The organism is Streptomyces glaucus (genome assembly GCF_039533365.1).
Lineage (GTDB): Bacteria > Actinomycetota > Actinomycetes > Streptomycetales > Streptomycetaceae > Streptomyces > Streptomyces glaucus.
This window is the reverse complement of record NZ_BAAATK010000007.1, coordinates 114,347-172,017: the sequence shown is the minus strand read 5'-3', so window position 1 is coordinate 172,017 and position 57,671 is coordinate 114,347. Positions and strand designations below refer to the sequence as shown.

The following is a 57,671-nucleotide window of genomic DNA, read 5'->3' as shown; positions in this document are numbered from 1 at the left end:
CGAGCATCATCGCGGCGGCCACCAGGTAGGAGACCACGCCCGGCTCGTCCGGCAGGTCGGCGCCGGCCGCCAGCGACCGCTCCCGCGCGCCCGCCAGCCGCTTCTGGTACTGCCGGAAGGCCCGCAGCGTCCCCTCGGCCAGCGCCGCGGCCTCGTCGCCGGGCGTCTCGGCGAGCGGTTCCAGTTCGGCGGTCAGGAACGGGCCCGAGGCGTCCACCGACAGCAGCCGCACCCGGGTCGTCCCGGTCGCCAGCACCTCGAAGGTGCCGTCGGCCCGCTCCCGGATCGTCGCCGCGTCCGCCACACAGCCCACCTTGTGGAACGCCCCGGCCGGGTCGGGGCCGAACCCGGCGGCGGGGCCCCGTTCGGGCAGGGCCGTCGGATCGGGCATGCCGGGGGCGCTCGGCGCCACCTCGTGGCCGTCGCGGATCGCGACGACGGCGAACCGGCGCGGCTCGTCCTCGGGGGATTTCAGCAGCTCGCGCATCATGGCGCGGTAGCGCTCCTCGAAGACGTTGAGCGGAAGCACCAGCCCCGGGAACAGCACCGAGTTCAGGGGGAAGAGGGGGAGCCGGACGGTGGTCACGACGCGAAGCCTAATGGTCGCCGGGGCGGGCGTGTCCGCCGAGCCCGGGCAGCGGCTGCCGTGACCGCTGCCCGGGCGCCGCCGCCCGGACCTCGGCGCGCACCTGGAGGAAGTGCCCGAGCGGGTCCTCCGCGGCCCGGTCCCAGGGGAAGGAGGTGGCGTACGGGCCGGTCAGCCGCAGCTGCTCGGAGGCGTCCGACCAGCGCTCCAGGCGCACCAGGACGAAGATCAGCAGGTTCCGCATCCGGGCCGGCCAGGGGTCGGCCGGCACCAGCCGGGCGGACAGCGCGATCGCCCGGTCGGCCGCCGCGTCCAGCCGCGCGCGCGGCACCCCGGGACCGCACCCGTCGGTGAGGTAGCCGAACGCCGCCCGCAGCGGCAGCGCCTGGACGAGCGCGTCGGCCGGCGCGTCCTGCGCGGCGCGGTCGGCGAAGTCGAAGCACTCGCGGTGCGAACCGTGCCAGGACTCGGCCAGGTACCGCAGCGCCGCCACGTGGCAGCCGTAGTGGTGCGGGGCCCGGCGCACCGCCGCCGCCCACAGCTCCCCGAAGTACGTGTGCCCGGCACGCGCCCCGCGCGCGTGGTCCAGCGCGAGCCGCCACGGCACCGGATCGCGGTCGTCGGCCTTCGCGGCGGCCGTGATCAGCGGGCTCACCTCGCGCAGCAGTTCGGCCCGGGCGGGCGACCGCCAGGCGCGGTCCACGGCCAGCTGGGCCCCGACCAGCAGGGCGTCGGGATCGCGCGGGGCGGCGGCGAGCCAGTCCTCGCACCACTGGGGGCGCGCGTGCGCGAAGGCGGCCAGCCGGGTCACGTACCGGTCGCGGCGCTCCCACTCGGCCGCCGCGCGGGTGCCGGACAGCAGCCCGGCGGCCGGGCCGTGGTCGTCCTGCGCGGCGGCCACCAGCGCCGGGCCCAGCCGGGCGTCGGGCGCGTCGAGGAGCACCTCGTCGTCGGCGCACGGCCCGGGGGCGGGACGGGAGGGGGTTCTGGGCATCCGGGGCGTCCGGATGAACGGGCGGAGCAGAGCCATGGTGCCGACCATTGAAGGACCGCGGCCGGTGGCGGCGCCAGAGCGTGCGGGCAAATTGCGGAAAGTTGTACGCCGAGTGGTCAAGGAACGGCAAAAACGTGAGTGTTCAACAACATTTGCGACGGCGGCGTCCCGGGCCGCGCGCGGCGCCGCCGCCCCGCTCCCGCACCGCCCGCCCCCGCGGCCCGCCCGCGTCCGGCCGCTCGCGCCAGGGCCCTACCCCCGCCGCAGCAGCCGCGTCGCCCCCGCCGCCACCGCCGTGGCCAGGACCCAGCCCAGCAGGATCATCGCCGTCGCCAGCCACTGCCAGCCGCCGCTCAGCCGCCAGAAGCCCACCTGGCCGAGGTCGATGAGCGGAAGCAGCAGGTCCAGGGCGAACAGGGCGGGGTCCCACGCCGGGTGCTCGCCCCGCTTCAGCGGCGGGGGAGCGGCGTACGCGAAGGCCACCGACCCCGCCGCCCACAGCACCGCCATCCACACGGCGGCCCGGCCCGGCCGGTACCCGTAGGCGACCGTCCAGTCCTGCGCGTACCCCCACAGCTTGGCGGCGAGCGGCAGGCTCTCGCGGCGGCGGCGCTGCTTGGCGAGCAGCACCTCGCGGGCGTCCTCGTCCTCGCCGCCCGCCCGCAGCACGGTGGCGAGGCGCTCGTAGGGCTCCGGGTTGTACTCGGCGGTCGCCGCGGCCACCCACTCCAGCCGCTCGGCCAGCGGGAACGGGCCGCGCGGCACCAGGTTCTCGTAGGAGAAGCCGCCCATGTGCAGCCGGCCCGGGCCCGGCCAGCTGTCCGCCCGGTCCATCAGGTTGACGATCCGCGCCCCCGACAGCACCACCCGGCCGCGCGCCGGATGCTCCCCGAGGAACCGTAACTCCGGCGTCTGCACCCGGCGCAGCGACAGCTCCTGGTCGTCCGTGAGGGTGAACCGGGCGTCCTCGAGGTCGACGGCGTCCCCGAACCGCCCGTCGTCCAGCCGGATCCCGCCCCGGCAGTCGAACCGCTGGACGCGTGTCCCGCGCGCCGGGGTCATCCCGCTCATCGCGTGGGCGCCGACGCCCGCCGGGGTCAGGTACAGCGTGCGCTCGACGGTCAGCTGGGGGGCGTTCAGCGCGAGCCGCGCGGACGGGTTGGCCAGCCGGGCGCCGCGCAGGCTCAGCGAGACGCCGATCTGGGCGCCGCGCAGGCTCAGCTCGCCGTGCGACTCCAGCATCTCGGCCTGCAGGTCCTGCCCGACCGTCATGCCGTCCCCGGCGATCGACCGGCCGCTGTGGTCCGGGTGCACGACCGCCTGGTTGAGCAGCAGGTCGGTGCCGATCTGCGCGTCGGTGAGCCGGATGCCCCGGTGGAAGCGGGAGCGCGGCAGGTGCAGATCGCCCTCGGTGTGCAGCCGGGCCGCCTCCAGCCGCGGTATCGAGCAGTCCACCAGCCGTACGGTGGTGAACCGGGTCTCCGGCAGCAGGACCTCCCGCTCGAACCGGCAGCCCCGCAGCTCGACGTACGGCTCCACCGTGCCGCCCGCGAGATCGACCGTGCCGCTGACCTGCACGCCGACGAGCTTCAGCGAGGGCACCCGGCCGGCCAGCGCGGGCGGGCCGTCCAGCAGCAGCCAGCAGACGACCCGGGCCCGCACGGTGCGCTCGGGGCCCCAGGGGTGCAGGCCGTGCGGGTCGTCCACCACCGTGTCCCCGCTGCTCAGGTCGTACACGCTGCCGTTGCGGAAGGCCTGCCACATGCCGGCCTCCGCGGCGGTCAGGCTCTCCGGCGGATCCCCGGCGCGCAGGCCGGCCCCCTCGCTCACGTCTCTCTCCGCCTCCCCGGTCCTCGGGCTTCTCACGGATCTCGCCTCCCACCGCTTTCGTACAGCCGTTCATGCCCGGTGGGTGACGCCTCGAACACAAGACGTGAAGAAGATCTTCCGGGTTCCGTGCGGGGCCGTTCCGGCCGTCGGTCCGCGAGGGACGCGTATCAGTCACTGATACGCGCGAACGGGCCGCGACGCGGGTCTGAGAGAATTGGTTCCGTGATCTCCCGAATCGATCTGCGCGGCGACGCCCTTCCCGAGGGCCCCGCCCTGCGCGACCTGCTGCCCCGAGCCGACTTCGACGTTCAGGCCGCCCTGGAGAAGGTGCGTCCCATCTGCGAGGCCGTGCATCATCGGGGCGACGCGGCGTTGATCGACTTCGCCGAGAAGTTCGACGGCGTGCGGCTCGACCAGGTGCGGGTCCCGGCCGCGGCCCTCACCCGCGCCCTGGAGGAACTCGACCCGGCCGTGCGCGCGGCCCTGGAGGAGTCCATCCGCCGCGCCCGCCTCGTCCACCGCGCCCAGCGCCGCTCCACCCACACCACCCAGGTGGTGCCCGGCGGCTCGGTCACCGAGAAGTGGGTGCCGGTCGAGCGGGTCGGGCTGTACGCGCCCGGCGGCCGGTCGGTGTATCCGTCCTCCGTCGTCATGAACGCCGTCCCGGCGCAGGAGGCCGGGGTGGAGTCGATCGCGCTCGCCTCCCCGGCCCAGGCCGAGTTCGGCGGCCTGCCGCACCCGACGATCCTCGCCGCCTGCGCGCTGCTCGGCGTCGACGAGGTGTACGCGGCCGGCGGCGCCACCGCCGTCGCGATGTTCGCGTACGGCACCGAGTCCTGCCCGCCCGCCAACATGGTCACCGGCCCCGGCAACATCTGGGTCGCCGCCGCCAAGCGCTACTTCACCGGCAGGATCGGCATCGACGCCGAGGCCGGCCCGACCGAGATCGCGATCCTCGCGGACTCCACCGCCGACCCGGTGCACATCGCCTCCGACCTGATCAGCCAGGCCGAGCACGACCCGCTCGCGGCGGCCGTCCTGGTCACCGACTCCGCGGAGCTCGCGGACGCGGTGGAGAAGGAGCTGGAGCCGCAGGTGGCCGCCAGCAAGCACGTCGAGGACCGGATCCGTCCGGCGCTGTCCGGGCAGCAGTCCGCGATCGTGCTGGTCGACGGCGTCGACGAGGGCCTGCGCGTGGTCGACGCGTACGGCGCGGAGCACCTGGAGATCCAGACCGCCGACGCCGCCGCGGTCGCCGACCGGGTCAGGAACGCCGGCGCGATCTTCGTCGGCCCCTGGGCGCCCGTGTCGCTGGGCGACTACGCGGCCGGCTCCAACCACGTCCTGCCCACCGGCGGCTGCGCCTGCCACTCCTCGGGCCTGTCCGTCCAGTCCTTCCTGCGCGGCATCCACGTCGTCGACTACACCAAGGACGCCCTCGCCGAGGTCGCGCACCACGTGGTGACGCTGGCGGAGGCGGAGGACCTGCCCGCGCACGGCGCGGCGATCAAGGCCCGGTTCGACTGGAAGGTGCCGCAGAGCAAGTGACGTTCGGAATCGACGACCTCCCCGTACGGGACGAGCTGCGCGGCAAGTCCCCCTACGGCGCGCCCCAGCTGGACGTCCCCGTACGGCTGAACACCAACGAGAACCCCTATCCGCTGCCCGAGCCGCTGGTCGAACGGATCGCCGAGCGGGTGCGCGAGGCCGCCCGCGGCCTCAACCGCTACCCGGACCGGGACGCGGTCGAGCTGCGCACCCGGCTGGCCGAGTACCTGACGAAGACCTCCGGGCACGCCGTCGGCGTCGAGAACGTCTGGGCCGCCAACGGCTCCAACGAGGTCATCCAGCAGCTGCTGCAGACCTTCGGCGGGCCGGGCCGCACCGCGCTCGGCTTCGAGCCGTCGTACTCGATGCACGCCCTGATCGCGCGCGGCACGGGCACCGGCTGGATCTCCGGGCCGCGGGGCGAGGACTTCACCATCGACCTCGCCGCCGCCGAGCGGGCGATCGCCGAGCACCGCCCCGACGTCGTCTTCGTCACCACCCCCAACAACCCCACCGGCAACGCGGTCCCGGCCGGGACGGTCCTCGCCCTGTACGAGGCCGCGCAGGCGGCCAAGCCGTCCATGGTGATCGTGGACGAGGCGTACATCGAGTTCAGCCACGGCGACTCGCTGCTGCCGCTGCTGGCCGGACGCCCGCACCTCGTCGTCTCCCGCACGATGTCGAAGGCGTTCGGCGCGGCGGGCCTGCGCCTGGGCTACCTCGCCGCGCACCCGGCGGTCGTGGACGCCGTCCAGCTCGTCCGGCTGCCGTACCACCTGTCGGCCGTGACGCAGGCGACCGCGCTGGCCGCGCTGGAACACACCGACACGCTGCTCGGTTACGTCGAACAGCTGAAGGCCGAGCGGGACCGGCTGGTCGCCGAGCTGCGCGCGATCGGCTACGAGGTGACCGAGTCCGACGCGAACTTCGTGCAGTTCGGCCGGTTCGAGGACGCGCACGCCGCCTGGCGGAGGATCCTCGACCGGGGCGTCCTGGTCCGGGACAACGGGGTACCGGGATGGCTGCGGGTCACCGCCGGGACGCCGGCCGAGAACGACGCGTTCCTCGACGCGGTCCGTGAGTTGAAGAAGGAGCAGAGCACATGAGCCGCGTTGGACGCGTGGAGCGCACCACCAAGGAGACCTCGGTCCTGGTCGAGATCGACCTCGACGGCACCGGCAGGACCGACATCGCCACGGGCGTCGGCTTCTACGACCACATGCTCGACCAGCTCGGCCGGCACGGCCTGTTCGACCTGACCGTGAAGACCGACGGCGACCTGCACATCGACTCGCACCACACCATCGAGGACACCGCCCTCGCCCTCGGCGCCGCCTTCCGGCAGGCCCTCGGCGACAAGGTGGGCATCTACCGCTTCGGCAACTGCACGGTCCCGCTGGACGAGTCCCTCGCCCAGGTCACCGTCGACCTCTCCGGCCGCCCCTACCTCGTGCACACCGAGCCCGAGAACATGGCGCCGATGATCGGCGAGTACGACACCACCATGACCCGGCACATCCTGGAGTCCTTCGTCGCGCAGGCCCAGGTCGCGCTGCACGTGCACGTGCCTTACGGGCGCAACGCGCACCACATCGTGGAGTGCCAGTTCAAGGCCCTCGCCCGGGCGCTGCGGTACGCGTCCGAGCGGGACCCGCGCGCGGCCGGGATCCTCCCGTCCACGAAGGGCGCGCTGTAGGACCATGAACGGACTGTCGACCGTCCTGATCGTCGTCGGCCTCTTCCTGGTCGGCGGGATCATCTCCTTCGTCAAGCAGCAGATGCCGAAGAGCCTCGTCGTGCTGCTCTCGATCGGCGCCGCGATGTGCCTGCTCGCAGGCGTCATGCGGCTGGAGGTGTGGAACTGATGAGCGCCGCCAAGAAGGTCGTGGTCTTCGACTACGGCTTCGGCAACGTCCGCTCCGCCGAGCGCGCCCTCGCGCGCACCGGGGCCGACGTCGAGATCACCCGCGACTACGACCGGGCCATGAACGCCGACGGCCTGCTGGTGCCCGGCGTCGGCGCCTTCGCCGCCTGCATGAAGGGGCTGAAGGAGGCGCGCGGCGACTGGATCGTCGAACGCCGCCTGTCCGGCGGCCGCCCCGTGATGGGCATCTGCGTCGGCATGCAGATCCTCTTCGCGCGCGGCATCGAGCACGGCGTCGAGACCGAGGGCCTGGCCGAGTGGCCCGGCGCGGTGGAGCCGCTGGAGGCCGAGGTCGTGCCCCACATGGGCTGGAACACCGTGGACGCGCCGGCCGGCTCGGAGCTGTTCGCCGGACTGGACGCGGACGCCCGCTTCTACTTCGTGCACTCCTACGCCGTCCACGACTGGCGGCTCCAGACGCACAACCCGACGATGGCGGCCCCGAAGGTCACCTGGTCCACGTACGGCAAGCCGTTCGTCGCGGCCGTGGAGAACGGCGCCCTGTGGGCCACGCAGTTCCACCCCGAGAAGTCCGGCGACGCCGGAGCCCAGCTCCTCACCAACTGGATCGGAACACTGTGAGCAAGCTCGAACTCCTCCCCGCCGTCGACGTCCGCGACGGCCAGGCCGTCCGCCTGGTGCACGGCGAGTCCGGCACGGAGACCTCCTACGGCTCCCCCCTGGAGGCCGCCCTGGCCTGGCAGCGGTCGGGCGCCGAGTGGCTGCACCTGGTCGACCTGGACGCCGCGTTCGGCACCGGGGACAACCGGGAGCTGATCGCCGAGGTCACCCGGGCGATGGACATCAAGGTGGAGCTGTCCGGCGGCATCCGCGACGACGACACCCTCGCCGCCGCCCTGGCCACCGGCTGCACCCGCGTCAACCTCGGCACGGCCGCCCTGGAGACCCCCGAGTGGGTCGCCAAGGTCATCGCCGAGCACGGCGACAAGATCGCCGTCGGCCTCGACGTGCGGGGCACCACGCTGCGCGGCCGCGGCTGGACCCGCGACGGCGGGGACCTGTACGAGACGCTGGAGCGCCTCAACCGGGAGGGCTGCGCCCGCTACGTCGTCACCGACATCGCCAAGGACGGCACGCTGCAGGGCCCCAACCTCGAACTGCTGAAGAACGTCTGCGCGGCGACCGACCGCCCGGTGGTGGCCTCCGGCGGCGTGTCGTCGCTGGACGACCTGCGCGCGATCGCCGGCCTCGTCCCGCTCGGTGTCGAAGGGGCCATCGTCGGGAAGGCGCTCTATGCGAAGGCGTTCACCCTGGAAGAGGCCTTGGAGGCTGTGTCGTCATGAACGAAGCCGTGCGGCGTGTGCAGAGCGGAAGCCCCTGGGAGGAGTCCTTCGGTTTCGCACGTGCCGTCGCGGCGGGCGACCGCGTCCTGGTGGCGGGCACGACGGCCTTCAAGGGCGACGTGCTGTACGGGGAGGGCGACCCCTACGAGCAGGCCAAGGTGGCCTTCACCACGGCGGTCGAGGCGATCGGCGAGTTCGGGCTCGGCATCGGGTCCGTGATCCGCACGCGCGTGTACCTGGCGCATCCGCGGGACGTCGACGAGGTGGGCCGGGCCCACAAGGAACTGTTCGACTCCGTACGCCCGGCGACGACCCTCCTGGTGGTGGAGGGCTTCGTCGACCCGCGCGTGCTGGTGTCGGTGGAACTGGAAGCCTTCAGAGGCTGAAGTCTTCCCGCCGGGGACGGCCGTCCCCGGCGGCATGTGTGAGGAGCCGTGGATTCATGACCCTGGCGGTCCGAGTCATCCCCTGCCTGGACGTGGACGGCGGCCGGGTCGTCAAGGGCGTCAACTTCCAGAACCTGCGCGACGCGGGCGACCCCGTCGAGATGGCCAAGGTGTACGACGCCGAAGGCGCCGACGAGCTGACGTTCCTGGACATCACCGCGTCGTCCGGCAACCGCGAGACGACGTACGACGTGGTGCGCCGCACCGCCGAGCAGGTGTTCATCCCGCTGACGGTCGGCGGCGGCGTCCGCACCGCCGAGGACGTGGACAGGCTGCTGCGGGCGGGCGCCGACAAGGTCGGCGTGAACACCGCCGCGATCGCCCGCCCCGACCTGATCCGGGAGATCGCCGAGCGCTTCGGCCGTCAGGTGCTGGTGCTGTCGGTGGACGCGCGCCGCACCGGGTCCGGGACCTTCGAGGTGACCACGCACGGCGGGCGCCGCGGCACCGGCATCGACGCGGTGGAGTGGGCCCACCGGGCCGCGGAGCTGGGCGCGGGGGAGATCCTGCTGAACTCCATGGACGCCGACGGCACCAAGGACGGCTACGACCTGGAGATGATCGCGGCGGTCCGCAAGCACGTCACCGTCCCGGTCATCGCCTCCGGCGGCGCCGGCAAGCCGGCCGACTTCCCGCCGGCGATCGCGGCGGGCGCGGACGCGGTGCTGGCGGCGTCCGTCTTCCACTTCGGGGACCTGCGGATCGGCCAGGTGAAGGAGACGCTGCGGGAGGCGGGACACCCGGTGCGGTGACGCCGCGCCCAGCCGCTGGCCCCGGTCACCCCGGAGGTGGCCGGGGCTTCGTTCCGTCCAGATGCGAAAGGAAAGTTGCGCAAAATATACTGCGCAATTTTTCTTTCGCGTCTAGCCTGGCGGCATGGCACACCAGGAGGACCACCGGATCACGGACGCGGGCACGCTGAAGGCGCTCGCCCACCCGCTGCGGATACGGCTGTACCGGGCGCTGTACATCGCCCGCACCGCCACCGCGTCGCAGCTCGCCGACCAGGTCGACGAGGCGGTCTCGCTCGTCAGCTACCACCTGCGCAAACTCGCCGAGCACGGCCTGATCGAGGAGGCCGAGCCGCAGCGCGCGGACGGCCGTGAGCGCTGGTGGCGGCCCGCCTCGGACGGCGTCACCGTCCGGCACGAGGACATGAAGGACGCCCCCGAGAAACTCGCCGCCCAGGGCGCGCTCACCCGCACGCTCCTGGAGCAGCGGGCGGGGCTCTACCGGCGCTACCTCGACGAGGCCGAATCATGGAGCGACGCCTGGCGCTCGGCCGGCTTCGACTCCGAGTACCTCACGCGCCTGACCGCCGCCGAACTCGCGGACCTGAGGGACGAGCTGGACGGCGTGATCAGGAAGTACAAGGACAGGGGGCGGGCCGCCGAGGAGGCGGGCGACACCCGGGAACGCGAGAACGTCGCCGTCCACCTGTACGGATTCCCGTTCCGCACCTGAGAGGACGCCCGCCCGTGACCGCGACTGCCGTCCCCCCGGCCCCCGGGGCCAGCAGACCAGCCCACCGCGACGGCAACGTCCTGCGCTGGCTCACCGCCTACACCGCCTCGGCGATCGGCGACAACATCCACTACCTCGCCCTGTCCTGGGCGGCCGTCCGCGCCGGAACGCCGGCCCAGGCCGGGCTGGTGATGACGGCGAGCGCCGTACCGCGGGCCCTGCTCATGCTGGGCGGAGGAGTGATAGCCGACCGGTTCGGGCCGCGCAGGATCGTCATCGGCAGCGACGCCGTGCGCTGCGCCGCCGTGCTCGCCCTGGCCGCGGTGGTGTGGACCACCGATCCCGGGCTGTGGCCGCTCGTGGTGCTCGCCGTGATCTTCGGCACCGTCGACGCGGTGTTCCTGCCGGCCGTGGGCGCCCTGCCCGCGCGCCTGACCGGCCGGGACCAGCTCGCCCGGGTCCAGGGCATGCGAGGGCTCGCCATCCGGCTCGCCGGGGTGGTGGGCGCGCCCCTCGGCGGTCTCGGCGTGGCCCTGGGCGGGACGGCCGCCGCGTTCGGGCTGGCGGGGCTGCTGATCGCCGTGTCCGTGCCGCTGCTGGTCGCCGTCCGCGTGCGCGACGCGGCCCCCGACGGCGCCGCGGGCGCGCCGGGCGGCCGGACCGCCCGGGAGGACCTGCGCGACGGCCTGCGCCACATCCGCCGGCACCGCGTCCTCGCGCCGCTGACGCTGGCCGTCGCCCTGGGCGACCTCGGCTTCGTCGGCCCGCTCAACGTGGGCCTGACCCTGCTGGCCGACGAACGGGGCTGGGGCGCCGCCGGCATGGGCTGGGTGCTCGCGGGCTTCGGCACCGGCGCGGGCGCCGCCTCCCTGCTGCTGACCGTGCGGGGGCGCCTGCCGCGCGCCGGACACCTCGCGGGATGGACGATCCTGGGCGGGTCGGTGGCCATCGCGGCCCTCGCCCAGGCCCCGGACGTCCCCGCGGCCACCGCCACGGCCGTGCTCGTCGGGCTGCTCGCCGGGCTCGGCGGCGCCCTGTGCGGCGCCCTGCTCCAGACCCACACCGAGGTCGCCTGCCTGGGCCGCGCCACGGCGGTCACCAGCCTGGTCAGCCTCGGCGTCGCCCCGCTCGGCATGCCGCTGTCCGCGGCGGCGATCGGCGCCTGGGGCACCGGGCCGGTCTTCGCCGCCGGCGCGGCGGTCTGCGGCCTCGGCGGTGCCGTCGTCCTGTGCGTCCGCCCGCTGCGCCGCGCCGAACTCCCCCGCTGACCCACCGGCTGCGCCGGACTCCCCGCGGCGCCGTCCGGCACGGCCGTGCTCACGGGCCCCGCTCCCACGGCTCCCGGCGAAGCGCGCGCCGCGGTCCCGCGGCCGCTCGTGCGCCGCCCGGACGCCGTCCGCCGGGAGGGCGATGCGGGGCGGGCCCGCCGCGCCGGTGCGGGCCGGCCGCTCAGATGCCGAGCCGCTTCGCCCCGTGCAGCTTCGCGATCGCGTCCCGGTCGCCGTCCAGGTCCACCCGCGCCGCGCTCTGCCGGCCGTACAGGAGCAGCAGCAGCTCGGACGGCTCACCGGTCGCCGTGACCACCGGCGTGCCGCGGCGGGCGACCGCCGTCCGGCCGTCCGGGCGGCGCAGCACCAGGCCCGTCGGGGCGTTGCGGCCCAACAGGCGGGCGCTGCGCTCCACCCGGGACCACAGGGTGTCCTGGAAGACCGGGTCGAGCTCGCGCGGCGTCCAGCCGGCCTGCGCCCGGCGGACGTCCTCCGCGTGGACGTAGAACTCGACCGTGTTCGACAACTCGTCGACCTGCTTCAGCGAGAACGGCGAGAAGCGGGGCGGGCCGGTGCGGACCAGCTGGACCAGCTCCTCGTACGGCTTCGCGGTGAACTCCGCCGTCACCCGCTCCAGGCGCGGCGCGAGCTGCTTGACCAGGATGCCGCCGGCCGCGTCCGGCCGGCGCTCGCGCACCACCACGTGCGCGGCCAGGTCCCGGGTGGTCCAGCCCTCGCACAGGGTGGGGGCGTGCGGACCCGCGGTCTCCAGCAGATCGGCGAGAAGAAGCCGTTCACGCTTGGCGAAGGTCGACATGGAGCCAGCCTACGGCCGGGCGGCGGGTCCGGACAGTGGACACCCGCCCGGCGCCGCCGGTGGCGCGCGGCACAATGGCACGCATGACCAGCACGCCCCCACGGCAGCCCGGCGCACTCGACCCGGAGATCGCCGCGCGCCTCAAGCGCAGCCCCGACGGCCTCCTGCCCGCCATCGCCCAGCAGTACGACACCGGAGAGGTGCTGATGCTCGGCTGGATGGACGACGAGGCGCTGCACCGCACCCTGACCACCGGCCGCTGCACGTACTGGTCGCGCAGCCGCCGGGAGTACTGGGTCAAGGGCGACACCTCCGGCCACGTCCAGTGGGTGAAGTCCGTGGCCCTGGACTGCGACGCCGACACCGTGCTGGTCAAGGTCGACCAGGTCGGCGCCGCCTGCCACACCGGCGCCCGCACCTGCTTCGACGCCGACGTGCTGCTGAAGGACGCCGGCCCCGGCGCCCCCGCCGGGAACCGGTGAGGGGCCGGCATGGACCTCGAAACCTTCCGCAAGCTGGCCGCCGACCGGCGGGTCGTCCCGGTGACGCGCAAGCTCCTCGCCGACGGCGACACCCCGGTCGCGCTCTACCGCAAGCTCGCCGCCGAGCGCCCCGGCACCTTCCTGCTGGAGTCCGCCGAGAACGGACGCTCCTGGTCCCGCTACTCCTTCGTCGGGGTCCGCAGCGCCGCCACGCTCACCGAGCGCGACGGCCGGGCCCACTGGCTCGGCACCCCGCCCGTCGGCGTGCCCACCGACGGCGACCCGCTGGCCGCCCTGCGCGCCACCCTCGACCTCCTGCACACCCCCCGCGACCTCGCCGACGACCTGGGCCTGCCGCCCTTCACCGGCGGCATGGTCGGCTACCTCGGCTACGACATCGTGCGCCGCCTGGAGAAGATCGGCCCCGGCGAGCGCGACGGCGGTGACCCGACCAGCGTGCCCGAGCTGACCATGCTGCTCACCAGCGACCTGGCCGTCATGGACCACTGGGAGGGCTCGGTCCTGCTGATCGCCAACGCGATCAACCACAACGACCTCGACACCGGCGTCGACGAGGCCTACCTGGACGCGGTCGCCCGCCTCGACGCCATGGAGGCGGACCTCTCCCGCGCGGTCGCCCAGCCCCCGGCCGTCCTGCCGCCCTCCGCGCTCCCCGAGTACACGGCCCGCTGGGGCGGCCCCGACTTCCAGGAGGCCGTGGAGGACGTCAAGGAGCGCATCCGCGCCGGGGAGGCCTTCCAGGTCGTGCCGTCGCAGCGGTTCGAGACGCCGTGCACCGCGAGCGCGCTGGACGTCTACCGGGTCCTGAGGGCGACCAACCCGTCCCCGTACATGTACCTGCTCCGCCTCGACGGCTTCGACATCGTCGGGTCCTCCCCCGAGGCGCTGGTCAAGGTGGCGGACGGGCAGGCCGTGCTGCACCCCATCGCCGGCACCCGGCACCGCGGCGCCACCCCGCAGGAGGACCAGGCCCTCGCCGAGGAACTGCTCGCCGACCCCAAGGAGCGCGCCGAGCACCTCATGCTCGTCGACCTGGGCCGCAACGACCTCGGCCGGGTGTGCGAACCCGGCTCGGTGGAGGTCGTCGAGTTCATGTCCGTCGAGCGGTACTCGCACGTCATGCACATCGTCTCCACCGTCACCGGACGCGTGGCGCCGGGCCGCACGGCCTTCGACGTGCTCACCGCGTGCTTCCCGGCCGGGACGCTCTCCGGCGCGCCCAAGCCGCGCGCGATGCAGATCATCGACGAGCTGGAGCCGTCCCGGCGGGGCCTGTACGGCGGCTGCGTCGGCTACCTCGACTTCGCGGGCGACTCCGACACCGCGATCGCGATCCGCACCGCGCTGCTGCGGGACGGCACCGCGTACGTGCAGGCCGGCGCCGGGATCGTCGCCGACTCCGACCCGGTCGCCGAGGACACCGAGTGCCGCAACAAGGCGGCGGCGGTGCTGCGGGCCGTGCACACGGCGAACCGCCTGGGCAACCCCGGCTGAGGGTCGGCCCGGCGTCCGGGCGATAGTGGAGTACGTGACTGCCGTATCTCACCCCCGTTCCGAAGCCGCCGGCCCCGCCCGGGGCGGCCGCCGCAGCCTCGCCCTCGCGCTGCTGTGCGGCGCGCTGGGCGCGGCCGTGGCCCTGCTCGCCACCCGGCAGCGCTGGTCGGAAGGGACCGCGGCGGTGGCCGGCGGCTCCTTCCCCCTCACCGCCAGGGGCAGCGACGTCACGGGCGTCCCCGCGGCGCTCGCCGTAGTGGGCCTCGCCGCGCTCGTCGCCGTCTTCGCCGTCCGCCGGACCGGCCGGGTGGTGGTCGCCGCGCTGCTCGCGCTGTGCGGCGCCGGCACCGTCGTCGCCGCGCTGCTCGGCGCCTCCGACGGCTCCGCGCTGGACGAGAAGGCCGCACAGGCCGCCGGCGACACCTCCGCCACCGTGCACGCCCTCAGCCACACCGCCTGGCCGTACGTGGCCGCCGCGGGCGGCGTCCTGATCCTGCTGGCCGGGCTGCTCGCCCTGCGCCACGGCCGCCGGTGGCCCGCGATGTCCGGCCGTTACGAGCGCGACAGCACCCCCCGGCCCCGCCGCACGGCCCCCGCGACCGACCCCGACCGCCCCGAGGACCTGTGGAAGGCCCTGGACCGGGGCGAGGACCCGACCGGGCCCTGACCCCGCCGGCGACCGCGCCGGGAACCGGCCGCACGCGCGCCCGGAACCCCCGTTCGCCCGCGGCCGCGCGGGGCACCCGGCCCCGTGCGCTCCCGCAGGGAGCACCCCCGCTCACCGCACCCGCACGCGTGCGGGACAATGAGCCCGAGCGTCCAGCTCGGACACGCATCACAGCAACGAGGAGCAAGCAATGGCGGGCAGCAGCCACGGTCACACCCCGGCCGCCTGGACCGGTGTCATCATCGCCTTCATCGGTTTCTGCGCCGCGGGCGCGTTCATCGTGATGGCCCAGCCGGTGGGCTTCTGGGCCAGCATGGCGGTCGTGCTTCTCGGGGGTGTCGTCGGCGGCATCATGCGCATGATGGGCCTCGGCCAGCCCAAGGGCGTCCACCCGGTGCACCAGGTCACCGAGGAGCGCGAGACCGCGTCCGCCAAGGGCTGATCCCGGGCGGAGGCCGCGCACGGCTCCGCCGACTCCGTGGAGGGGCGGCCGGCACGGTGGTGCCGGGGCCGCCCCTCACGCGTGCGCGGGGCACAATGCCGATGTGACCACCGACCGCCGCAGGAGCACGCGCGCCCGGGCCGTGGCGGCCCGGCTGGCCGCCCCCGCCGGGGTGCTCGCGGCCGTCGCCGGCGCCTTCGCCTACGTCGGCGCCGTCGACCCCCACGAGCCCGGCCACTACCCCGCCTGTCCGTTGCTGCGGTACACCGGGCTGTACTGCCCCGGCTGCGGCGGCCTGCGCAGCGCCCACGCCGTCGTCCACGGGGACCTCCTGGCGGCGCTGCGGGACAACGCGGCGGCCGTCGCCGGCTATCTGGGCTTCGCCGTGCTGTGGGCCGTCTGGGTGGTCCACGCGGCGCGCGGCCGGCCCCTGAGGATCGACGTCGCCCCGGCGTACCTGTGGGCGGCGGGCGCGCTGCTGCTGCTCTTCACCGTGGTCCGGAACCTGCCGTTCGGCGGCTGGCTCCATCCCTGACCGGCCGGATGCGAACCCTTCGCCCTCCTGCGGATACCATCACAAGTGACCATCGGTTTCGCCCGATGACCCGTCCGAAGCGGCGGGCCGGCGGCGGAAGCGAACGCTTCGACAGCCAACCCTCGGGAAGGGGGGCCGCTCGCGTGAGTGTGCTCGACGAGATCATCGACGGAGTCCGTGCCGACCTCGCGGAGCGGCAGGCGCGCGTCAGCCTCGACGAGCTCAAGGAGCGCGCGGCGAAGGCCCCGGCCGCCAAGGACGGGGTCGCCGCGCTGAAGGGCGACGGGGTGAAGGTGATCTGCGAGGTCAAGCGCTCCAGCCCCTCCAAGGGCGCGCTGGCCGCGATCGCCGACCCGGCCGGGCTCGCCGCGGACTACGAGGCGGGCGGCGCGGCCGTCATCTCCGTCCTCACCGAGCAGCGCCGCTTCGGCGGCTCGCTGGCGGACCTGGAGGCCGTCCGGGCGCGCGTGGACATCCCCGTCCTGCGCAAGGACTTCATCGTCACCTCGTACCAGCTGTGGGAGGCCCGCGCGTACGGCGCCGACCTCGCGCTGCTGATCGTCGCCGCCCTCGACCAGCCGGCGCTGGAGTCGCTGATCGAGCGCGCGGTGTCCATCGGGCTCACCCCCCTCGTCGAGGTGCACGACGAGGAGGAGGTGGACCGCGCGGTGGACGCGGGCGCGCGGGTGATCGGCGTGAACGCGCGCAACCTCAAGACGCTGGAGGTCGACCGCGGGACGTTCGAGCGGGTCGCGCCGGAGATCCCCGAGGGGATCGTCAAGGTCGCCGAGTCCGGTGTCCGCGGTCCGCACGACCTCATCGCGTACGCCAACGCCGGCGCCGACGCCGTCCTGGTCGGCGAGTCCCTCGTCACCGGCAAGGACCCGAAGACGGCCGTCTCCGACCTGGTGGCGGCGGGCGAGCATCCCGCATTGCGGCACGGCCGGGGCTGACCCACCGGTAGGCTGGCGGCGATGACTTCCTCGATCACCACGGCGACCCGGGACCCGTACGCCCGTCTCGCCCGCGGGTGCAGGCCGCGCGGTTGCCGCGCGCCGGCCCGGCGGGTGCACGGGCGGCGGGTGCGGTACGTCATCGGTGACGAGCCCGGGCAGGTGAACGGGCGGCGATGGTGCGCCCCCTAGGGGGCGCGGGACCGCGTCGGAACGCGCGGCCCTGCCGCGTGCGCGCGACGAGCCGCAGCCGGCCCGCGGCCGGCTGACCGGGCCCCGCCCCCACGGCGACCGGTGTCCGTCCACACCCACCGTGAGGTTTCTGCATGCCCAGTCAATTCTTCGCTCCCGACCCCGAGGGCCGGGTCCCCAGCGCCGAGGGGTACTTCGGCGCGTTCGGCGGCAAGTTCATCCCGGAGGCGCTCGTCGCCGCCGTGGACGAGGTCGCCGTCGAGTACGAGAAGGCGAAGGCCGACCCCGAGTTCGCCCGCGAGCTCGACGACCTGCTCGCCCACTACACCGGCCGGCCCAGCGCCCTGACCGAGGTGCCCCGGTTCGCCGAGCACGCCGGCGGCGCCCGGGTCTTCCTCAAGCGGGAGGACCTCAACCACACCGGCTCCCACAAGATCAACAACGTGCTCGGCCAGGCCCTGCTCACCAAGCGCATGGGCAAGACCCGCGTGATCGCCGAGACCGGCGCCGGCCAGCACGGCGTCGCCACCGCCACCGCCTGCGCGCTGTTCGGCCTCGACTGCACCATCTACATGGGCGAGGTCGACACCCGGCGCCAGGCCCTCAACGTGGCCCGGATGCGCATGCTCGGCGCCGAGGTCATCGCCGTGAAGTCCGGCAGCCGCACCCTGAAGGACGCCATCAACGAGGCGTTCCGCGACTGGGTCGCCAACGTCGACCACACCCACTACCTGTTCGGCACCGTCGCGGGCCCCCACCCCTTCCCCGCCATGGTCCGCGACTTCCACCGCGTCATCGGCGTCGAGGCCCGCCGCCAGCTCCTGGAGCGGGCCGGGCGCCTGCCCGACGCCGCCGTCGCCTGCGTCGGCGGCGGCTCCAACGCCATCGGCCTCTTCCACGCCTTCATCCCCGACCCGGACGTCCGCCTGATCGGCTGCGAGCCTGCCGGACACGGCATCGAGACCGGCGAGCACGCGGCGACCCTCACCGCGGGCGACCCCGGCATCCTGCACGGCTCCCGCTCGTACGTCCTCCAGGACGACGAGGGCCAGATCACCGAGCCCTACTCGATCTCGGCGGGGCTCGACTACCCGGGCATCGGCCCCGAGCACTCCTACCTCAAGGACTCCGGCCGCGCCGAGTACCGCGCGGTCACCGACGACGCCGCCATGCAGGCGCTGCGCCTGCTGTCGCGGACCGAGGGCATCATCCCGGCCATCGAGAGCGCCCACGCGCTCGCCGGCGCCCTGGAGGTCGGCCGGGAGCTGGGCCCCGACGGGCTGATCGTGGTCAACCTGTCCGGCCGCGGCGACAAGGACATGGACACCGCCGCCCGCTACTTCGGCCTGTACGACACCGACGCCGAGGTCGCCGCCGACCAGGACACCGACGCCGCCGAGATCGAGGGGGACGCCAAGTGAGCGGGAACATCCAGGGACTGGCCGACACCCTCGCCGGGGCCAGGGCCGAGGGCCGGTCCGCGCTCATCGCCTACCTCCCGGCCGGCTTCCCGACCGTGGACGGCGGCATCGAGGCGGTCCGGGCCGTCCTCGACGGCGGCGCCGACGTCGTGGAGGTCGGGCTGCCGCACAGCGACCCCGTCCTCGACGGCCCCGTCATCCAGACCGCCGACGACATCGCCCTGCGCGGCGGCGTGCGGATCGCGGACGTCATGCGGACGGTCCGGGAGGCGTACGCGGCGACCGGCAAGCCGGTCCTCGTCATGACGTACTGGAACCCCATCGACCGCTACGGCGTCGAGCGGTTCACCGCCGAGCTCGCCGAGGCGGGCGGCGCCGGGTGCATCCTGCCCGACCTGCCGGTGCAGGAATCGGCGCTGTGGCGTGAGCACGCGGACAAGCACGGTCTGGCGACCGTCTTCGTCGTGGCCCCCAGCAGCAGGGACGAACGGCTCGCCGAGATCACCGCGGCGGGCAGCGGCTTCGTCTACGCCGCCTCCCTCATGGGCGTCACCGGCACCCGCGAGACGGTCGGCTCCCAGGCCCGGGACCTGGTGGAACGCACCCGGGCCACCGGCACCGGCCTGCCGGTCTGCGTCGGGCTGGGCGTGTCCACCCCCGCCCAGGCCGCCGAGGTCGCCGGCTTCGCCGACGGAGTGATCGTCGGCTCCGCGTTCGTCAAGCGGATGCTGGACGCGCCGGACCACGCGGCCGGCGTCGAGGCCGTCCGCGCGCTCGCGGGCGAGCTCGCGAAGGGCGTACGCGGACAGGCGTGACCGTCCGTCCGCCGGGTCCCTCGTACGGGTGGACCTGGAACCGGGGAGGCGCGGTGCGCCTCCCCGGTTCGTTCTGCGGGGTGTGAGCGAGAAGAACCGTGAGGGAAAGCGCACCGCCCGGGAGCGGCTGGCGGTCGAACGCGAGAAGCAGAAGGCGGCCGACAAGCGACGGCGTGCGCTCGTCGTGGGCGCGAGCGTGGTCTGCGTCCTCGGGCTCGCGGCGGTGATCGGCGTGGTCGCCGCGAACGCGGGCAGGGACGACCGGGAGGAGGCGGCGGGCCCGGTCGTCGCGCCCTCGGGGGCGCTGGGCAAGGACAGCCTCGTGATCCCGGTCGGCAAGGAGAGCGCCAGGTCGACGCTCACCATCTGGGAGGACTTCCGCTGCCCGGCCTGCAAGGCCTTCGAGCAGGCGTACCGCTCGACGATCCACGAGCTGACGGACGCCGGGCAGCTCAAGGTGGAGTACCGCCTGGCGACGATCATCGACGGCGGCATGGGCGGCACCGGCTCCCGCAGCGCGGCCAACGCCGCCGCCTGCGCCCAGGACGCCGGGAAGTTCACCCCGTACCACGACGTGCTCTACGACAACCAGCCGCCGGAGACCGACGACGCCTTCGCCGAGAGCGGCAAGCTGATCGAGCTGGCCGGCAAGGTGGACGGCCTGGACACGGCCGCCTTCCGCGAGTGCGTCGAGGACGGCACGCACGACAGCTGGGTCGACAAGTCCAACGACGCCTTCCACCGGGGCGGTTTCGGCGGCACGCCGACCGTGCTGCTCGACGGCAGGAACATCTACCAGGACCGGACGATGACACCGGCGAAGCTGAAGAAGACGGTGCAGGAGGCCGCGAAGGGATGAGCCGCCACCCGGGCGTTTCCGCCCGCCCGTTATGGACCCGTAGCCGGGCTGCCCGCCGCGGGTCCCGCCCGGCACGGTAGCGTCGACCCTGCCATGAGACTTGCCTACATTCCCAGCCCGTCGCACGGGGTGCTGTACCTCGGCCCCGTTCCGCTGCGCGGCTACGCCCTCTGCATCATCATCGGCGTCTTCGTCGCCGTCTGGCTCGGCAACAGGCGCTGGATCGCCCGCGGCGGGCGGGCCGGCACGGTGGCCGACATCGCGGTCTGGGCCGTGCCCTTCGGCCTGGTCGGCGGCCGGCTCTACCACGTGATCACGGACTACGAGCTGTACTTCGGCGAGGGCCGTGACTGGGTGGACGCCTTCAAGATCTGGGAGGGCGGCCTCGGCATCTGGGGCGCGATCGCGCTCGGCGCGCTGGGCGCGTGGATCGGGTGCCGGCGCCGGGGCATCCCGATGCCCGCGTACGCCGACGCCGTCGCGCCGGGCATCGCCTTCGCCCAGGCCATCGGACGCTGGGGCAACTGGTTCAACCAGGAGCTGTACGGGCGGCGCACCGATCTGCCGTGGGCGCTGGAGATCACCTCGTCGGCGGGCGGCCGGGTGCCGGGCACGTACCACCCGACGTTCCTGTACGAGTCGCTGTGGTGCGCCGGCGTCGCGCTGCTGGTCATCTGGGCGGACCGCCGCTTCCGGCTGGGCCACGGCCGGGCGTTCGCGCTGTACGTCGCCGCCTACTGCGCGGGCCGCTTCTGGATCGAGTACATGCGGGTCGACGACGCCCACCACATCCTCGGGCTGCGGCTGAACAACTGGACCGCGCTGATCGTGTTCCTGCTGGCGGTGGCGTACCTCGTGGTGTCGGCGAGGAAGCGGCCGGGCCGGGAGGCGGTGGTGGAACCGGGCGCCTTGGACGACGCGGCCGACGAGGACGCGGCGAGCACCGGGGAAGCCGAGGGCGGGACCGGTAAGGGCGCCGGGGAAGCCGGGAGCGGGACCGGGGAAGGCGCCGGGAAGGGCGCCGGGGAAGCCGAGGCCGGGGCCGGGAAAGCCGACGGGGAAACCGTCGCGGACGGGGCCGACTCCGCGAAGAAGGCCTGACGGCCGGCCGTACGCCGACGAGGGCGCCCGGGTTCTGCCCGGGCGCCCTCGCGTCGTGTGCGGGAGCGGGCCGCGTCAGGGGCGGCGCGCCAGGGACAGGGTGCGGCGGGCCGCCGCCACCACCGCGGTGTCGACGAAGCGGCCGTCCGGCAGGGCCTGGGCGCCCGGGGCGGCCGCGGCCGCCCCGATGACGGTCTCCGCCTCCTCCAGCTCCCGCCGGGTGGGGAGGTGGGCCCGTTCGATGACCGGGAGCTGGCGGGGGTGGAGGGCGGCGCGGCCGAGGAAGCCGAGGGCGCGGCCGTGCGCGCAGGACGCCGCCAGGCCCTCCAGGTCGCGGACGTCGGGGTGGACGGACTGCGGCGGCGGGGGCAGGCCCGCCGCCCGCGCGGCCACGACCACCCGGCAGCGGGACCAGTCCAGGCCCCGGTCGTCGCGTACGCCCAGGTCGGCCCGCAGGTCCGTCTCGCCCAGGGCGATGCCGCGCAGGGCGGGGTGGGCGGTGGCGATCGCGTGCGCGTGTTCGACGGCCAGGGCCGTTTCGAGGAGGGCGTACAGGGGCGTCCCGGCGCGGGCGGTGCGCCGGGCGACCCGCACGACCTGGCGGGGCGCGGCCACCTTCGGCAGGCGCAGCCCCGACACGCCCGGCAGCGCGGCCAGCGCCGCCAGGTCCGCCGCCGCCGGCGGGCTGCCCGGGGCGTTGACGCGGACGTGGACCGGGACCGGCTGCGGCTCGCCCAGCAGCTCGGCGGTGGCCGCGCGGGCGTACTCCTTGCGGTCCGGGGCGACCGCGTCCTCCAGGTCGACCACCACGACGTCGGCGCCGGCGACCAGCGCCTCGGCGACCCTCTCCGGCCGGTCGCCGGGGGCGTACAGCCAGGTCAGCGGGGTCACAGGGCGCCCTCCTCGCGCAGCGCGGCCAGCTCGGCCGGGGCCAGGCCCAGCTCGGTCAGGACCTCCTCGGTGTCCGCGCCGTGCGGGCGGCCCGCCCAGCGGACCGCGCCGGGCGTGGCGGAGAGGCGGAAGAGGACGTTCTGCATGCGCAGCGGGCCCAGCTCCGGGTCGTCGACGGTGGTGATGGTGCCGAGGGCCCGGTACTGCGGGTCCCTCATCACGTCCCGCACGTCCTGGACGGGGGCCACCGCCGCCTGAGCCTTCTCGAAGACGGCCAGCACGTCGTCGCGGGTGTGGCGGGCGATCCAGCGGCCGACGGCCTCGTCGAGGACGTCGGCGTGGCGGGCCCGGCCGGCGCCCGTGGCGAACCAGGGCTCGTCGATCAGCTCCGGGCGGCCCACCAGGCGCAGCACCCGCTCGGCGACCGACCGGGCCGAGGCCGACACGGCGACCCAGGTGCCGTCGGCGGTGCGGTAGGTGTTGCGCGGGGCGTTGTTCTGGGAGCGGTTGCCGGTGCGCGGCTGGACGTGGCCGAGCTGGTCGTACCAGAGCGGCTGCGGGCCCAGCACCGCGAGGATCGGCTCGATGATCGCCATGTCGACGACCTGGCCCTCGCCGGTGCGCTCGCGGGCGGCGAGGGCCGTCATCACCGCGTACGCCGTGGGGGGGCTCGGCCACGAAGCCCGTGATGCGGCCCCATCCGGCCCGGATCTCGGAGGGCCGCATGTTCTCGGCCGGCGCCCGAAGGCGCGGAGCCCTTTGCGGAACTGTCCCCGGTGTGCTGGGCCCGACAGCCTCCCTGCCCTCAGCATCACCCGGTCGACATCTGCGCGGATGCCTCCACGGATGAGCGCGGAGAGGCAAAGGTGCAGGTAAGCCCAGCCTTTCCTTGCTGGCGGGAGGGAATGCGGAGGCGTATTTTGGGCGTTGTCGAAAAATAGAATCAGTCCAAAGAGGCTTTCAGGGGAACCGGCATGGCCATCATCGAGACGGAAGCGGCGCTGCACGAGGCGCACCGCGACAACCACACGCACCGGGACGTCAACGGCGGCTGGCTGCGCCCCGCCGTCTTCGGCGCCATGGACGGGCTGGTCTCCAACCTCGCCCTGATGACCGGTGTCGCGGGCGGCCAGGCCGGCCAGCACACCGTCGTGCTGAGCGGCCTCGCCGGCCTCGCCGCCGGCGCCTTCTCCATGGCCGCCGGCGAGTACACCTCGGTCGCCTCGCAGCGCGAACTCGTCGAGGCCGAGCTGGACGTGGAGCGGCGCGAGCTGAGGAAGCACCCCCAGGACGAGGAGGCCGAGCTGGCCGCGCTCTACCAGGCCCGCGGCGTCGAGCCGGAGCTGGCCCGCGAGGTCGCCCGGCAGCTCTCCCGCGACCCCGAGCAGGCGCTGGAGATCCACGCCCGCGAGGAACTGGGCGTCGACCCCGGCGACCTGCCCTCGCCCGCCGTGGCCGCGGTGTCGAGCTTCGGCTCCTTCGCGCTGGGCGCCCTGATCCCCGTGCTGCCCTATCTGCTGGGGGCGAGCGCCCTGTGGCCGGCCGTGCTGCTGGCCCTGCTCGGACTCTTCCTGTGCGGCGCGGTGGTGGCCCGGGTGACGGCACGGACCTGGTGGTACAGCGGGCTGCGGCAGCTCGTCCTGGGCGGCGCGGCGGCCGGTGTGACGTACGCCCTGGGCAGTCTGTTCGGAACCGCCGTAGGATGAGGAAGCTCGAACTTATGCGTTGGGCCGCATAAGTAGCCGTTACTCGCTGGTTTCGAGCGCTCGACCCCTGGGCATGAGCCGTAAGCGCTGCGGGCAACGACGCCCGCCGCGCACCCTCGGGGAGGGCGACGACGCTCCCCCCGCCCCTCGGGCCGACGGACACCGATCTGTCCGCTCGCGCCCCCACCGCTTCCGCCGCCGGGCGAGTACCTTCGCCGCCACCCCTGCGGCGTCCGCATGTTGGAACGGGTTATCCCGGTTCCCGAGAACCGCTCCATCATGTAACCTGCACGAAATTTCGTACTTACGCAGAGGGCCAGCGTCGTCCCTCGGCATCTGTTCCCCCGGAGCCCCACACGCCCGGGAGGCAGCACCACCAGCCACATGACGACGACGGGAGAGCCGATGCGTACGCCGCGCCAGCCGTCCCAGCACTCCGCGAACGGCCAGAACTGGTCGTTCATGGATGCTCGCCCTGCTGCGCAGGGTATGTACGACCCCCGCAACGAGCACGACGCCTGCGGCGTCGGCTTCGTCGCCACCCTCACCGGCGAGGCGTCCCACACCCTGGTCGAGCAGGCACTGACCGTGCTGCGCAACCTGGAGCACCGGGGCGCCACCGGCTCCGAGCCCGACTCGGGCGACGGCGCGGGCATCCTGTCGCAGGTGCCGGACGCCTTCTTCCGCGAGGTGGCCGGATTCGACCTGCCCGAGGCCGGCGCCTACGCGGTCGGCATCGCCTTCCTGCCGGGGGACGCCACCGCCGACGCCGTCGCGCGGATCGACGCCATCGCCGCGGACGAGGGCCTGACCGTCCTCGGCTGGCGCGAGGTGCCGGTCGCCCCCGACCTGCTGGGCGCCACCGCCCGGTCGACGATGCCCGTCTTCCGCCAGATCTTCGTGACCGACGGCGCCTCGACGGGCCTCGACCTCGACCGCAAGGCCTTCGTGCTGCGCAAGCGCGCCGAGCGCGAGGCGGGCGTCTACTTCCCGTCGCTGTCGGCCCGCACCCTCGTCTACAAGGGCATGCTGACCACCGGCCAGCTGGAGCCCTTCTTCCCGGACCTGTCCGACCGCCGGTTCGCCTCCGCGATCGCGCTCGTGCACTCCCGGTTCTCCACGAACACCTTCCCCTCGTGGCCGCTCGCACACCCCTACCGGTTCGTCGCGCACAACGGCGAGATCAACACCGTCAAGGGCAACCGCAACTGGATGCGCGCCCGCGAGTCCCAGCTCGTCTCCGACCTGTTCGGCGACAAGGACCTCGAGCGGATCTTCCCGGTGTGCACCCCGGACGCCTCCGACTCGGCCTCCTTCGACGAGGTGCTGGAGCTGCTGCACCTGGGCGGGCGTTCGCTGCCGCACTCCGTGCTGATGATGATCCCGGAGGCGTGGGAGAACCACACCTCCATGGACCCGGCCCGGCGCGCCTTCTACCAGTACCACTCCACGATGATGGAGCCCTGGGACGGCCCCGCCTGCGTCTGCTTCACCGACGGCACCCAGGTCGGCGCCGTTCTCGACCGCAACGGCCTGCGCCCCGGCCGCTACTGGGTCACCGACGACGGCCTCGTCGTCCTCGGCTCCGAGGTCGGCGTCCTCGACATCGACCCCGCCAAGGTCGTCCGCAAGGGCCGCCTGCAGCCGGGCCGCATGTTCCTCGTCGACACCGCCGAGCACCGCATCATCGAGGACGACGAGATCAAGGCGCAGCTCGCCGCCGAGCACCCCTACCAGGAGTGGCTGGAGGCCGGCGAGATCGAGCTGGGCGACCTGCCCGAGCGCGAGCACATCGTGCACACCCACGCCTCGGTCACCCGCCGCCAGCAGACCTTCGGCTACACCGAGGAGGAGCTGCGCGTCATCCTCGCGCCGATGGCCAAGACCGGCGCCGAGCCGATCGGCTCGATGGGCACCGACTCGCCGATCGCCGCGCTCAGCGAGCGCCCGCGGCTGCTGTTCGACTACTTCACCCAGCTGTTCGCGCAGGTCACCAACCCGCCGCTGGACGCCATCCGCGAGGAGCTGGTCACCTCCCTGCGCTCCTCCCTCGGCCCGCAGGGCAACCTCCTGGAGCCGACCGCGGCCTCCTGCCGCAGCGTCGTCCTGCCCTTCCCGGTGATCGACAACGACGAGCTGGCCAAGCTCATCCACATCAACGCCGACGGCGACATGCCCGGCTTCAAGGCCGCCACCCTGTCCGGCCTGTACCGGGTGCACGGCGGCGGCGAGGCGCTGGCCGCGCGCATCGAGGAGATCTGCGCCGAGGCCGACGCCGCCATCGCCAACGGCGCCCGCCTGATCGTCCTGTCCGACCGCCACTCGGACGCCGAGCACGCGCCGATCCCGTCGCTGCTGCTCACCGCGGCCGTCCACCACCACCTCATCCGCACCAGGCAGCGCACCCAGGTGGGCCTGCTGGTGGAGGCCGGCGACGTCCGCGAGGTCCACCACGTCGCCCTGCTCATCGGCTACGGCGCCGCCGCCGTCAACCCGTACCTGGCGATGGAGTCCGTCGAGGACCTGGTCCGCGCGGGCACCTTCCTGCCCGGCGTCGAGCCCGAGAAGGCCATCCGCAACCTGATCCACGCGCTCGGCAAGGGCGTGCTGAAGGTCATGTCCAAGATGGGCATCTCCACCGTCGCCTCCTACCGCGGCGCCCAGGTCTTCGAGGCCGTCGGCCTGGACGAGGCCTTCGTCGAGAAGTACTTCAACGGCACCGCCACCAAGATCGGCGGCGTCGGCATCGACGTCATCGCCGAGGAGGTCGCCGCCCGCCACGCCAAGGCCTACCCGGCCTCCGGCATCGCCCCGGCGCACCGCGCGCTGGAGATCGGCGGCGAGTACCAGTGGCGCCGCGAGGGCGAGCCGCACCTGTTCGACCCGGAGACGGTCTTCCGCCTCCAGCACTCCACGCGCACCGGCCGCTACGACATCTTCAAGAAGTACACCGAGCGCGTGAACGAGCAGTCCGAGCGTCTGATGACGCTGCGCGGCCTGTTCGGCTTCAAGTCCGACCGCAAGCCCATCCCGGTCGAGGAGGTCGAGCCGGTCAGCGAGATCGTCAAGCGGTTCTCCACCGGCGCCATGTCGTACGGCTCCATCTCCCAGGAGGCGCACGAGACCCTCGCCATCGCCATGAACCAGCTGGGCGGCAAGTCCAACACCGGTGAGGGCGGCGAGGACCCCGAGCGCCTGTACGACCCGGCGCGCCGCTCCGCCATCAAGCAGGTCGCCTCCGGCCGCTTCGGCGTCACGAGCGAGTACCTCGTCAACTCCGACGACATCCAGATCAAGATGGCCCAGGGCGCCAAGCCCGGCGAGGGCGGCCAGCTGCCCGGCCACAAGGTGTACCCGTGGGTGGCCAGGACCCGGCACTCGACGCCCGGCGTCGGCCTCATCTCGCCGCCGCCGCACCACGACATCTACTCCATCGAGGACCTGGCCCAGCTGATCCACGACCTGAAGAACGCCAACCCCCAGGCGCGGATCCACGTCAAGCTGGTCTCCGAGGTCGGCGTCGGCACGGTCGCCGCGGGCGTGTCCAAGGCGCACGCGGACGTGGTGCTCATCTCCGGCCACGACGGCGGCACCGGCGCCTCCCCGCTGACCTCGCTCAAGCACGCCGGCGGCCCCTGGGAGCTCGGCCTGGCCGAGACCCAGCAGACCCTGCTGCTCAACGGCCTGCGCGACCGGATCGTGGTGCAGACCGACGGCCAGCTCAAGACCGGCCGGGACGTGGTCATCGCCGCGCTGCTCGGCGCCGAGGAGTTCGGCTTCGCCACCGCCCCGCTGGTCGTCTCCGGCTGCGTCATGATGCGCGTGTGCCACCTGGACACCTGTCCGGTCGGCATCGCCACGCAGAACCCGGTGCTGCGCGAGCGGTTCTCCGGCAAGGCCGAGTTCGTCGTCAACTTCTTCCGGTTCATCGCCGAGGAGGTCCGCGAGCTGCTGGCCGAGCTGGGCTTCCGCTCCATCGAGGAGGCCGTCGGCCACGCCGAGGTCCTCGACGTCACCCGCGCCGTGAACCACTGGAAGGCGCAGGGCCTGGACCTGGAGCCGCTGTTCCACGTGCCCGAGCTGCCCGAGGGCGCGGCGCGCCACCGGATCGTCGCCCAGGACCACGGCCTGGAGAAGGCGCTCGACAACGAGCTGATCCGGCTCGCCGCCGATGCCCTGGCCGCGAACTCCGCCACCGAGGCCCAGCCGGTGCGCGCCCGGGTCGCGATCCGCAACATCAACCGCACGGTCGGCACCATGCTCGGCCACGAGGTGACGAAGAAGTTCGGCGGCGCGGGCCTGCCCGACGACACCATCGACATCACCTTCACCGGCTCCGCCGGCCAGTCCTTCGGTGCCTTCGTCCCGCGCGGTGTCACGCTGCGCCTGGAGGGCGACGCCAACGACTACGTCGGCAAGGGCCTCTCCGGCGGCCGGATCATCGTCCGCCCGGACCGGGCCGCCGACCACCTCGCCGAGTACAGCGTCATCGCGGGCAACACCCTCGCCTACGGCGCCACCAGCGGCGAGATGTTCCTGCGCGGCAGGGTCGGCGAGCGCTTCTGCGTCCGCAACTCCGGCGCGCTGGTCGTCTCCGAGGGCGTGGGCGACCACGGCTGCGAGTACATGACCGGCGGCCACGCGGTGGTCCTCGGCGAGACGGGCCGCAACTTCGCGGCCGGCATGTCCGGCGGCGTCGCGTACGTCATCGACCTGGACCGCGCCAACGTCAACGCCGGCAACCTGGACGCGATCGAGGCGCTCGACGACACCGACCGGCAGTGGCTGCACGACGTCGTCCGCCGGCACCACGAGGAGACCGGCTCGACCGTCGCCGGGAAGCTGCTCGCCGAGTGGGACAGCGCCGTGGAGCGCTTCAGCAAGATCATCCCCAGTACGTACAAGGCAGTGCTCGCCGCCAAGGACGCCGCCGAGCGAGCCGGTCTCTCCGAGTCCGAGACCCACGAGAAGATGATGGAGGCGGCGATCAATGGCTGATCCGAAGGGCTTTTTGAACCACGGCCGCGAGGTCGCCAGGACCCGCCCCGTCGAGGAGCGCGTCAAGGACTGGAACGAGGTCTACGTCCCCGGCTCGCTGCTGCCGATCATCAGCAAGCAGGCCAGCCGGTGCATGGACTGCGGCATCCCGTTCTGCCACAACGGCTGTCCGCTGGGGAACCTGATCCCCGAGTGGAACGACTTCGCCTACCGCGAGGACTGGGCCGCCGCCTCCGAGCGCCTGCACGCGACGAACAACTTCCCGGAGTTCACCGGGCGGCTGTGCCCGGCGCCGTGCGAGTCGGCGTGCGTGCTCGGCATCAACCAGCCGCCGGTCACCATCAAGAACGTCGAGGTCTCCATCATCGACAAGGCGTGGGAGACCGGGGACGTCGCCCCGCGCATCCCCGAGCGCCTGTCCGGCAAGACCGTCGCCGTCGTCGGCTCGGGCCCGGCGGGCCTGGCCGCCGCCCAGCAGCTGACCCGGGCGGGCCACACGGTCGCGGTGTACGAGCGCGCGGACCGCATCGGCGGCCTGCTGCGCTACGGCATCCCCGAGTTCAAGATGGAGAAGCGGCACATCAACCGCCGCATCGAGCAGATGCGCGCGGAGGGCACCCGCTTCCGCACCGGCGTCGAGATCGGCCGCGACCTGAAGGCGACCGACCTGAAGAAGCGGTACGACGCGGTCGTGCTCGCCGTCGGCGCCACCACCCCGCGCGACCTGCCGGTCCCCGGCCGCGAGCTCAAGGGCATCCACCAGGCGATGGAGTACCTGCCGCTGGCCAACAAGGTCCAGGAGGGCGACTACGTCACCTCCCCGATCTCGGCCGAGGGCAAGCACGTCGTGGTGATCGGCGGCGGCGACACCGGCGCGGACTGCGTGGGCACCGCCCACCGCCAGGGCGCGGCCTCCGTGACGCAGCTGGAGATCATGCCCCGCCCGGGCGAGGAGCGGGACCCGGTCTCCCAGCCCTGGCCGACCTTCCCGATGCTGTACAAGGTCACCAGCGCCCACGAGGAGGGCGGCGAGCGGATCTACTCCGTCTCCACGACCCACTTCGAGGGCGACGAGGACGGCAACGTGCAGTGGCTGCACATGACCGAGGTCGAGTTCGTCGACGGCAAGCTCACGCCCAAGCCGGGCACCGAGCGCAAGATCCCGGCCCAGCTGGTCACCCTCGCCATGGGCTTCACCGGCACCGACCGGGTCAACGGCCTGGTGGAGCAGTTCGGCCTGGAGCTCGACGCGCGCGGCAACATCGCCCGCGACGCCGACTTCCAGACCAACGTGCCGGGCGTCTTCGTCGCCGGCGACGCCGGCCGCGGCCAGTCGCTCATCGTGTGGGCGATCGCGGAGGGCCGCTCGGCGGCCCGCGGCGTGGACCGCTACCTCACGGGCGCCAGCGACCTCCCGGCGCCGATCCGCCCGACCGACCGCGCGCTGACGGTCTGAGCGACCGCACCGGACGTCCCGTACAACGGCGTACGGAACACCGACGGCGCCTGCCCCCTTGTCCCCGACCGGACGACCGGGCAGGCGCCGTCACCTTTTCCCGCCCCGCTACGGCACCCGGTACGCCTCCCCGTACACCGCCCACTCCAGCGGCGTCCGCAGCTCCAGGTTCCCCTGGTCCAGCCAGCGCCGCTGGGCGGTGTCGACGCGGGTGGTGTCGGTGTTCGGCCCCCTGGCCTTCATGGCCGCGCGGCGCACGTCGAGGAAGGCGTCGAGGTAGGCCTTCTCGTCGCCGCCCCGCGCGGGGGTGCCGGCCCGCTCCATCGCGCGTTCGCGCAGGCCGTAGAAGCCGTCGGGGTCGGTGTCGGGGCCGTGGAAGACCAGGGCGTCGTAGTAGACGAACTGGCCGAGCGTGCCCAGGCCGTCGAGCTTGGCGAGACGGACCGCCGGCTCGAAGTAGACCCGGTCGCGTTCCTCCTCCTGGGCCTCGCGGAAGGCGGGCACCTCGGCCTCGGCCCGCCAGGCCGCGGGGAAGCCGGGGTCCAGGCCCTCGTGGGAGTCCGTGCCGTCGACCGCGCGCAGGGCGGGCAGATAGCGGGCCAGGCCGTTGCCGGGGTGCTCCTCGGTGTAGCGCTCCACCAGGGCGAGCAGGTCGTGGGTGCCGGTGCAGAAGCCGACGATGCCCGCCGTGTAGCCCTGCCCGTCGCCCAGGTCCTCGATGTAGCCGTAGGTGCTGCGCCAGTCGAGGGTGGAGGTCTCGGCGCTCGACACGATCCGCTGGGCCAGCTCCTTCTTCGCGGGGTCGGCCAGGCCCGGCGGCAGGCCGGCGATCACCTTGTCGTCCTCGGCGCGCTCCTGCTCCGCCCGGTCCTTGGCCTCCTCCCGGGACAGCTGCGAGGAGGAGGCGGGAGGCTTCGCCGGCGCTTCGGGGGAGTCCGCGGGGGACAGGACGTAGACCCCCGCCGCGGCGACGACGGGGACGGCCGCGAAGAGCAGCAGACCGACGCGTTTCACTGGGCGACACCTCCGGTCGGTTCGGACACCTTCGCCGGCGGCACCGGCAGCGGCCCCACGCGGAGCACCGCCCGCGCCGGCCCCCGCCGGCCCCGGCGCCCGCGGCCGGAAGGGACGTGCCGCTCGCGGCGGGGGCGGCGCACGGGGCGCTCCACCGCGGGACGGCGGCGGCAGGTCGGGACGGCGGACTCGGGATCCACGGCCGGCTCCTCGGGAAGGGGGACGGTGACGGGTGCTGAGCCGGTGGGGGCGGCGGCGAACAAAATAACGAACACCTGCGGGGGGAGGGAGAGGCGGGGCGGCCGTGACGCCCCCCCGCCATCCGCGCGGTGTCCGGCGCCGGGCTGCGGGACTCGTCCGCCGGACGAGTCCCGCAGCGGCCGCCGGCCGCACGGGCCCGGGGGACCGTGCGGCCCGGCCGCGCGGGGCGCGTCAGCGGCCCAGCGCGAACCCCATCACCACCCCCGCCGACACCTCCACCATCCCCGGCGCCAGATCGCCCGCCGAGCCGCCGCCCCCGCCGCCGTGCCCGCGGCGCTGCCCGAACTCGTACGACTCGGCGTCCACGTCCTGGATGTGCACCACCGGGCCCAGCCGCACGCCCGCCGCCTCCGCGTACACCTCGGCCTTGCGGCGGGCGGCGGCCACGGCCCGGCGCCGGGCCTCGTCCCGCAGCCCCGGCTTGTCCCGCACGTCGAACTCGACGTGGTCGATGTGGTGCGCGCCCGCCTCGACGGCGTCCACGATCAGCTGCTGGAGATAGTCCAGCGCCTCGGCCTCCACGGCGTAGGAGGCCCGGCAGCGGTAACCGGCGAACGTGCGCTCACCGCCGTAACCGTCGTACTCCGAACTCAGCTTCAGCCGGGAACCCGACACCGCCGAATCCGGTATGCCGTGCCGGCGCAGCGCCTCGCGCAGCCGGGCCACCGCCGCGCCCGCCTCCCGGAAGGCCTCGTCCGGCGACGGCTTGAGCACGTCCACCGCCAGCCGCACCCGCACCAGCTGGGGCTCGACCCGCACACTGCCCGCCCCGAACACACTGAGCCCCCAGGGCTCCCTGATCGTCTCCGTCATGCGCGCATTGAAGCACCCCGGCACCCCCGGCACCCCCGTGCCGCGGTCTCACGTGTCGCACTCCAGCACCGTGCGGCACAGCGCGCACCGCGCCCGCACCCGCCCCCGCACCGGCACCCTGATCCGCTGGTGGCAGGTCGGGCAGGGGAAGCAGACCCGCAGCGGGCCGTGGCCGTCCGGGGTGAAGGAGTACGGCGCGTCCGCCCGCGGGCCCGCGGCGGGGTGCTCCTGGGCGCGGCGGCGGTCCCGGGCGTAGCGGCGGCGGCCCGCCCAGCCGGCCGCCGTCAGCGGGGGCTGCCGCTCGTCGTTCCGGGCCCGCGCCATGCCCTCGACGTACGCCGTGTACGCCTGCGGGCTGGTGAACCACACCGACGGGTCCTCCCCGAACAGCAGCGCCCGCTTCGCCAGCACGTAGCCGAACTCCTCCGGGGTGAGGTAGCCCAGCTTCTGCGAGGACACCCCGTCCTGCCGGTAGGCGTCCAGCAGCAGCCACCCCGCGCCCAGGTAGGCCGCCGCCGTGTCGGTGAGGATCTCGTTCTCCCGGACGCCGGGGAAGGACAGGCCGAGGCGGTGCAGGTACACGTGCATCACCTCGTGCGCGAGGGCCGCGCCGATGTCCCGCCGATGGGTGCGGAACCGGTCGTTCAGCTCGACGAAGTACTCCGGCCCCGCGGCGAGTTCGACGTTCGCCGCGTGCCGCATCGCACGGAAGCCGACGATCAGCCGGGCGTCCGGGAGCCGGTAGTGGCGCACCAGTTCGCGGGCCACCCGCTGCGCGCCCAGGTACAGGTCGTCGGTGTCGCAGAACGCCACGTCGGCGGGGGCCACGCTGGTGGAGAACGTCCGGACGGTGTCGTACGACAGCCGCCGGTACAGCGCGGTGACCGCGGCCCGCACCGTCTCCAGGTGCGGATAGCCGTGCTCGACCGGTCCGTCGTCCGCCACGCCTGAACCCCCAGGACGCCTGTGCCCGGTTCCCACTCTACGGGGATCCGGGAGGATTCTCCCGGCCCGGTTCCGGCCCGGTTCCGGCCGGGACCCGGGCCTCGGCCGGGCCGTCCGGCGGCGGGCGGGGAGCCGCCGCCCCGTAGGCTGAGCGCCCATGACCACCAGTGACACCGGTACCCAGGACGTCGACCCCGCCGTCCGCGCGGAGCTCGCCCGGCTGCGGGACAGCATCGACAACATCGACGCGGCCGTCGTCCACATGCTCGCCGAACGTTTCAAGTGCACCCAGCAGGTCGGCCACCTCAAGGCCAGGCACCAGCTCCCGCCCGCCGACCCGGCCCGCGAGGCCCGTCAGATCGCCCGGCTGCGCGCGCTCGCCGAGGACGCCAAGCTGGACCCGGCGTTCGCCGAGAAGTTCCTGAACTTCATCGTCGCCGAGGTGATCCGCCACCACGAACGCATCGCGGAGGAGTCCGGCAACGGCACCGCGGCGTCGGCGCCGGCCTGACCGCCGGTCCGGGAACCCGGCCGATCCGCCCGGCGGGCCACCCGCCCCGCCGCCGGCGGCCGCCCGACCCGCGCGTGCCGCCGCGACGCGGCACCGGGGGCGCAGGACCGGACATGGACCGCGTACCGATCCGCCCCTGTGCGCTGCCGACCCCATCAGGCAGCATGTGCTGCATGTCCGTACTGACGCGCGACGAAGCGCAGAACCGTGCCCAGCTCCTCGACGTCCGCCACTACACGATCGACCTCGATCTGACCCGTGGGGACGAGACCTTCGACTCCCGCACCGCCATCCGGTTCACCGTCCGCGACGGCCAGGACGCCACGGACACCTTCGTCGAGCTCAAGCCCGCCGAACTGCGCTCCGCCACCCTCGACGGACAGCCCCTCGACCCGCGGACCCTGGACGGGAACCGGCTGCCGCTGAAGAACCTCGCCCCGGGCGAGCACGAACTGCGCGTCGACGCCGCCATGCGCTACTCCCGCACCGGCGAGGGCATGCACCGCTTCACCGACCCCACCGACGGCGAGACCTACGTCTACACCCAGCTGTTCCTGGACGACGTCCAGCGCGTCTACGCCGCCTTCGACCAGCCCGACCTCAAGGCCGTCTTCGACCTCACCGTCAAGGCCCCCGAAGGCTGGACCGTCCTCGCCAACAGCGTCACCGAGCACACCGGCGGCGTGTGGAAGGCGGCCCCCACCCCGCCGATCTCCACCTACCTCGTCGCCGTCGCCGCCGGCCCCTGGCACTCGGTGCGCACCGAACACCGCGGCCTGCCCTTCGGCATCCACTGCCGCCGCTCGCTGGCCCCCTTCCTGGAGGCGGACGCCGACGAGATCCTCGGCGTCACCCGCGCCTGCTTCGACCGCTACCACGAGAAGTTCGCCGAACCCTACCCCTTCGACTCCTACGACCAGGCGTTCGTCCCCGAGTTCAACGCCGGCGCCATGGAGAACCCCGGCCTGGTCACCTTCCGCGACGAGTTCGTCTACCGCTCCGCCGTCACCGACACCGAACGGCAGACCCGCGCCATGGTCATCGCCCACGAGATGGCCCACATGTGGTTCGGCGACCTCGTCACCCTCAAGTGGTGGGACGACATCTGGCTCAACGAGTCCTTCGCCGAGTACATGGGCTACCAGACCACCGCCGAGGCCACCCGCTTCACCGACACCTGGACCGACTTCGGCATCACCCGCAAGTCCTGGGGCTACGACGCCGACCAGCGCCCCTCCACCCACCCCGTCGCCCCCGAGGCCGTCCCCGACACCGCCTCCGCACTGCTCAACTTCGACGGCATCTCCTACGCCAAGGGCGCCTCCGCCCTGCGCCAGCTCGTCGCCTGGCTCGGCGAGAAGGACTTCCTCGCCGGCATCAACACCCACTTCGCCCGGCACCGCTTCGGCAACGCCACCCTCGCCGACTTCATCGACTCCCTCGTCGCCGCCACCGACCGCGACGTCCACGCCTGGGCCGACGCCTGGCTGCGCACCACCGGCGTCGACACCCTCGTCCCCGAACTCCGCGCCCAGGACGGGAACTGGCACCTCGCCGTCCGGCACCGGGGCAGCCCCGCGACCCCGCCCGGACCGGCCGGGAACCACGACGCCCGCACCCGCCCGCACCGCATCACCGTCGGCCTGTACGACCACGACCTGCACGACGCGCGCCGCCTGACCCCGCGCGACCGCCTGGAGACGGACGTCCCCGCCGACGGCGACACCACCCTCGGCGCCGCCGGCCCCCGCCCCGCACTCGTCGTCCTCAACGACGGCGACCTCACCTACGCCAAGATCCGCTTCGACGACACCTCCTTCAGGACCGTCCGCGCCGCCCTCTCCGGCCTGCCCGACCCGCTCACCCGCGCCGTCGTCTGGAACGCCCTGCGCGACGCCGTCCGCGACGGCGAACTGCCGCCCACCGCCTACCTGGAGACCGCCCGCGCCCACCTGCCGCACGAGACCGACCTCGCCGTCGTCCAGGGCGTCCTCTCCTTCGCCGCCACCCGGATCGCCGACCGCTACGCCCGCCCCGACCAGCGGCCCGCCGCCCTGGCCACCCTCACCGACCTGTGCCGCGACCTCATCCGCCGCACCGAGGACGGCGACCACCCCGGACTGCGCCTGATCGCCGTACGCCACTTCATCGACGCCGCCGCCCACCCCCACGCCATCGCCGCCTGGCTCGCCGAGGGCACCGTGCCCGGCGGCCCCGAACTCGACCCCGAACTGCGCTGGCGCATCCTCACCCGCCTCGCCGTCCTCGGCGCCGTCGACGAGGCCGCCATCGCCGCCGAGCTGGAGAACGACCCGAGCGCCACCGGACAGGAGGGCGCCGCCCGCTGCCGGGCCGCCCTGCCCGACGCCGACGCCAAGGCGGCGGCCTGGCAGGCGATGTTCACCCGCGACGACCTGTCCAACTACCTCTTCACCGCCACCGCCCAGGGCTTCTGGCAGCCCGAACAGGCCGACCTGGTACGGCCGTACGTGCCGCGCTTCTACCAGGACGCGGTCGCCCTCGCCGCCCGCCGCGGCCCCGCCATCGCCGAGGCCGCCGGCCAGTACGCCTTCCCCGCCCACGCCGTCGACCCCGACACCCTGCGCCTGGGCGAGGAATGCCTGCGCGACGCCGACCCCACCCCCGCCCTGCGCCGCAAGCTCGTCGACCAACTCGACGACCTGGCACGGGCGCTGCGGCTGCGGAAGGCGTGACACCGGTGCCGTGACGCGGGCCGGCCCACCGGGCACCGGCCCGCGCCACCGCACCCCTCCCGGCACCCGGGCAAGGCGACATACCCCCTTTCGGGTCGATCGGCGGGCTTTTCGGGCGGGACCGAACATCCCAGTACAAGCTGGAGCCCTCCCCGGCGGATCCCCCGCCCCACGCCCCGGAGGTCCCCATGCCGAGCACGGCGCCCCTCGCCTCGGGCACCCACGGCCCCGACGCCCTGCGGCCACTGCTCCACACCGTCCTCGACGCGCTGCGCACCGGCGCCCGCACCCGCGGCGGCCCCCTGCCCGCGGGCGGCCCGGACGCGGTCGCCGCACGCCTGCGGACCACCGTGGGCGACGTCCTGCCCGACCAGGGCGACCCCGACGCCCTGCGCGTCCTCGTCCACGCACTCGCCGAAGGCGCCGCCGACCCCGCGCACCCCCTGTGCACGGGCCACCTCCACTGCCCGCCCCTCGCCGCGGCCACCGCCGCCGACCTCGCCGCCTCCGCCCTCAACCCCTCCCTCGACTCCTGGGACCAGGCCCCCGCGGCCTCCGCGCTGGAAGAACTGGTGACCCGGGCGATCGCCCACGAGGTCTACCCGAACACGGCCACCGGCCCGGACCACGACACCCCCGACGCCCTCGTCACCACCGGCGGCACCGAGTCCAACCTGCTCGCCCTGCTGCTCGCCCGCCACACCCGGGGCCCGGACGTCCGCCTCGTCACCGGCGGCAACGCCCACCACTCACTGACCCGCGCCGCCTGGCTGCTCGGCCTGCCCGAACCCGTCACCGTCCCCGCCCCCACCGGCACCCTCGACCCCACCGCCCTCGACGAGACCCTGCGCACCCTGCCCGGCCCCCTGCTCGTCGCCGCCACCGCCGGCACCACCGACGCCGGACTCGTCGACCCGCTGCCCGAGATCGCCGCCCGCTGCGCCGCCCACGGCGCCCGCCTGCACATCGACGCCTCCTACGGCGGAGCACTCCTGTTCAGCGACCGCCACCGCCACCGCCTCACCGGCCTCGACACCGCCGACACCGTCACCCTCGACCTGCACAAACTCGGCTGGCAACCGGCCGCCGCCGGCCTGATCGCCGTCCGCCGCCCCACCGACCTCACCGCACTGCGCCACCACACCGACTACCTCAACGCCCACGACGACACCGACGCCGGCCTCCCCGACCTCCTCGGCCGTTCCCTGCGTACCACCCGACGCCCCGACACCCTCAAAATCGCCGTCACCCTCAAAACCCTCGGCCGCCGCGGCCTCGGCGCACTCGTCGACCAGGTCTGCGCCCACGCCACCGAGTTCGCCGCCCTCGTCCACGCCCACCCCGCCTTCCAGCTCCACGCCCCGCCCACCCTCAGCACCGTCCTGTTCCGGCCCGCCCACGCCACCGACGCCACCGTCGCCGCCCTGCGCCGACGACTCCTCACCCACGGCCACGCCGTCCTCGGCCGCGCCCGGCTCGACGGACGCCTCTGGCTCAAAGCCACCTTCCTCAACCCCACCGCACACCCCGACGACCTCACCGCCCTCCTGGACCTCGTGGAAGGACACACCCCCCGATGACCTCCACCACCCCGCACCCCGAACCCGACGCACCCCGCGACCTGGTCGGCATCGGCATCGGCCCGTTCAACCTCTCCCTGGCCGCCCTCGCCCACCCCCTCCCCGAACTCGACGCCGCCTTCTACGACCAGCGGCCCGCCTTCACCTGGCACCCCGGCCTGCTCGTCGACGGCTCCCGCCTCCAAGTCCCCTTCCTCGCCGACCTGGTCACCCTCGCCGACCCCACCAGCCCCTGGACCTTCCTCAACTACCTCAAGACCCGCGAACGCCTCTTCCCCTTCTACTTCGCCGAACGCTTCCACATCCACCGCGCCGAATACGACGCCTACTGCCGCTGGGTCGCCGAGAACCTCCCCGGACTCCACTTCGGCCACCGGGTCGACGCCGTCCGCTGGAACCCCGAACACGACCTGTTCGAAATCGACCACACCCGGCTCGACCCCGACGGACGAGCCACCGCCCACGGCTGCGCCCGCACCCGGAACGTCGTCCTCGGCATCGGCACCGAACCCCACCTGCCCGGCCCCCTCGAACCCCTCGCCGGCACACCCGGCCTCCTCGTCCTCCACGCGGCCGACTACCTCGACCACCGCGCCGCCCTCCTCACCGCCGGACACGTCACCGTCGTCGGCACCGGACAGTCCGGCGCCGAGATCTTCCTCGACCTGCTCCGCAACCGCCCCGCCGGCCACGAGGGGATCCACTGGATCGGACGCACGCCGGCCTTCGCCCCCATGGAGTACTCCAAACTCGGCCTGGAACACTTCACCCCCGACTACACCCGCTACTTCCACGCCCTCCCCGAACCCGTCCGCGACCACCTCGTCACCGCCCAGTGGCAACTCCACCGAGGCATCGACACCCACACCATCGCCGCCATCCACGACGAGCTCTACCGCCGCAGCCTGCACGGCGGCTGGCCCGACGCCGTCCTCGCCCCCGGCGTCCACGTCCGCACCGCCGGCCGCGTCGCCGCCACCAGGATCGAACTCCACCTCGAACACACCCAGCAGAACACCCGCACCCGCCTCACCACCGACGCCGTCGTCCTCGCCACCGGCTACCGCGAACGCCCCCTCGACCAGCTCCTCGCCGGACTCGAGCCCTACCTGCGCCGCGACGACCACGGACGCCCCCGCATCGACGAGCGGCACCGGCTCGCCCTCGACCCCCGCGTCACCGGCACCGTCTACGTCCAGAACGCCGAGACCCACACCCACGGCGTCGGCGCCCCCGACCTCGGCCTCGCCGCCTGGCGCAGCGCCACCATCCTCAACACCCTCACCGGCAAAGAGCCCTACCCGCTCCCCGCCCGCACCGCCTTCACCACCTTCGGCCTCCACCAGCCCCGCACCCCGCCCACCGCCCGCCTCACCCCGCTCACCGACGGACGATGACCCCCGCCGGCCGCCGACACGCCGACGGCGCCGACGCGAGAACCACGCCGGCGCCGCCGATCCGCCACCACGGCCCCGGGCCGCCGCCACCCGCCCGCCCGCCGCACGACGCCGCACACCCGCCCGCCGCACCGGGCCCCGACCCGAACACCCTCGTACGAGGCTCAGGACCCGGCACGCCGGAAGCACCCCCGGCACCGCGCGGCCCACCCCCCCGGACGGACGACGGCGGGACGACGACAGGCCTAGAACACCGGCGTGCCGTTCCGCGTCAGCCTCCAGCCCACCGACGCGAAGTCCCTCGGATCCAGCACACCCCTCGCCGTCACCCACTCCGCGATCCGCGTACGGATCTCCGTCGACTCCGACCACAGCTCCTTCGCGGACGCCACGTGCGGGAACGCACCCCCGCCGTTGGCCCGGTAGTTGTTCACCGCCAGCACGAACTGCTGCGCATCGTCCAGCGTCGCACCGCCGTACGTCAGGTTCCTGATCCGCGAACCGGCCGGCCGGGCGATGTCGATCTCGTACGACAGCCCCGACACATAGTCGTAGTTGTAGTCCGGACGGCCGTTCGCGTTGGTCAGCCTGTCCACGTCGACCACCGCGTCCGCCGCCGTCCGCACGAAGTACTCCGCCGAGTACTCCAGGTACGCCCGCACCTGCGCACCCGTCATCAACTTCGCCACCAGCGTGTTGTCGTACACGTACAGACTCGACAGATCCCGGATCGTCACGTCGCCGGCCGGGATCTCCGACGTACGGGAGAACGGCGACGCCTGCGCGATCACCGGCAGCGAGGCGTGCTCCGTGCCCGCCAGCGCCGCCCTGACCACGTCCTCCTGCACCTTCGTGATCAGATCGATGATCGGGGCGTCCTTGTACCGCGCCTCCACCGTCGTCAGCGTCTCCGTCGCCCTGCCGACGACCTGGTTGACGTACGCCACCACCTTCGCGTGCTCGTCCGACAGCAGCCTGGTGATCCCCGGATCGTCGGCGACCGCGTTCGAGTTCCGCAGCGACGCCTTCACCGACTCCACCTGCCACCGGCCCCCGGCGAAGACCAGCTCGAAGTCGAACAGGGTGAGCCGCTCGGCGTAGCACAGCGGCTCCGACAGCACGACCGTCTTCCCCGTCCGCTCGTTCGTCACGAGCAGCTCCTCGATCTCCGCGTGCGCGTGCCCGACCAGGATCGCGTCGATCCCCGGCACCCGCCGCGCCACCTCGGCCGCCGCGTTCTCCACGTACGGCACCTGGTCACCGTAGGACGAGGTGCCGGAGGAACCGCTGTGCGCCGACACCACCACCACGTCCGCCCCCATGGACCGCAGCTTCGGCACCCACTTCGCGGCCTGCTCCTCCAGCCCCGGGAACGTCAGCTTCCCCTGCACGTACGCCTTGTCCCAGATCGCGATGCCCGGGTTGGTCAGCCCCAGCACGGCCACCTTCACCGGCGGGGCGCCCGGCACGGGGAACTTCTTGATGAAGTAGGGCGGGAACGCCGGCTTCAGCGTCTTCGCGTCCAGCGCGTTCGCACCCAGCAGCGGGAAACGGCACTGCTGCTCGAACTTCCGCAGCGTCTCGATGCCGTAGTTGAACTCGTGATTGCCGAGCGCCACCGCGTCATAGCCGATCGCGTTCATCGCCTGCGCCATCGGATGCACCGGACCGCCCTCGGCGGTGATCGGGTCCACCTTCGCGTAGTAGTACGCCAGCGGCGTGCCCTGGATCGTGTCCCCCGCGTCCAGCAGCAGCGTGTTGCGCCGGCCCTTCTCCTTGCGGACCTGGTCCACCAGCGTCGAGATCCGGGCCAGGCCCTGCGCGTTGCCCTGGGCGTCGGAGTACTCCGCGTCCTTGAAGTAGTCCCAGTTGAACACGTGCCCGTGCAGGTCGGTCGTGCCCATCACGGTCAGGGAGTACCGCTTCACCGGCTTCTTCGCCGCCGGGGCCGCAGCCTGGGCGGCCGGCGCCGCCACCGCACCCGCGACGGCCACCCCCGCCCCGGTCACGGCCGACCTCTGCAGGAACTTCCGGCGGTTCAACGGCATGGCTGGCTCTCCTCGGCGGACGGTCGAACAGGCGAACGATCTGACAACGCGCGTAGATTCTGACCCGGCCACCACCGGCCGCAACAGATCCGCCAGGTTTCGATCCGGTGACTCCACCGGCGAACTCCCGCACCCGTAACCCCGCAAGGCGTGACACAGCGGGACACACGGCCACCCCGCCGCCCGGCGAACCACGCCCGCCGCCCCCTGCGACACCCCCGACGCCCCTCGCGTTTCCGCCCGCGGCGAGGCCCGCCTCGACGCCGCCCCCGGACCCGCCCGCATCCGCAGCACCGTCGGCACCCGCGGCCGCGACCGGCGCACCGCCCCCGACGACCTCACCCGCCGCGGCGCCGCTCGGCCCCGGACCGCGACGGCAAGGCGGGTGCGCCCGGGCCGACGCACGCTCCGCCCTCGCCCCGCCCCGGCTGCGACCGACAGGAATTCGCATATCTGGCCGAGAGTGACAGGCCCTTTCCGGAAAAGCGGCGCACAACTGCCCGAGAACACACCCGACGACACCCGGAATGCTCATCGGAGCACCTCGGCGCGCAATTCGCCGCTTGTCGATAACCCTTCACGAAAAGTGTGTTGAGTGGTCATGCGCGGCCAATTCCCTACCCGCCGGTAAGTCATAGGCTCACCCCCATGCGCCGAGCAAAGATCGTCTGTACCCTGGGGCCCGCCACCGACTCGTACGACCAGATCAAAGCACTGGTCGAAGCCGGAATGGACGTCGCCCGCTTCAACCTCAGCCACGGCAGCCACGCCGAACACGAGGAGCGCTACCAGCGCGTCCGCAAGGCCGCCGACGAAACCGGCCGCAGCGTCGGAATCCTCGCCGACCTCCAGGGCCCGAAGATCCGACTCGGCCGCTTCACCGAAGGCCCCGTCCTCCTCGAACGCGACGACACCTTCACCATCACCGTCGAAGAAGGCGTCCAGGGCGACCGCCACACCTGCGGCACCACCTACCCCGGCCTCGCCGACGACGTCACCGAAGGCGAACGCATCCTCGTCGACGACGGCAAGGTCTGCCTCCAGGTCACCGCCGTCGACGGCCCCCGCGTCCGCACCACCGTCATCGAGGGCGGCGTCGTCTCCGACCACAAGGGCCTCAACCTCCCCGGCGTCGCCGTCTCCGTCCCCGCCCTGTCCAAGAAGGACGAGGACGACCTCCGCTGGGCCCTGCGCACCGGCTTCGACGTCATCGCCCTCTCCTTCGTCCGCACCGGGCGCGACGTCCTCGACGTCCACCGCATCATGGACGAAGAAGGGCGCCGCCTCCCCGTCATCGCCAAAGTCGAAAAACCCCAGGCCGTCGAGAACCTCGACGACATCGTCGCCGCCTTCGACGGCATCATGGTCGCCCGCGGCGACCTCGGCGTCGAAATGCCCCTCGAACAGGTCCCCATCGTCCAGAAACGCGCCGTCAAGCTCGCCAAGCGCAACGCCAAACCGGTCATCGTCGCCACCCAGATGCTCGACTCGATGATCGACAACTCCCGCCCGACGCGCGCGGAAGCCTCGGACGTGGCCAACGCGGTGATCGACGGCACGGACGCGGTGATGCTGTCCGGCGAGACGAGCGTCGGCAAGTACCCCGTCGAGACGGTCCGCACGATGGCCCGCATCGTCGAGGCGGCCGAGGAGGACATCCTCGCCAAGGGCCTCCCGCCCCTGACCGAACGCAACAAACCCCGCACCCAGGGCGGCGCGGTCGCCCGCGCGGCCGCCGAGATGGGCGACTTCCTCGGCGCCCGCTTCCTGGTCGCCTTCACCCAGTCCGGCGACACGGCACGCCGCCTCTCGCGCTATCGCTCCCCGATCCCGCTCCTCGCCTTCACCCCGGAGCCGGCGACACGCTCCCGACTCAGCCTCACCTGGGGCGTGGAGACCTTCCTGGGACCGCACGTCGACTCCACGGACGCGATGGTCGAACAGGTCGACGAGCTGCTGCTGAAGTACGGCCGCTGCCGGAAGGGCGACGTGGTCGTCATCACGGCCGGCTCCCCGCCCGGCGTCTCCGGCACGACCAACATGGTCCGCGTCCACCGCATCGGCGAGGACGAGGCCACCGGCTAGCGGGACCGGGGCCCCTCCGCACGAGGGGCCCTGCTGCGCGGTCAGTGCTTGGGCCCCACATGGAGATCCATGAGGGCCACGGAGGCCCTGCGGGCGACGGAGATGTTGAACGGATCGCCGTCACGGGCGCAGGCGGTCCACTCCACACCGAGCCGGTCGAGCGTGCCGGTGTAGAGCGCCCGGATGTCGTCCGACTTGTTGGTGAAGAAGTACCGCGGGTACTCGTACCGCTTGCGCTCACCGGCGACCACACGGGCCGTCCAGTTGGTGATCCGGCACCCGTCGGAGTGGATCAGCCCGCGGACGAATTCCCAGGGGCGGGCGTCGACGACGGCCTGCTGCCAGGGTTCGAGGACGATACGGCGCTCGTGCTTCCGGCCGGGGCCGTGCTGGGGGAACACGCACGTCCAGTGTCCGGTGTAGGACTTCACTTCGATGCAGCCGGTCTTGCGGTGCCGCCCGATGCTGGGGGTGGACATCACCCTGCGCATCGCGTCTTCGGCCGCCGCGACCAGGCCGGTCTGTGCGGCGTTACAGAAGATCGACAGATGGCGCTGTTTGTGCTTCGAGACGATGTGGCCATCTCCGAGATACAGACCGAGCAGATACGAGTAGGCGGTCTGGTCGAGTTCCCGGTCCGTGCAGACAGGACAATCCGTTGGCTGTCTGTACACCTCACCGCGTGCCTTGCGGTCCTCGCAGCGCCACCAGCTGATGGTTCCCCGTGGAATGCCGAGTTGCTCCGCGACGACGCGATTGGGAATCCCCTGGCGCATCAATGCGACAGCGTATGCGCGGATCGAAGGACTGTGCTGTTCCATGTGGCCACAGTGCGTCAGAGGTCGTGACTTTACGCACTAAAAAGCGGAGAATCACGCGAATGTGATCCTCCGCTTACTTGGAGTGCCGGGTGCGGGATTCGAACCCGCACGCCCATTCAGGCAATCGCTTTTGAGGCGATCATGTCTACCCTTCCATCAACCCGGCAACGGGACTGCTGGGAGTGTACCGGTTCCCTGCACACAGCCGCAGCTGGGTACGCTGCTTGGGAGCAGTACCGGTCTGCCCCGTACCAAGGAGCCCACGTGAGCGCCCCCGAGTCGCCCCAGCCCGTCGACGTGCCCGATGACGACAAGTCGCACGTGCCTCCGCTGACGACCCGTGTCGTCATCGCCGAGGACGAGGCCCTGATCCGGCTCGATCTGAAGGAGATGCTGGAGGAGGAGGGGTACACCGTCGTCGGCGAGGCCGGGGACGGTGAGCAGGCGGTCGAGCTGGCGCGTGAGCACCGGCCCGACCTGGTGATTCTCGATGTGAAGATGCCCAAGCTGGACGGTATCTCCGCGGCCGAGAGGATCGCCGAGGAGCGGATCGCGCCGGTGCTGATGCTGACCGCTTTCTCGCAGCGCGACCTCGTGGAGCGGGCCCGGGACGCCGGGGCCATGGCGTACCTGGTGAAGCCGTTCAGCAAGAGCGACGTGGTGCCGGCGATCGAGATGGCCGTGTCGCGGTTCACGGAGCTGAAGGAGCTGGAGAAGGAGGTCGCCGATCTCTCGCAGCGGCTGGAGACGCGGAAGCTGGTCGACCGGGCGAAGTCGATCCTGCAGACGGAGTACGGGCTGACGGAGCCCGCCGCGTTCCGGTGGATCCAGAAGACCTCGATGGATCGGCGGATGTCGATGCAGCAGGTCGCGCAGGCGGTCATCGACGACGCTCAGGAGAAGAAGGCGTCCAAGGGCTGACGTCTTCGTGCGTGGGCGAGGCCCGCGTTCCCCGGATGGCCGGGGGCGCGGGCCTCGTCGTGCGGCCGGGGCGGTGGCTCAGTCCTCGCCGAGGTAGGCCTTGCGGACGGATGCGTCGTGGAGGAGGTCCTGGCCGGTGCCGGAGAGGACGATGCGGCCGACTTCCATGACGTGGCCGTGGTCGGCGAGGGAGAGGGCGGCCTGGGCGTTCTGCTCGATGAGCAGGATGGTGGTGCCCTGGTCCTTGAGTTCCCGGATGGTCGCCATGATCTTCTGCATCATGATCGGGGAGAGGCCCATGGAGGGCTCGTCGAGCATGAGCAGTTTGGGGCGGGACATGAGGGCCCGGCCCATGGCGAGCATCTGCTGTTCGCCGCCCGACAGGGTGCCCGCGGCCTGCTTCCTGCGTTCTCCGAGGATGGGGAAGAGGTCGTAGGCGCGCTGGATGTCTTTCTCGATGCCTTCCTTGTCGCTGCGGAGGAAGGCGCCGAGGCGGAGGTTGTCCTCGATCGTCATGCGGGGGAAGATGTGCCGTCCTTCGGGGGAGTGGGCGAGCCCGAGGGAGACGATCTTGTGGGCGGGGATCTTCTTCAGTGACGTGCCGTCGAATCTGATCTCGCCGGACACCGGCTGGAGCAGTCCGGACAGGGTTCTGAGGGTGGTGGTCTTGCCGGCGCCGTTGGTGCCGATGAGGGTGACGACCTGGCCCGCGTCGACCTTGAAGGAGATGCCCTTGACGGCTTCGATCTTGCCGTAGGCGACTCTGAGGTCCTGGACCTCCAGCAGTGCGGTCACTTGTCGTCCCCTTCCGTGGTGCTGTGCGCCTGGGCGTCGGCTTCGACCTCGGCGGCTTCCTCCTTGCCGGGTGCGCCTTCGAAGGGGGTGCCGAGGTAGGCGGCGATGACGCGTTCGTCGGCCTGGACGACTTCGGCGGGGCCTTCGACGATCTTTTCGCCCTGGACGAGTACGGCGACGCGGTCGCAGAGGTTCATGATGAACCGGATGTCGTGCTCGATGACGAGGACGGCGATGCCCTTGTCGCGGATGGCGAAGATCAGTTCTTCGGCGGCGCGGGTCTCCTGCGGGTTCATGCCGGCGGTGGGCTCGTCGAGGAGGAGCAGGCCGGGTTCGCTCGCCAGGGCCCGGGCGATTTCGAGCTTGCGCTGTTCGCCGTAGGGCAGGTTGCGGGCGAGGTGGTCGGCCTTGGCGGCGAGGCCGGTGAACCGGAGGAGTTCCATGGCCCGTTCGCGGGAGGCTTCCTCCGCCTTCTTGAAGGAGGGCAGGCGCAGGAGTGCCGACCAGAGGCCTTCCCTCGTCCGGGTGTGCCGTCCGACGAGGACGTTCTCCAGGACGGTCATGTTGGCGAAGAGCCGGATGTTCTGGAAGGTGCGGGCGATGCCGGCCTGGGTGACCAGGTGGGGTTTGGGCGGGAGGACGGTGTCCTTGTAGGTGACGGTGCCTTCGGTGGGGACGTACAGGCCGGTGAGGCAGTTGAAGAAGGTGGTCTTGCCGGCGCCGTTGGGTCCGATGAGGCCGACGATCTCGCCGGTGTTGACGGTGAGGTCGATGGAGCGGACGGCGGTGAGGCCGCCGAAGCGCATGGTGACGCCACTGGCGTCGAGGACGGGCGTGGTGGTGGGTGCGGTGGTGGTCATGGCGGTCACGCCCCTGCCTTGGCGACGCCGGTCGCGCCGTCGGGGAGCGGCTTGTCGTCCGGTACGTCGAGCTGTCCGGTCTCGTGGAATTCGAGCTGTTTCCTGCGGTCGGCGACCAGGCCCTCGGGGCGGAAGCGCATGAGGAGCATGAGCGCGATGCCGAAGAGGAGCAGCTGGTACTCGGCCATGAACTGGAGTTTGGCGGGGATGAGGTAGAGCAGGGCGGCGCCGATGAGGGGGCCGCTGATGGTGCCCATGCCGCCGAGGATGACGGCGGCGAGCAGGAAGGCCGAGTTCGGCGGTACGGAGCCGGCGAACTGGTACTGCTCGGGGGTGACGCTGTAGGAGACGTGGGCCTGGACGGTGCCGGCGAGGCCGGCGAGGGAGGCGCCGAGGGCGAAGGCGAGGAGTTTGAGGCGGAAGCCGTTGATGCCCATGGCGGTGGCGGCGGTCTCGTCCTCGCGGATGGCGACCCAGGCGCGGCCGATGCGGGATTCCGCGGAGCGGCGGAAGACCAGGACGACGGCGGCGGTGAAGAGCAGCATCAGCAGGTAGTAGTTGCCGGAGCGGGTGAGCTCGTGGCCGAGGACGTCGTGCGGCAGTCCGAGGTTGAACCCGAGGATCTCCAGGTCGGGGATGTTCGGGATGCCGTTGGAGCCGTTGGTGACGTCGGGTCCGCTGTTGCCGTTGAGGTTGTTCATGGTGATGCGGAAGATCTCGCCGAAGCCGAGCGTGACGATGGCGAGGTAGTCGCCGCGCAGTCGCAGGGTGGGCGCGCCGATCACCACGCCGAAGATCAGTGAGGCGGCGGCGCCGGTGAGGACGGCGGCCCAGAAGGGGAAGTGGACGCCGATGGTCGACTGGGGGGAGCCGGAGACGAGGGCGGCGGCGTAGGCGCCGACGCCGAGGAAGGCGACGTAGCCGAGGTCGAGGAGGCCGGCGAGGCCGACGACGACGTTGAGGCCCAGGGCGACCGTGGCGAAGATGAGGATGTTGGCGCCGATGAGGGCGAACTGGTCGTTGGTCTGGGTGAAGGGGAAGCAGATCGCGGCGACGAAGGCGGCGGTGAGGGCGACGTTGCGGTGCTTGGCGGTGAGGGCCGAGAGCCGTTTGAGGAGGCCCGCGCGGGTGACGGCGGTGAAGCCGAAGCCGGCGGTGATCAGGAAGCCGATGAACAGTTCGGAGTATTCGGTGCCGATGCCGTACGCGAAGACGTACAGGCCGATGCCGAAGCCGGCGGCGATGACGAGGATCTCGGCCCAGGAGGGGAGTTCTTCGGCGCGGCCGGGGTCGGGGGCGGTGAGGGAGTGGCGGATCCGGGCCCGGAGGCCGGGGGCGGGGTCGTCGGTGTCGTAGGGCTGGTCGGCCGGGAGGCCGAGGGCGCCGATGACGGCGAGGAGGGCGCCGGTGCCGGAGAGCCAGGCGCCGGGTTCGAGGTTGACCAGGCCGCCGAGTTCGTAGGAGATGGCGCCCATGGCGTAGCCGGTGGTGCCGAGGACGCCGAGGGCGGCGAGCCGGACGGGGCTGTTGGTGCCGCCGGGGGTGAGCCGGCGGAGGCCGCGGATGCCGTGGCCGGCCAGGGTGAACAGCAGGGTGAGGGCGGCTCCGACGAGGGTGAGGACCTGGAGGCCGCCGGGGTAGCCGGTGACGGTGAGGTTGCCGGGGAATTCCTCGGTCCAGGTCCAGGCGAGGAAGGTGCCGGCGAGGGCGAGGGCGGAGCCGGCCGCGGTGATCGCGCGGGCCGCGGTGGCCGGCAGGGGGATGACCGGGGCGGTTTCGGCGGGTGTCCCGGTGGTGCCGGTGGTGGGGTCCATGGGGGTCTTGGTGGTCATGGGTATCACGCCCGATCCGCGACGCGTTCGCCGAGCAGGCCTTGCGGTCTGAGGAGCAGGACGAGGATGAGCAGGCTGAACGCCCATACGTCCTTCCAGGCGCCGCCGCCGAAGAGGTCCATGCCGGGGATTTCGCCGATGTAGCCGGTGGCGAGGGATTCGGCGACGCCGAGGACGATTCCGCCGAGCATGGCGCCGTAGATGTTGCCGATGCCGCCGAGGACGGCTGCGGTGAAGGCCTTGAGGCCCATCAGGAAGCCCATACGGAAGCCGACTTGTCCGTTCTTCAGGCCGTAGGCGACGGCGGCGACGGCGGCGAACGCGGCGCCGATGGCGAAGGCCATGACGATGATGCGGTCGGTGTTGATGCCCATGAGTTTGGCGGTGTCGGGGTCCTGGGCGGTGGCCTGCATGCCGCGGCCGGAGCGGGTCTTGGTGACGAAGAGACCGAGGGCGGTCATGCACAGGGGGGCGGCTATGAGGACGAAGAGGTCCCCGCGTTGGACGTTGGCGCCGAGGATGTCGACGGGGCCGCCTTCGAACTGAGGGAAGGAACGATCCTTCTTCGCGTCGGGGTACCACATCCAGACGATCTGCTGCAGGACGACGGACAGGCCGATGGCGGTGATGAGGGGGGCCAGCCGTGGCGCGGTGCGCAGGGGGCGGTAGGCGAACCGTTCGGCGGCGGTGGCGACGGTGACGGAGACGATGACGCCGCCGAGGATCATGAGGGGGACGGCGGCGGCGAGGGCGAAGCCGTCGGGGAGCACGAGCCAGACGGTGAGGGCCCCGAAGCCCCCGACCATGAAGATCTCGCCGTGGGCGAAGTTGATGAGCTGAACGATGCCGTAGACCATCGTGTAGCCGATCGCGATGAGTCCGTACATCGCGCCGAGGATGAGTCCATTGGCCAGCTGTTGCGGCAGTTCGTTCACCGCAGGGCCTCCGTGGAGTGGTTCGGATACGGCGCCGCGCGGGAGCGCTGGTGGACGCTGCCCGCGCGGCCTGGATCGACGTGTGAGGGAGGGGGTGTGCTCTGCTCGTCCCCTGCTCAGCTCAGCTGGGGCGAGCCGCTGTGCTCGGGTGCCCACGCGTTGTTCTTGACCTTGTACGCGGTCATCATCGTGTTGGTGGTGTCACCGAATTCGTCGAAGGAGATGGTGCCGGTGACGCCGTCGAACTTGACCTTGCTCATGGCGTCCAGGACGGCTTTGCGGCCGTCGGACGGAAGTTCGCCGTCGTTGCCCTCGACGGCCAGCTTGACGGCTTCGATGAGGGACCAGGCGGCGTCGTAGGTCAGGCCGCCGTAGGCCTCGTAGTCGTCCTCGTAGCCTTCGGCCTCGTAGTTCTTGATGAAGTCCTTGGCGGAGTCGAGCTGTTCGACCGGCTTGCCGACGGAGGTGGCGAGGTCGCCCTCGGCCTTCTTGTTCAGCTTCGGGTATTCGGCGGAGTAGATGCCGTCGCCGCCCATGAGCGGGATGTTCTGACCGCTGTCCTTGAGCTGCTGGCTCAGCGGGGCGGCGGCGGGGTATTCGCCGCCGTAGTAGAGGGCTTCGGCGCCGGTCTTTTTGATCTTGGCGACGACGGCGTTGAAGTCGCGGTCGTCGGGGTTGATGTGGTCGCTGCCGACGATCGTGCCGCCGAGCTTGGTGAAGTTGGTCTTGAAGGAGGCGGCGAGGCCGGCGCCGTAGGTCTTCTGGTCGTCGATCAGATAGACCTTTTTCTTGCCGGCCTTGGTGTAGAGGTACTCGGCGGCGAAGGCGCCCTGGATCTCGTCGGTGGTGGCGGTGCGGAAGAAGGTCTTGAACTGGCGGACCGAGTTGCCGGTCTTCCAGCCGTCGCCCTGGGTCAGTTCGGTACCGGTGTTGGCCGGGGAGACCTGGACCAGGCCGGCGTCGTTGAGCGGCTTCTGCATCTGCTGCGAGACGCTGGAGTTCAGCGGGCCGACGACGCCGAGGACGTTCTTGTTGCTGATGAACTTCTGGGCGTTCTGCTGGCCGACGGAGGGCTGGGCCTGGTCGTCGAGGGGTTCGAGTTCGAACTCGACGCCCTTGACGTACTCCTCCTTGTTGGCGATCTTGACCGCGAGGTCGGCGGAGTTCCTGATGCCGAGGCCGAGGGCGGACAGGTCACCGGTGAGCGGGGCGTCGACGCCGATCACAACGGTGGTCTTGTCGCCGCCGCCACTGCCGTCGCTGCTGTCGTCGCGCGATCCGCAGGCGGTGAGGGTGAGTGATCCCGCCGCGAGCGCCGCGGTGATGGCCATGAGCGAACGTTGACGCACGAATAGTCCTTTCCCTGGCACGACGGTCCTCCACAGGACGCGCCGAGTCGAGCGCTGGACCGAAGTGGTTTTGAATCCGGCGGCGCGGTGACTGGCCGTGACTCTAAGCGTGTGTAGGGAACGTGGAGGAGTGTCTGGCAGAGGCTGTGACTCTCTTGTTATGACACGAGGTAATGCAGAGCGGTGTCGAGGGGGTGGAAGCGCGGAATTCTGGCCGATTCGCCCGGTCCGTATGGTGAGAATCCGCAGGGTGCGCCGGGGAAGTTCAGGCGTCTCGACTGTTTCGGTAATTACCCGGAATCGTTGCTGCAGGCGACCTGTGAGGCTTCGGGGAAGTGGTGCGCATGGCGTGCAACCGGGAGGAAACCGTGAGCTTGTATTGCGTGCTTATTACGTAGAGTTACGCCCAGGAAAGGGAACCCGGCATTCCTCGATACTTTCACGCAATTCGTCATGCGCGGCGTGATCACGGTCTTCCGGGGGGCCCGGCGTCGCCTGAAGGAGGGGCTCGGGGGCCGGTGCGGCCGAGGGGCCGGGGCGGGGCCGCGTGGTCCGGGAAGCGGTCACCGGAGGCGGGGCGCGCTCATCGCCCCGCCGCGAAGCCGGCGCCGCCGGGCGCCGGGCGCCGGACTCCCGGCATCGCCCCGGGTCGACGCGGGGACCCGTGCCGGGGCGCGGGCGGGGAGACGGTGGAGGGCGTGCGTCCGCGGCGGCTCGGCGAACCGCCGCGGGCCGTGGGCCCGGTGCCGGGCCGGGGCGGGAGCCCGGCCCGGCGGGCGCCGGAGCGCGGCGGGCGCCGGGTTACGGCAGCTTCACGAACGGCGACAGGAAGGCGCGGGCGCCCGCCGTGTCCAGGCGGTACGTCACGTTCGTCGCGTAGCAGGGGGTGTCGCCCGTGATGGTGGTGGCGGCCAGGACCGTCCTGCCGTCGATCACCGCGAAGTTGGGGCCGCCCGAATCGCCGTAGCAGGCGCCGCCGTTGCCCTGCGGCGCGGTCATCCCCAGGCGCACCCAGGAGTCGTTGAGGGCGTCGAAGGCGACGGGCGCCTTCATCCGGACGCCGCCGCCCGGGTGGGTCTGGCCGCCGGGGCCGTTGACGGCCTCCCGGGTGCCGTAGCCGGCGACGAACCAGTCGGCGGAGTTCAGTCCGCGCGGGCCCAGCTTGTCGAGCCGGCCGGCGGTCGGCAGCGTGGCCGGCGTGAAGTCCCAGCGCGCCGCGACCTCGGCGGCGGGCAGCTCGATCACCGAGATGTCGTGCGTGTCGGAGGCGGGGCCCGGATAGCCGGGGTGGCTGTGGGCGGTGCCCTCGACGGCGACGGCGCTCGCCTGCGCGGCCGGGTCCCCCGGGTGCTTCCGCGCGGCGGCGTCCAGTCCGGCCTGCACGTCCTGGTCCAGCGAGACGTGGAACCGCACGTTGTCCGGCCAGTCGGTGGTGCAGTGCGCGGCGGTCAGGAACGTGTCCGCGTCGATCATGGTGCCGGAGCAGACCCAGTCGACCCGGTCGGGGGTGGCGGGGTCGCCGTCGTCGTCCCAGGTGGCCACGAGCGCGCCGACCTCGGTGCGCTCGGGTGCGGGCGTCGCGTTGTAGGAGTTGATCGCAAAGGACGGCAGCGCGGTGGCGAGCACGGCGGCACCGGCCGCGGCGGTGACGGCGAGAGCGCGTACGGAGGTCAAGAGAAACCCTTCCGGGGTGGGATGGGGCGTGGGTTCTCCTGTGGGGGGGGCAGTCAGTGAAGCGCGCGGAGGCGGCCGCGGCAAGAGCGCGCCCGCCTCCGCAGGGTTTTCCCTCGGTCGGCCGGTCCGCCGCGCGGAACCGGTCAGCTCGCCGCGCCGGCCCGTTCCCCGTCGCCGGGCCGCATGTCGCGCAGCATGCAGGTCAGGCGTGCGGTGCACACCCTCTTGCCGTCCTCGTCCGTGATGACGATCTCGTAGGTGGCCGTGGAGCGGCCCCGGTGGACGGGGGTGGCCACGCCGGTCACGAGCCCGGAGCGCACGCCCCGGTGGTGGGTGCAGTTGAGGTCGACGCCGACCGCTGTCTTCGAGCTGCCGCCGTGCAGCATCGACCCGATCGAGCCGAGCGTCTCGGCCAGCACCGCGGAGGCGCCGCCGTGCAGCAGCCCGTACGGCTGGGTGTTGCCCTCCACCGGCATCGTCCCGACGACCCGCTCGGCCGACGCCTCCCGTATCCGCACGCCCATCCGCGTCCCGAGGTGTCCGGCGGAGAACAGCGCCGGCAGGTCGACGCCGAGCGCGGCGTACTCGTCGACGACTTCCTGAGGGAACTTCACGTGCTGCTGCTCGCCCATGGGACCCGGCTCCGTTCGTCGTGATCGGTGCGGCTGCCCGCCGACGGCCGCCCGTCGGCTGAGCAAACGCTCAGTCGGTCGTCGATTGTTCCAGACGGACGACGACGGACTTGCTGGCCGGAGTGTTGCTGGTGTCCGCGGTGGCGTCCAGCGGCACCAGGACGTTGGTCTCCGGGTAGTACGCGGCGGCGCAGCCGCGGGCCGTCGGGTAGTACACGACGCGGAAGCCGGGCGCCCGCCGCTCCACGCCGTCCTCCCACTCGCCGACCAGGTCGACGTACGAGCCGTCCGCGATGCGCAGGGCGGCGGCGTCCTCGGGGTTGACCATGACCACCCGGCGGCCGTTCCTGATGCCGCGGTAGCGGTCGTCGAGGCCGTAGACCGTGGTGTTGTACTGGTCGTGGGAGCGCAGTGTCTGCAGCAGCAGCCGCCCCTCGGGCAGTTCGGGGTACTCCACCGGCGCGGCGGTGAAGTTGGCCCTGCCGGTGGCGGTCGGGAAGCGGCGCTCGTCGCGCGGGGCGTGCGGCAGCGCGAAGCCGCCGGGGCGGGCGACGCGCGCGTTGAAGTCCTCGAAGCCGGGGATCACGCGTGCGATGCGGTCCCGGATCGTCGCGTAGTCCTTCTCGAACTCCTCCCACGGCACCGTGCTGCGCTCGCCGAGGACCCGGCGGGCCAGCCGGCACACGATGGCCGGCTCGGACAGCAGGTGCGGGCTCGCCGGCCGGAGCCGGCCGCGCGAGGCGTGCACCATGCCCATGGAGTCCTCCACGGTCACGAACTGCTCGCCGCCGGCCTGCACGTCGCGCTCGGTGCGGCCCAGGGTCGGCAGGATCAGGGCCCGCGCGCCCGTGACCACGTGCGAGCGGTTCAGCTTGGTCGACACGTGCACGGTCAGCCGGGCCCGCCGCATCGCCGCCTCGGTGACCTCGGTGTCGGGCGAGGCGGAGACGAAGTTGCCGCCCATGGCGAAGAACACCTTCGCCTCGCCGTCGCGCAGCGCGCGGATGGCCCGGACGACGTCGTAGCCGTGCGCGCGGGGCGGGGCGAAGCCGAACTCCCTCTCCAGGGCGTCCAGGAAGGCGGGGGCGGGGCGCTCGACGATGCCCATCGTGCGGTCGCCCTGCACGTTGGAGTGGCCGCGCACCGGGCACACGCCCGCGCCGGGGCGGCCGATGTTGCCGCGCAGGAGGAGGAAGTTGACCACTTCCCTGATGGTCGCCACGGCGTGCTTGTGCTGGGTGAGGCCCATCGCCCAGCACACGACGGTGCGCTTCGAGGCGAGCACCATGCGCAGGGCCTGCTCGATCTCCGCCCGCGTCAGGCCGGTCGCGGTCAGCGTCCCGGCCCAGTCGGCGGCGCGGGCGGCCGCGGCGAACTCCTCGTAGCCGTGGGTGTGTTCGCGGACGAAGTCCTCGTCGACCGCGCCCTCGGTCTCGATGATCAGCTTGTTGAGGAGCCGGAAGAGGGCCTGGTCGCCGCCGATGCGGATCTGCAGGAACAGGTCGGTGAGCGCGGTGCCGGCGGTCAGGCCCCTGGGTGTCTGCGGGTTCTTGAAGCGCTCCAGCCCGGCCTCGGGCAGCGGGTTGACGCTGATGATCCGCGCGCCGTTCGCCTTGGCCTTCTCCAGGGCGGAGAGCATGCGCGGGTGGTTGGTGCCGGGGTTCTGGCCGGCGACGACGATCAGGTCGGCCCGGTACAGGTCCTCCAGCAGCACGCTGCCCTTGCCGACGCCGATGGTCTCCGACAGGGCCGAGCCGGACGACTCGTGGCACAGGTTGGAGCAGTCCGGCAGGTTGTTGGTGCCCAGCTCGCGGGCGAACAGCTGGTAGAGGAAGGCGGCCTCGTTGCTGGTGCGCCCCGAGGTGTAGAAGACGGCCTCGTCGGGGGAGCCGAGGGCGGCGATCTCCTCGGCGACGATGTCGAAGGCGCGCTCCCAGGTGACCGGCTCGTAGTGCCGGGCCCCCTCGGGGAGGTACATGGGGTGCGTCAGACGCCCCTGCTGGCCGAGCCAGTAGCCGCTGCGGCCGGCGAGGTCGGCGACGGAGTGCGCCGCGAAGAACTCCGGGGTGACCCGGCGCAGCGTGGCCTCCTCGGCCACCGCCTTCGCGCCGTTCTCGCAGAACTCCGCCGTGTGCCGGTGCTCCGGCTCCGGCCAGGCGCAGCCGGGGCAGTCGAAGCCGTCCTTCTGGTTGACGCGCAGCAGGGTCAGCGCGGTGCGCCGCACGCCCATCTGCTGCTGGGCGATCCTCAGGGTGTGCCCGACGGCCGGGAGGCCCGCCGCCGCGTGCTGCGGCTCGGCGACCCGCGGCGCGTCCTGCACCGGATCACTCTCGGGCGGCTTCGTGGCCATCGCGCCCTCCCCTTCGACTGCCTGCGTGAGGCTTCGGCTGTCCGTGTGCGGTACGCCTCCGATCCTCGCACGGGACACCGGCGACGATCACGGACGTGCGCCGACGACGGCCACGGGCGTGCGGAGAACGGCAGCGACGCCCGCGGCGGAGCGGCCGCCGCGCGGAGCCGCTCCCGCCGTCGGAGGCCGTCTCGTCCTCGGGCGGTTCCCCGCCACGCCGGTGACCGGCCACGACGAACCCGGACCGGCGGTGCCGGGCCGGCCGGACCCGGATGGCGGCCGACTGTCAGCGGCTCGTGGCAGGATCGGGGGCGTGGCAGAAACAGCATCGAAGAAGACCGACACCACCCCCGGCGGCCGCCCGCGCCTGATGCTCATGGACGGGCACTCACTGGCCTACCGCGCGTTCTTCGCGCTGCCCGCGGAGAACTTCACGACCGCGACGGGCCAGCCGACGAACGCGATCTACGGCTTCGCGTCGATGCTGGCGAACACGCTGCGTGACGAGTCCCCCACGCACTTCGCGGTGGCGTTCGACGTCTCCCGCAGGACCTGGCGGTCCGAGGAGTTCACGGAGTACAAGGCGAACCGCTCCAAGACCCCGGACGAGTTCAAGGGCCAGGTCGAGCTGATCGGCGAGCTGCTCGACGCGATGCACGTCTCCCGCTTCGCCGTCGAGGGGTACGAGGCGGACGACATCATCGCCACGCTCGCCACCCAGGCCGAGGCCGCGGGCTTCGAGGTGCTGATCGTCACCGGTGACCGCGACTCCTTCCAGCTGGTCAGCGACCAGGTCACGGTGCTGTACCCGACGAAGGGCGTCTCGGAGCTGACCCGGTTCACCCCGGAGAAGGTCGTCGAGAAGTACGGGCTGACGCCCGCCCAGTACCCCGACTTCGCGGCCCTGCGCGGCGACCCGTCCGACAACCTGCCGGGCATCCCGGGGGTCGGCGAGAAGACCGCCGCGAAGTGGATCAACCAGTTCGGTTCCTTCGCCGAGCTGGTCGCACGCGCCGACGAGGTCAAGGGCAAGGCCGGGCAGAACCTCCGCGACCACCTGGAGGCCGTCAAGCTCAACCGCCGGCTCACCGAGCTGGAGCGGCAGGTCCGGCTGCCCAAGACGGTCGCGGACCTGGAGCGGGTGCCGTACGACCGCAAGGCCGTCGCGACGGTGCTGGACACCCTGGAGATCAGGAACCCCTCCCTGCGCGAGCGGCTCTTCGCCGTCGACCCCGGCGCCGGGGAGACCGAGTCCACGCCGGTCGAGGCGGACGGCGTGGAGCTGGACGGCACGGTGCTCGGCACCGGGGAGCTGGCCGGCTGGCTGGCCGAGCACGGCACCCAGGTCCTCGGCGTGGCCACGGTCGACACCTGGGCGCTCGGCACCGGCTCGGTCGCCGAGATCGCGCTGGCCGCGCCCGAGGGACCGGCCGCCTGGTTCGACCCGTCCCAGCTGGACGAGACCGACGAGAGGGCGTTCGCGTCCTGGCTGGCCGACGACGGCAGGCCGAAGGTCTTCCACGACGCCAAGGGCGCGATGCGGGTCTTCGCCGAGCACGGCTGGCGCGTCGAGGGCGTCACCATGGACACCGCGCTCGCCGCCTACCTGGTCAAGCCGGGCCGCCGCTCCTTCGACCTGGAGGCGCTGTCCCTGGAGTACCTGCACCGGGAGCTGGCCCCCGCCGCGGCCGACGGCCAGCTCGCCTTCGGCGCGGACGACGGCGCCGAGGCCGAGACGCTGATGAGGCAGGCCCGCGCCGTCCTCGACCTGGGCCAGGCCTTCGAGAGCCGGCTGCGGGAGGTCGGCGCCGCGGACCTGCTGCGCGACATGGAGCTGCCGACGTCCGCGCTGCTGGCCCGGATGGAGCGGCACGGCATCGCGGCCGACCGCACCCACCTGCAGGCCATGGAGCGGATGTT

49 protein-coding genes, 1 tRNA gene and 1 pseudogene (2 of these 51 running past the window's edge) are annotated in these 57,671 nt (G+C 72.7%); 31 read left to right on the top strand and 20 right to left on the bottom strand.

Annotated elements, in window-relative coordinates:
- The 3 genes from ABD363_RS08020 to ABD363_RS08010 form a co-directional block, all read right to left on the bottom strand.
- Positions 1-586 carry the 5' portion of an LON peptidase substrate-binding domain-containing protein gene (locus ABD363_RS08020; protein WP_344601086.1) on the bottom strand. It extends 155 nt beyond the left edge of the window, so only the first 586 of its 741 coding nucleotides appear in the window; the start codon lies at positions 584-586; its stop codon lies beyond the left edge, outside the window.
- 10 nt (positions 587-596) lie between these two features.
- Positions 597-1,628, bottom strand: a complete 1,032-nt coding sequence (locus tag ABD363_RS08015) for a hypothetical protein (RefSeq protein WP_344601085.1) — start codon at positions 1,626-1,628, stop codon at positions 597-599.
- A gap of 204 nt (positions 1,629-1,832) precedes the next feature.
- Positions 1,833-3,410, bottom strand: coding sequence for an oxidoreductase (locus ABD363_RS08010; RefSeq protein ID WP_344601083.1), 1,578 nt, complete (start codon positions 3,408-3,410; stop codon positions 1,833-1,835).
- 222 nt (positions 3,411-3,632) lie between these two features.
- On the opposite strand from ABD363_RS08010, the gene hisD reads away from it, so the two are divergent.
- The 10 genes from hisD (at position 3,633) to ABD363_RS07960 (ending at position 11,364) form a co-directional block, all read left to right on the top strand.
- On the top strand, positions 3,633-4,958 hold the full coding sequence (hisD, locus tag ABD363_RS08005) for a histidinol dehydrogenase (protein WP_344601082.1): 1,326 nt from the start codon (positions 3,633-3,635) through the stop codon (positions 4,956-4,958).
- Positions 4,955-6,064: a histidinol-phosphate transaminase gene (locus ABD363_RS08000; RefSeq protein WP_344601080.1), complete on the top strand. Its 1,110-nt coding sequence runs from the start codon at positions 4,955-4,957 to the stop codon at positions 6,062-6,064. The genes hisD and ABD363_RS08000 overlap by 4 nt, the downstream gene beginning before the upstream one ends.
- Positions 6,061-6,654: an imidazoleglycerol-phosphate dehydratase HisB gene (gene hisB, locus ABD363_RS07995; RefSeq protein ID WP_143636382.1), complete on the top strand. Its 594-nt coding sequence runs from the start codon at positions 6,061-6,063 to the stop codon at positions 6,652-6,654. The genes ABD363_RS08000 and hisB overlap by 4 nt, the downstream gene beginning before the upstream one ends.
- A 4-nt stretch (positions 6,655-6,658) precedes the next feature.
- Positions 6,659-6,823 carry a hypothetical protein gene (locus ABD363_RS07990; protein ID WP_344601077.1) on the top strand — a complete coding sequence of 55 codons (165 nt, stop codon included), beginning with the start codon at positions 6,659-6,661 and terminating at the stop codon, positions 6,821-6,823.
- Positions 6,823-7,464, top strand: coding sequence for an imidazole glycerol phosphate synthase subunit HisH (gene hisH, locus ABD363_RS07985; protein ID WP_344601075.1), 642 nt, complete (start codon positions 6,823-6,825; stop codon positions 7,462-7,464). The genes ABD363_RS07990 and hisH overlap by 1 nt, the downstream gene beginning before the upstream one ends.
- Positions 7,461-8,186: a bifunctional 1-(5-phosphoribosyl)-5-((5-phosphoribosylamino)methylideneamino)imidazole-4-carboxamide isomerase/phosphoribosylanthranilate isomerase PriA gene (gene priA / locus ABD363_RS07980; protein WP_344601073.1), complete on the top strand. Its 726-nt coding sequence runs from the start codon at positions 7,461-7,463 to the stop codon at positions 8,184-8,186. Before hisH ends, priA begins: the two co-directional genes overlap by 4 nt.
- On the top strand, positions 8,183-8,572 hold the full coding sequence (locus tag ABD363_RS07975; RefSeq protein ID WP_344601071.1) for a RidA family protein: 390 nt from the start codon (positions 8,183-8,185) through the stop codon (positions 8,570-8,572). The genes priA and ABD363_RS07975 overlap by 4 nt, the downstream gene beginning before the upstream one ends.
- Positions 8,573-8,628: 56 nt before the next feature.
- Positions 8,629-9,384, top strand: coding sequence for an imidazole glycerol phosphate synthase subunit HisF (gene hisF, locus ABD363_RS07970; protein WP_344601069.1), 756 nt, complete (start codon positions 8,629-8,631; stop codon positions 9,382-9,384).
- A gap of 124 nt (positions 9,385-9,508) precedes the next feature.
- Positions 9,509-10,096 carry an ArsR/SmtB family transcription factor gene (locus tag ABD363_RS07965; RefSeq protein ID WP_344601067.1) on the top strand — a complete coding sequence of 196 codons (588 nt, stop codon included), beginning with the start codon at positions 9,509-9,511 and terminating at the stop codon, positions 10,094-10,096.
- 14 nt (positions 10,097-10,110) lie between these two features.
- Positions 10,111-11,364, top strand: a complete 1,254-nt coding sequence (locus ABD363_RS07960) for an MFS transporter (protein WP_344601065.1) — start codon at positions 10,111-10,113, stop codon at positions 11,362-11,364.
- A 181-nt stretch (positions 11,365-11,545) separates the two neighbouring features.
- Here the strand turns inward: ABD363_RS07960 and ABD363_RS07955 are convergent, their stop codons facing one another.
- A complete protein-coding gene (locus ABD363_RS07955) occupies positions 11,546-12,181 on the bottom strand; it encodes a TIGR03085 family metal-binding protein (RefSeq protein WP_344601063.1) in 636 nt (211 codons plus the stop codon).
- Between the two features lie 83 nt (positions 12,182-12,264).
- Between ABD363_RS07955 and hisI the strand changes: the two genes are divergently transcribed.
- The 11 genes from hisI to lgt all read left to right on the top strand — a co-directional run bounded on the left by hisI (position 12,265) and on the right by lgt (position 21,163).
- Complete coding sequence (gene hisI / locus ABD363_RS07950) at positions 12,265-12,663, top strand: phosphoribosyl-AMP cyclohydrolase (protein ID WP_344601061.1); 399 nt, start codon at positions 12,265-12,267, stop codon at positions 12,661-12,663.
- Positions 12,664-12,672: 9 nt separating this feature from the next.
- Complete coding sequence (locus tag ABD363_RS07945; RefSeq protein WP_344601059.1) at positions 12,673-14,178, top strand: anthranilate synthase component I; 1,506 nt, start codon at positions 12,673-12,675, stop codon at positions 14,176-14,178.
- Between the two features lie 25 nt (positions 14,179-14,203).
- Complete coding sequence (locus ABD363_RS07940) at positions 14,204-14,845, top strand: TIGR02234 family membrane protein (protein WP_344601057.1); 642 nt, start codon at positions 14,204-14,206, stop codon at positions 14,843-14,845.
- A gap of 190 nt (positions 14,846-15,035) precedes the next feature.
- Positions 15,036-15,287, top strand: a complete 252-nt coding sequence (locus tag ABD363_RS07935) for an HGxxPAAW family protein (protein WP_344601055.1) — start codon at positions 15,036-15,038, stop codon at positions 15,285-15,287.
- Between the two features lie 103 nt (positions 15,288-15,390).
- Entirely contained in the window at positions 15,391-15,822 is a 432-nt protein-coding gene (locus tag ABD363_RS07930) for a DUF2752 domain-containing protein (RefSeq protein ID WP_344601053.1), read from the top strand.
- A 143-nt stretch (positions 15,823-15,965) separates the two neighbouring features.
- Positions 15,966-16,775, top strand: a complete 810-nt coding sequence (gene trpC / locus ABD363_RS07925) for an indole-3-glycerol phosphate synthase TrpC (RefSeq protein ID WP_344601051.1) — start codon at positions 15,966-15,968, stop codon at positions 16,773-16,775.
- 21 nt (positions 16,776-16,796) lie between these two features.
- Positions 16,797-16,967 carry a tryptophan biosynthesis modulator TrpM gene (gene trpM, locus ABD363_RS32590; RefSeq protein WP_399032493.1) on the top strand — a complete coding sequence of 57 codons (171 nt, stop codon included), beginning with the start codon at positions 16,797-16,799 and terminating at the stop codon, positions 16,965-16,967.
- Positions 16,968-17,101: 134 nt separating this feature from the next.
- Complete coding sequence (gene trpB, locus ABD363_RS07920) at positions 17,102-18,388, top strand: tryptophan synthase subunit beta (protein WP_344601049.1); 1,287 nt, start codon at positions 17,102-17,104, stop codon at positions 18,386-18,388.
- Positions 18,385-19,203: a tryptophan synthase subunit alpha gene (trpA, locus tag ABD363_RS07915; RefSeq protein WP_344601047.1), complete on the top strand. Its 819-nt coding sequence runs from the start codon at positions 18,385-18,387 to the stop codon at positions 19,201-19,203. Before trpB ends, trpA begins: the two co-directional genes overlap by 4 nt.
- 82 nt (positions 19,204-19,285) lie before the next feature.
- A complete protein-coding gene (locus tag ABD363_RS07910; protein ID WP_344601045.1) occupies positions 19,286-20,062 on the top strand; it encodes a DsbA family protein in 777 nt (258 codons plus the stop codon).
- 93 nt (positions 20,063-20,155) lie between these two features.
- On the top strand, positions 20,156-21,163 hold the full coding sequence (lgt, locus tag ABD363_RS07905) for a prolipoprotein diacylglyceryl transferase (protein ID WP_344601043.1): 1,008 nt from the start codon (positions 20,156-20,158) through the stop codon (positions 21,161-21,163).
- 75 nt (positions 21,164-21,238) lie between these two features.
- On the opposite strand, the gene ABD363_RS07900 is transcribed toward lgt, so the two are convergent.
- Positions 21,239-22,054 carry an HpcH/HpaI aldolase/citrate lyase family protein gene (locus ABD363_RS07900; protein ID WP_344601041.1) on the bottom strand — a complete coding sequence of 272 codons (816 nt, stop codon included), beginning with the start codon at positions 22,052-22,054 and terminating at the stop codon, positions 21,239-21,241.
- Positions 22,051-22,719: pseudogene (locus tag ABD363_RS07895) on the bottom strand (CaiB/BaiF CoA transferase family protein); the annotation flags it as partial. The gene ABD363_RS07900 and the pseudogene ABD363_RS07895, both read right to left, overlap by 4 nt.
- Positions 22,720-23,028: 309 nt before the next feature.
- On the opposite strand from ABD363_RS07895, the gene ABD363_RS07890 reads away from it, so the two are divergent.
- From ABD363_RS07890 to ABD363_RS07880, 3 genes are all read left to right on the top strand, one after another.
- On the top strand, positions 23,029-23,760 hold the full coding sequence (locus ABD363_RS07890; RefSeq protein ID WP_344601039.1) for a VIT1/CCC1 transporter family protein: 732 nt from the start codon (positions 23,029-23,031) through the stop codon (positions 23,758-23,760).
- A 405-nt stretch (positions 23,761-24,165) separates the two neighbouring features.
- On the top strand, positions 24,166-28,758 hold the full coding sequence (gene gltB / locus ABD363_RS07885) for a glutamate synthase large subunit (RefSeq protein ID WP_344601158.1): 4,593 nt from the start codon (positions 24,166-24,168) through the stop codon (positions 28,756-28,758).
- Positions 28,751-30,214 carry a glutamate synthase subunit beta gene (locus tag ABD363_RS07880; protein ID WP_344601037.1) on the top strand — a complete coding sequence of 488 codons (1,464 nt, stop codon included), beginning with the start codon at positions 28,751-28,753 and terminating at the stop codon, positions 30,212-30,214. Before gltB ends, ABD363_RS07880 begins: the two co-directional genes overlap by 8 nt.
- Positions 30,215-30,322: 108 nt before the next feature.
- On the opposite strand, the gene ABD363_RS07875 is transcribed toward ABD363_RS07880, so the two are convergent.
- The 3 genes from ABD363_RS07875 to ABD363_RS07865 all read right to left on the bottom strand — a co-directional run bounded on the left by ABD363_RS07875 (position 30,323) and on the right by ABD363_RS07865 (position 33,247).
- On the bottom strand, positions 30,323-31,228 hold the full coding sequence (locus tag ABD363_RS07875) for a chitosanase (protein WP_344601035.1): 906 nt from the start codon (positions 31,226-31,228) through the stop codon (positions 30,323-30,325).
- A 432-nt stretch (positions 31,229-31,660) separates the two neighbouring features.
- Positions 31,661-32,302, bottom strand: coding sequence for an SIMPL domain-containing protein (locus ABD363_RS07870; RefSeq protein WP_344601033.1), 642 nt, complete (start codon positions 32,300-32,302; stop codon positions 31,661-31,663).
- Positions 32,303-32,350: 48 nt separating this feature from the next.
- On the bottom strand, positions 32,351-33,247 hold the full coding sequence (locus tag ABD363_RS07865; protein ID WP_344601031.1) for a hypothetical protein: 897 nt from the start codon (positions 33,245-33,247) through the stop codon (positions 32,351-32,353).
- 157 nt (positions 33,248-33,404) lie between these two features.
- Between ABD363_RS07865 and ABD363_RS07860 the strand changes: the two genes are divergently transcribed.
- The 4 genes from ABD363_RS07860 (at position 33,405) to ABD363_RS07845 (ending at position 39,449) form a co-directional block, all read left to right on the top strand.
- The gene (locus tag ABD363_RS07860) at positions 33,405-33,758 is read left to right on the top strand and encodes a chorismate mutase (RefSeq protein WP_344601029.1); all 354 of its coding nucleotides are present in this window, start codon (positions 33,405-33,407) and stop codon (positions 33,756-33,758) included.
- Between the two features lie 164 nt (positions 33,759-33,922).
- Positions 33,923-36,472 carry an aminopeptidase N gene (gene pepN, locus ABD363_RS07855; RefSeq protein ID WP_344601156.1) on the top strand — a complete coding sequence of 850 codons (2,550 nt, stop codon included), beginning with the start codon at positions 33,923-33,925 and terminating at the stop codon, positions 36,470-36,472.
- A 188-nt stretch (positions 36,473-36,660) separates the two neighbouring features.
- Positions 36,661-38,052 (top strand): pyridoxal phosphate-dependent decarboxylase family protein, encoded by a 1,392-nt coding sequence (locus ABD363_RS07850; RefSeq protein ID WP_344601027.1) that lies wholly within the window; start codon positions 36,661-36,663, stop codon positions 38,050-38,052.
- Complete coding sequence (locus ABD363_RS07845) at positions 38,049-39,449, top strand: lysine N(6)-hydroxylase/L-ornithine N(5)-oxygenase family protein (protein WP_344601025.1); 1,401 nt, start codon at positions 38,049-38,051, stop codon at positions 39,447-39,449. The genes ABD363_RS07850 and ABD363_RS07845 overlap by 4 nt, the downstream gene beginning before the upstream one ends.
- A 245-nt stretch (positions 39,450-39,694) precedes the next feature.
- On the opposite strand, the gene ABD363_RS07840 is transcribed toward ABD363_RS07845, so the two are convergent.
- Entirely contained in the window at positions 39,695-41,497 is a 1,803-nt protein-coding gene (locus tag ABD363_RS07840) for a bifunctional metallophosphatase/5'-nucleotidase (RefSeq protein WP_344601023.1), read from the bottom strand.
- A gap of 648 nt (positions 41,498-42,145) precedes the next feature.
- On the opposite strand from ABD363_RS07840, the gene pyk reads away from it, so the two are divergent.
- Positions 42,146-43,582 carry a pyruvate kinase gene (gene pyk / locus ABD363_RS07835; protein WP_344601021.1) on the top strand — a complete coding sequence of 479 codons (1,437 nt, stop codon included), beginning with the start codon at positions 42,146-42,148 and terminating at the stop codon, positions 43,580-43,582.
- 41 nt (positions 43,583-43,623) lie between these two features.
- On the opposite strand, the gene ABD363_RS07830 is transcribed toward pyk, so the two are convergent.
- Together ABD363_RS07830 and ABD363_RS07825 are read right to left on the bottom strand one after the other, a co-directional pair.
- A complete protein-coding gene (locus ABD363_RS07830; RefSeq protein ID WP_344601019.1) occupies positions 43,624-44,403 on the bottom strand; it encodes a helix-turn-helix domain-containing protein in 780 nt (259 codons plus the stop codon).
- Between the two features lie 83 nt (positions 44,404-44,486).
- Positions 44,487-44,569, bottom strand: a tRNA-Leu gene (locus ABD363_RS07825).
- A 98-nt stretch (positions 44,570-44,667) separates the two neighbouring features.
- On the opposite strand from ABD363_RS07825, the gene ABD363_RS07820 reads away from it, so the two are divergent.
- Positions 44,668-45,324: an ANTAR domain-containing response regulator gene (locus ABD363_RS07820; protein WP_344601017.1), complete on the top strand. Its 657-nt coding sequence runs from the start codon at positions 44,668-44,670 to the stop codon at positions 45,322-45,324.
- A gap of 78 nt (positions 45,325-45,402) precedes the next feature.
- On the opposite strand, the gene ABD363_RS07815 is transcribed toward ABD363_RS07820, so the two are convergent.
- From ABD363_RS07815 to ABD363_RS07780, 8 genes are all read right to left on the bottom strand, one after another.
- Positions 45,403-46,119 (bottom strand): ABC transporter ATP-binding protein, encoded by a 717-nt coding sequence (locus ABD363_RS07815; RefSeq protein WP_344601015.1) that lies wholly within the window; start codon positions 46,117-46,119, stop codon positions 45,403-45,405.
- Positions 46,116-46,979, bottom strand: coding sequence for an ABC transporter ATP-binding protein (locus tag ABD363_RS07810; RefSeq protein WP_344601013.1), 864 nt, complete (start codon positions 46,977-46,979; stop codon positions 46,116-46,118). The genes ABD363_RS07815 and ABD363_RS07810 overlap by 4 nt, the downstream gene beginning before the upstream one ends.
- Before the next feature lie 5 nt (positions 46,980-46,984).
- Positions 46,985-48,811, bottom strand: a complete 1,827-nt coding sequence (locus ABD363_RS07805) for a branched-chain amino acid ABC transporter permease (protein WP_425577952.1) — start codon at positions 48,809-48,811, stop codon at positions 46,985-46,987.
- Between the two features lie 5 nt (positions 48,812-48,816).
- Complete coding sequence (locus ABD363_RS07800) at positions 48,817-49,746, bottom strand: branched-chain amino acid ABC transporter permease (RefSeq protein ID WP_344601011.1); 930 nt, start codon at positions 49,744-49,746, stop codon at positions 48,817-48,819.
- 116 nt (positions 49,747-49,862) lie between these two features.
- Positions 49,863-51,077, bottom strand: a complete 1,215-nt coding sequence (locus tag ABD363_RS07795; protein WP_344601009.1) for a branched-chain amino acid ABC transporter substrate-binding protein — start codon at positions 51,075-51,077, stop codon at positions 49,863-49,865.
- Between the two features lie 819 nt (positions 51,078-51,896).
- On the bottom strand, positions 51,897-52,769 hold the full coding sequence (locus tag ABD363_RS07790) for a trypsin-like serine protease (RefSeq protein ID WP_344601008.1): 873 nt from the start codon (positions 52,767-52,769) through the stop codon (positions 51,897-51,899).
- A gap of 143 nt (positions 52,770-52,912) precedes the next feature.
- Positions 52,913-53,401 carry a PaaI family thioesterase gene (locus ABD363_RS07785; RefSeq protein WP_344601006.1) on the bottom strand — a complete coding sequence of 163 codons (489 nt, stop codon included), beginning with the start codon at positions 53,399-53,401 and terminating at the stop codon, positions 52,913-52,915.
- Between the two features lie 70 nt (positions 53,402-53,471).
- On the bottom strand, positions 53,472-55,751 hold the full coding sequence (locus ABD363_RS07780; RefSeq protein ID WP_344601004.1) for an FdhF/YdeP family oxidoreductase: 2,280 nt from the start codon (positions 55,749-55,751) through the stop codon (positions 53,472-53,474).
- A gap of 313 nt (positions 55,752-56,064) precedes the next feature.
- On the opposite strand from ABD363_RS07780, the gene polA reads away from it, so the two are divergent.
- Positions 56,065-57,671 carry the 5' portion of a DNA polymerase I gene (gene polA, locus ABD363_RS07775; RefSeq protein WP_344601002.1) on the top strand. Its footprint extends 1,114 nt past the window's final position, so the window shows 1,607 of its 2,721 coding nt (coding positions 1-1,607); the start codon lies at positions 56,065-56,067; its stop codon lies beyond the right edge, outside the window.

What these genes read in the sequence shown, in the direction of transcription:
- ABD363_RS07955 (WP_344601063.1), bottom strand. Translation starts at nt 12,181, where the DNA reads ATGTCGACCTTCGCCAAGCGTGAACGGCTTCTTCTCGCCGATCTGCTG.
- ABD363_RS07990 (WP_344601077.1), top strand. Translation starts at nt 6,659, where the DNA reads ATGAACGGACTGTCGACCGTCCTGATCGTCGTCGGCCTCTTCCTGGTC.
- ABD363_RS07785 (WP_344601006.1), bottom strand. Translation starts at nt 53,401, where the DNA reads ATGGGCGAGCAGCAGCACGTGAAGTTCCCTCAGGAAGTCGTCGACGAG.
- hisH (WP_344601075.1), top strand. Translation starts at nt 6,823, where the DNA reads ATGAGCGCCGCCAAGAAGGTCGTGGTCTTCGACTACGGCTTCGGCAAC.
- gltB (WP_344601158.1), top strand. Translation starts at nt 24,166, where the DNA reads ATGCGTACGCCGCGCCAGCCGTCCCAGCACTCCGCGAACGGCCAGAAC.
- ABD363_RS07805 (WP_425577952.1), bottom strand. Translation starts at nt 48,811, where the DNA reads ATGACCACCAAGACCCCCATGGACCCCACCACCGGCACCACCGGGACA.
- hisF (WP_344601069.1), top strand. Translation starts at nt 8,629, where the DNA reads ATGACCCTGGCGGTCCGAGTCATCCCCTGCCTGGACGTGGACGGCGGC.
- ABD363_RS07845 (WP_344601025.1), top strand. Translation starts at nt 38,049, where the DNA reads ATGACCTCCACCACCCCGCACCCCGAACCCGACGCACCCCGCGACCTG.
- ABD363_RS07945 (WP_344601059.1), top strand. Translation starts at nt 12,673, where the DNA reads ATGGACCTCGAAACCTTCCGCAAGCTGGCCGCCGACCGGCGGGTCGTC.
- ABD363_RS07810 (WP_344601013.1), bottom strand. Translation starts at nt 46,979, where the DNA reads ATGACCACCACCGCACCCACCACCACGCCCGTCCTCGACGCCAGTGGC.
- pepN (WP_344601156.1), top strand. Translation starts at nt 33,923, where the DNA reads ATGTGCTGCATGTCCGTACTGACGCGCGACGAAGCGCAGAACCGTGCC.
- hisB (WP_143636382.1), top strand. Translation starts at nt 6,061, where the DNA reads ATGAGCCGCGTTGGACGCGTGGAGCGCACCACCAAGGAGACCTCGGTC.
- ABD363_RS08015 (WP_344601085.1), bottom strand. Translation starts at nt 1,628, where the DNA reads ATGGTCGGCACCATGGCTCTGCTCCGCCCGTTCATCCGGACGCCCCGG.
- ABD363_RS07890 (WP_344601039.1), top strand. Translation starts at nt 23,029, where the DNA reads ATGGCCATCATCGAGACGGAAGCGGCGCTGCACGAGGCGCACCGCGAC.
- ABD363_RS07880 (WP_344601037.1), top strand. Translation starts at nt 28,751, where the DNA reads ATGGCTGATCCGAAGGGCTTTTTGAACCACGGCCGCGAGGTCGCCAGG.
- hisI (WP_344601061.1), top strand. Translation starts at nt 12,265, where the DNA reads ATGACCAGCACGCCCCCACGGCAGCCCGGCGCACTCGACCCGGAGATC.
- ABD363_RS07870 (WP_344601033.1), bottom strand. Translation starts at nt 32,302, where the DNA reads ATGACGGAGACGATCAGGGAGCCCTGGGGGCTCAGTGTGTTCGGGGCG.
- ABD363_RS07965 (WP_344601067.1), top strand. Translation starts at nt 9,509, where the DNA reads ATGGCACACCAGGAGGACCACCGGATCACGGACGCGGGCACGCTGAAG.
- trpB (WP_344601049.1), top strand. Translation starts at nt 17,102, where the DNA reads ATGCCCAGTCAATTCTTCGCTCCCGACCCCGAGGGCCGGGTCCCCAGC.
- ABD363_RS07840 (WP_344601023.1), bottom strand. Translation starts at nt 41,497, where the DNA reads ATGCCGTTGAACCGCCGGAAGTTCCTGCAGAGGTCGGCCGTGACCGGG.
- ABD363_RS07780 (WP_344601004.1), bottom strand. Translation starts at nt 55,751, where the DNA reads ATGGCCACGAAGCCGCCCGAGAGTGATCCGGTGCAGGACGCGCCGCGG.
- ABD363_RS07975 (WP_344601071.1), top strand. Translation starts at nt 8,183, where the DNA reads ATGAACGAAGCCGTGCGGCGTGTGCAGAGCGGAAGCCCCTGGGAGGAG.
- ABD363_RS07850 (WP_344601027.1), top strand. Translation starts at nt 36,661, where the DNA reads ATGCCGAGCACGGCGCCCCTCGCCTCGGGCACCCACGGCCCCGACGCC.
- ABD363_RS07830 (WP_344601019.1), bottom strand. Translation starts at nt 44,403, where the DNA reads ATGGAACAGCACAGTCCTTCGATCCGCGCATACGCTGTCGCATTGATG.
- trpM (WP_399032493.1), top strand. Translation starts at nt 16,797, where the DNA reads ATGACTTCCTCGATCACCACGGCGACCCGGGACCCGTACGCCCGTCTC.
- pyk (WP_344601021.1), top strand. Translation starts at nt 42,146, where the DNA reads ATGCGCCGAGCAAAGATCGTCTGTACCCTGGGGCCCGCCACCGACTCG.
- ABD363_RS07860 (WP_344601029.1), top strand. Translation starts at nt 33,405, where the DNA reads ATGACCACCAGTGACACCGGTACCCAGGACGTCGACCCCGCCGTCCGC.
- ABD363_RS07795 (WP_344601009.1), bottom strand. Translation starts at nt 51,077, where the DNA reads ATGGCCATCACCGCGGCGCTCGCGGCGGGATCACTCACCCTCACCGCC.
- ABD363_RS07935 (WP_344601055.1), top strand. Translation starts at nt 15,036, where the DNA reads ATGGCGGGCAGCAGCCACGGTCACACCCCGGCCGCCTGGACCGGTGTC.
- lgt (WP_344601043.1), top strand. Translation starts at nt 20,156, where the DNA reads ATGAGACTTGCCTACATTCCCAGCCCGTCGCACGGGGTGCTGTACCTC.